General features: G+C 74.0%; 53 protein-coding genes (1 of these 53 only partly in view). 26 read left to right on the top strand and 27 right to left on the bottom strand.

The genetic code is table 11. The annotated features are described in order from the left end of the window. Positions 1 to 394: the 5' portion of a ubiquinol-cytochrome c reductase iron-sulfur subunit gene (gene petA, locus ACLIBK_RS07010; RefSeq protein WP_415386521.1), read on the bottom strand. Its footprint begins 242 nt before the window's first position; only the first 394 of its 636 coding nucleotides appear in the window; its start codon is at positions 392 to 394; its stop codon lies beyond the left edge, outside the window. A 227-nt stretch (positions 395 to 621) separates the two neighbouring features. Here petA and hemF point away from each other — a divergent pair, with 227 nt between their 5' ends. Then, positions 622 to 1545: an oxygen-dependent coproporphyrinogen oxidase gene (hemF, locus tag ACLIBK_RS07005; protein ID WP_415386520.1), complete on the top strand. Its 924-nt coding sequence runs from the start codon at positions 622 to 624 to the stop codon at positions 1543 to 1545. Positions 1546 to 1713: 168 nt separating this feature from the next. On the opposite strand, the gene ACLIBK_RS07000 is transcribed toward hemF, so the two are convergent. Both ACLIBK_RS07000 and ACLIBK_RS06995 read right to left on the bottom strand, forming a co-directional pair. Continuing rightward, on the bottom strand, positions 1714 to 1938 hold the full coding sequence (locus tag ACLIBK_RS07000) for a hypothetical protein (RefSeq protein WP_415386519.1): 225 nt from the start codon (positions 1936 to 1938) through the stop codon (positions 1714 to 1716). A 2-nt stretch (positions 1939 to 1940) separates the two neighbouring features. Next, positions 1941 to 2141 (bottom strand): hypothetical protein, encoded by a 201-nt coding sequence (locus ACLIBK_RS06995; protein WP_415386518.1) that lies wholly within the window; start codon positions 2139 to 2141, stop codon positions 1941 to 1943. Between the two features lie 113 nt (positions 2142 to 2254). Between ACLIBK_RS06995 and ACLIBK_RS06990 the strand changes: the two genes are divergently transcribed. The 10 genes from ACLIBK_RS06990 to ACLIBK_RS06945 all read left to right on the top strand — a co-directional run bounded on the left by ACLIBK_RS06990 (position 2255) and on the right by ACLIBK_RS06945 (position 13606). After that, on the top strand, positions 2255 to 2950 hold the full coding sequence (locus ACLIBK_RS06990) for a tyrosine-protein phosphatase (protein WP_415386517.1): 696 nt from the start codon (positions 2255 to 2257) through the stop codon (positions 2948 to 2950). A gap of 92 nt (positions 2951 to 3042) precedes the next feature. Then, a complete protein-coding gene (gene hemA, locus ACLIBK_RS06985) occupies positions 3043 to 4260 on the top strand; it encodes a 5-aminolevulinate synthase (protein WP_415386516.1) in 1218 nt (405 codons plus the stop codon). Between the two features lie 171 nt (positions 4261 to 4431). Then, positions 4432 to 6063: an NAD(P)/FAD-dependent oxidoreductase gene (locus ACLIBK_RS06980; protein WP_415386515.1), complete on the top strand. Its 1632-nt coding sequence runs from the start codon at positions 4432 to 4434 to the stop codon at positions 6061 to 6063. A gap of 271 nt (positions 6064 to 6334) precedes the next feature. Beyond that, positions 6335 to 6910, top strand: coding sequence for a DUF2272 domain-containing protein (locus ACLIBK_RS06975; protein WP_415386514.1), 576 nt, complete (start codon positions 6335 to 6337; stop codon positions 6908 to 6910). Between the two features lie 10 nt (positions 6911 to 6920). Further along, positions 6921 to 7535 carry a hypothetical protein gene (locus ACLIBK_RS06970; protein WP_415386513.1) on the top strand — a complete coding sequence of 205 codons (615 nt, stop codon included), beginning with the start codon at positions 6921 to 6923 and terminating at the stop codon, positions 7533 to 7535. A gap of 240 nt (positions 7536 to 7775) precedes the next feature. After that, a complete protein-coding gene (locus ACLIBK_RS06965) occupies positions 7776 to 8144 on the top strand; it encodes a DUF6481 family protein (RefSeq protein WP_415386512.1) in 369 nt (122 codons plus the stop codon). 335 nt (positions 8145 to 8479) lie between these two features. Further along, on the top strand, positions 8480 to 9607 hold the full coding sequence (locus tag ACLIBK_RS06960; protein ID WP_415386511.1) for a trans-sulfuration enzyme family protein: 1128 nt from the start codon (positions 8480 to 8482) through the stop codon (positions 9605 to 9607). A gap of 133 nt (positions 9608 to 9740) precedes the next feature. Then, complete coding sequence (locus ACLIBK_RS06955; protein ID WP_415386510.1) at positions 9741 to 10598, top strand: endonuclease/exonuclease/phosphatase family protein; 858 nt, start codon at positions 9741 to 9743, stop codon at positions 10596 to 10598. A 7-nt stretch (positions 10599 to 10605) separates the two neighbouring features. Further along, complete coding sequence (locus ACLIBK_RS06950; RefSeq protein ID WP_415386509.1) at positions 10606 to 12093, top strand: phospholipase D family protein; 1488 nt, start codon at positions 10606 to 10608, stop codon at positions 12091 to 12093. Positions 12094 to 12247: 154 nt separating this feature from the next. Further along, positions 12248 to 13606, top strand: coding sequence for a hypothetical protein (locus tag ACLIBK_RS06945; RefSeq protein ID WP_415386508.1), 1359 nt, complete (start codon positions 12248 to 12250; stop codon positions 13604 to 13606). Positions 13607 to 13759: 153 nt separating this feature from the next. Here ACLIBK_RS06945 and ggt read toward each other — a convergent pair whose 3' ends face one another. The 3 genes from ggt to ACLIBK_RS06930 all read right to left on the bottom strand — a co-directional run bounded on the left by ggt (position 13760) and on the right by ACLIBK_RS06930 (position 17939). Beyond that, positions 13760 to 15487 (bottom strand): gamma-glutamyltransferase, encoded by a 1728-nt coding sequence (gene ggt / locus ACLIBK_RS06940; RefSeq protein ID WP_415386507.1) that lies wholly within the window; start codon positions 15485 to 15487, stop codon positions 13760 to 13762. 134 nt (positions 15488 to 15621) lie between these two features. Next, on the bottom strand, positions 15622 to 16116 hold the full coding sequence (locus ACLIBK_RS06935) for a hypothetical protein (protein ID WP_415386506.1): 495 nt from the start codon (positions 16114 to 16116) through the stop codon (positions 15622 to 15624). A gap of 77 nt (positions 16117 to 16193) precedes the next feature. Next, a complete protein-coding gene (locus ACLIBK_RS06930; protein ID WP_415386505.1) occupies positions 16194 to 17939 on the bottom strand; it encodes an ABC transporter ATP-binding protein in 1746 nt (581 codons plus the stop codon). A 366-nt stretch (positions 17940 to 18305) separates the two neighbouring features. On the opposite strand from ACLIBK_RS06930, the gene ACLIBK_RS06925 reads away from it, so the two are divergent. Continuing rightward, on the top strand, positions 18306 to 19430 hold the full coding sequence (locus tag ACLIBK_RS06925) for a ring-opening amidohydrolase (RefSeq protein WP_415386504.1): 1125 nt from the start codon (positions 18306 to 18308) through the stop codon (positions 19428 to 19430). 111 nt (positions 19431 to 19541) lie between these two features. Here ACLIBK_RS06925 and ACLIBK_RS06920 read toward each other — a convergent pair whose 3' ends face one another. The 5 genes from ACLIBK_RS06920 to ACLIBK_RS06900 all read right to left on the bottom strand — a co-directional run bounded on the left by ACLIBK_RS06920 (position 19542) and on the right by ACLIBK_RS06900 (position 22928). Continuing rightward, on the bottom strand, positions 19542 to 19955 hold the full coding sequence (locus ACLIBK_RS06920; RefSeq protein ID WP_415386503.1) for a DoxX family protein: 414 nt from the start codon (positions 19953 to 19955) through the stop codon (positions 19542 to 19544). A 33-nt stretch (positions 19956 to 19988) separates the two neighbouring features. Next, a complete protein-coding gene (locus tag ACLIBK_RS06915; protein WP_415386713.1) occupies positions 19989 to 21221 on the bottom strand; it encodes a CCA tRNA nucleotidyltransferase in 1233 nt (410 codons plus the stop codon). Between the two features lie 158 nt (positions 21222 to 21379). Next, the gene (locus ACLIBK_RS06910; RefSeq protein ID WP_415386502.1) at positions 21380 to 21634 is read right to left on the bottom strand and encodes a hypothetical protein; all 255 of its coding nucleotides are present in this window, start codon (positions 21632 to 21634) and stop codon (positions 21380 to 21382) included. Next, positions 21622 to 22302, bottom strand: a complete 681-nt coding sequence (locus ACLIBK_RS06905) for a CoA pyrophosphatase (RefSeq protein ID WP_415386501.1) — start codon at positions 22300 to 22302, stop codon at positions 21622 to 21624. The genes ACLIBK_RS06910 and ACLIBK_RS06905 overlap by 13 nt, the downstream gene beginning before the upstream one ends. Beyond that, on the bottom strand, positions 22299 to 22928 hold the full coding sequence (locus ACLIBK_RS06900; protein WP_415386712.1) for a DUF1285 domain-containing protein: 630 nt from the start codon (positions 22926 to 22928) through the stop codon (positions 22299 to 22301). Before ACLIBK_RS06900 ends, ACLIBK_RS06905 begins: the two co-directional genes overlap by 4 nt. Before the next feature lie 94 nt (positions 22929 to 23022). Here ACLIBK_RS06900 and ACLIBK_RS06895 point away from each other — a divergent pair, with 94 nt between their 5' ends. The 7 genes from ACLIBK_RS06895 (at position 23023) to ACLIBK_RS06865 (ending at position 31555) form a co-directional block, all read left to right on the top strand. Continuing rightward, positions 23023 to 24048 (top strand): AAA family ATPase, encoded by a 1026-nt coding sequence (locus tag ACLIBK_RS06895; RefSeq protein WP_415386500.1) that lies wholly within the window; start codon positions 23023 to 23025, stop codon positions 24046 to 24048. Continuing rightward, positions 24041 to 25009 (top strand): DUF58 domain-containing protein, encoded by a 969-nt coding sequence (locus tag ACLIBK_RS06890; protein ID WP_415386499.1) that lies wholly within the window; start codon positions 24041 to 24043, stop codon positions 25007 to 25009. Before ACLIBK_RS06895 ends, ACLIBK_RS06890 begins: the two co-directional genes overlap by 8 nt. Further along, entirely contained in the window at positions 25006 to 27768 is a 2763-nt protein-coding gene (locus ACLIBK_RS06885; RefSeq protein WP_415386498.1) for a DUF4159 domain-containing protein, read from the top strand. Before ACLIBK_RS06890 ends, ACLIBK_RS06885 begins: the two co-directional genes overlap by 4 nt. A gap of 22 nt (positions 27769 to 27790) precedes the next feature. Continuing rightward, a complete protein-coding gene (locus ACLIBK_RS06880) occupies positions 27791 to 29941 on the top strand; it encodes a hypothetical protein (protein WP_415386497.1) in 2151 nt (716 codons plus the stop codon). 133 nt (positions 29942 to 30074) lie between these two features. Beyond that, positions 30075 to 30464: a hypothetical protein gene (locus tag ACLIBK_RS06875; RefSeq protein WP_415386496.1), complete on the top strand. Its 390-nt coding sequence runs from the start codon at positions 30075 to 30077 to the stop codon at positions 30462 to 30464. A gap of 167 nt (positions 30465 to 30631) precedes the next feature. After that, positions 30632 to 31294: a hypothetical protein gene (locus tag ACLIBK_RS06870; protein ID WP_415386495.1), complete on the top strand. Its 663-nt coding sequence runs from the start codon at positions 30632 to 30634 to the stop codon at positions 31292 to 31294. Positions 31295 to 31390: 96 nt separating this feature from the next. After that, positions 31391 to 31555, top strand: a complete 165-nt coding sequence (locus ACLIBK_RS06865; protein ID WP_415386494.1) for a hypothetical protein — start codon at positions 31391 to 31393, stop codon at positions 31553 to 31555. Positions 31556 to 31593: 38 nt separating this feature from the next. On the opposite strand, the gene ACLIBK_RS06860 is transcribed toward ACLIBK_RS06865, so the two are convergent. From ACLIBK_RS06860 to ACLIBK_RS06830, 7 genes are all read right to left on the bottom strand, one after another. Beyond that, a complete protein-coding gene (locus ACLIBK_RS06860; RefSeq protein ID WP_415386493.1) occupies positions 31594 to 32208 on the bottom strand; it encodes a hypothetical protein in 615 nt (204 codons plus the stop codon). A 192-nt stretch (positions 32209 to 32400) separates the two neighbouring features. Beyond that, on the bottom strand, positions 32401 to 33054 hold the full coding sequence (locus ACLIBK_RS06855) for a hypothetical protein (RefSeq protein WP_415386492.1): 654 nt from the start codon (positions 33052 to 33054) through the stop codon (positions 32401 to 32403). Then, positions 33051 to 34097: an MlaD family protein gene (locus tag ACLIBK_RS06850; RefSeq protein WP_415386491.1), complete on the bottom strand. Its 1047-nt coding sequence runs from the start codon at positions 34095 to 34097 to the stop codon at positions 33051 to 33053. The genes ACLIBK_RS06855 and ACLIBK_RS06850 overlap by 4 nt, the downstream gene beginning before the upstream one ends. Beyond that, positions 34097 to 34810 carry an ABC transporter ATP-binding protein gene (locus ACLIBK_RS06845; protein ID WP_415386711.1) on the bottom strand — a complete coding sequence of 238 codons (714 nt, stop codon included), beginning with the start codon at positions 34808 to 34810 and terminating at the stop codon, positions 34097 to 34099. Before ACLIBK_RS06845 ends, ACLIBK_RS06850 begins: the two co-directional genes overlap by 1 nt. 149 nt (positions 34811 to 34959) lie before the next feature. Further along, positions 34960 to 36102, bottom strand: a complete 1143-nt coding sequence (locus ACLIBK_RS06840) for an ABC transporter permease (protein ID WP_415386490.1) — start codon at positions 36100 to 36102, stop codon at positions 34960 to 34962. Beyond that, on the bottom strand, positions 36099 to 37415 hold the full coding sequence (locus ACLIBK_RS06835; RefSeq protein ID WP_415386489.1) for a flavin monoamine oxidase family protein: 1317 nt from the start codon (positions 37413 to 37415) through the stop codon (positions 36099 to 36101). Before ACLIBK_RS06835 ends, ACLIBK_RS06840 begins: the two co-directional genes overlap by 4 nt. A gap of 171 nt (positions 37416 to 37586) precedes the next feature. After that, positions 37587 to 37964 (bottom strand): nuclear transport factor 2 family protein, encoded by a 378-nt coding sequence (locus tag ACLIBK_RS06830; RefSeq protein WP_415386488.1) that lies wholly within the window; start codon positions 37962 to 37964, stop codon positions 37587 to 37589. Positions 37965 to 38332: 368 nt separating this feature from the next. Between ACLIBK_RS06830 and ACLIBK_RS06825 the strand changes: the two genes are divergently transcribed. Next, the gene (locus ACLIBK_RS06825) at positions 38333 to 39919 is read left to right on the top strand and encodes an ABC transporter substrate-binding protein (RefSeq protein WP_415386487.1); all 1587 of its coding nucleotides are present in this window, start codon (positions 38333 to 38335) and stop codon (positions 39917 to 39919) included. A gap of 239 nt (positions 39920 to 40158) precedes the next feature. Here ACLIBK_RS06825 and ACLIBK_RS06820 read toward each other — a convergent pair whose 3' ends face one another. Next, the gene (locus ACLIBK_RS06820; protein WP_415386486.1) at positions 40159 to 40872 is read right to left on the bottom strand and encodes a hypothetical protein; all 714 of its coding nucleotides are present in this window, start codon (positions 40870 to 40872) and stop codon (positions 40159 to 40161) included. A gap of 127 nt (positions 40873 to 40999) precedes the next feature. On the opposite strand from ACLIBK_RS06820, the gene ACLIBK_RS06815 reads away from it, so the two are divergent. After that, positions 41000 to 42076, top strand: coding sequence for a hypothetical protein (locus ACLIBK_RS06815; RefSeq protein ID WP_415386485.1), 1077 nt, complete (start codon positions 41000 to 41002; stop codon positions 42074 to 42076). A gap of 101 nt (positions 42077 to 42177) precedes the next feature. Here ACLIBK_RS06815 and ACLIBK_RS06810 read toward each other — a convergent pair whose 3' ends face one another. Continuing rightward, positions 42178 to 42726 carry a hypothetical protein gene (locus ACLIBK_RS06810; protein ID WP_415386484.1) on the bottom strand — a complete coding sequence of 183 codons (549 nt, stop codon included), beginning with the start codon at positions 42724 to 42726 and terminating at the stop codon, positions 42178 to 42180. A 191-nt stretch (positions 42727 to 42917) separates the two neighbouring features. Here ACLIBK_RS06810 and ACLIBK_RS06805 point away from each other — a divergent pair, with 191 nt between their 5' ends. From ACLIBK_RS06805 to ACLIBK_RS06795, 3 genes are all read left to right on the top strand, one after another. Then, positions 42918 to 43967: an amino acid ABC transporter substrate-binding protein gene (locus ACLIBK_RS06805; RefSeq protein WP_415386483.1), complete on the top strand. Its 1050-nt coding sequence runs from the start codon at positions 42918 to 42920 to the stop codon at positions 43965 to 43967. A 277-nt stretch (positions 43968 to 44244) separates the two neighbouring features. Beyond that, entirely contained in the window at positions 44245 to 44616 is a 372-nt protein-coding gene (locus tag ACLIBK_RS06800) for a hypothetical protein (protein ID WP_415386482.1), read from the top strand. A 198-nt stretch (positions 44617 to 44814) separates the two neighbouring features. Beyond that, positions 44815 to 46575 carry a histidine kinase famiy protein gene (locus ACLIBK_RS06795; RefSeq protein WP_415386481.1) on the top strand — a complete coding sequence of 587 codons (1761 nt, stop codon included), beginning with the start codon at positions 44815 to 44817 and terminating at the stop codon, positions 46573 to 46575. Positions 46576 to 46691: 116 nt separating this feature from the next. Here ACLIBK_RS06795 and ACLIBK_RS06790 read toward each other — a convergent pair whose 3' ends face one another. The 4 genes from ACLIBK_RS06790 to ACLIBK_RS06775 form a co-directional block, all read right to left on the bottom strand. After that, on the bottom strand, positions 46692 to 47693 hold the full coding sequence (locus tag ACLIBK_RS06790) for a Bug family tripartite tricarboxylate transporter substrate binding protein (protein ID WP_415386480.1): 1002 nt from the start codon (positions 47691 to 47693) through the stop codon (positions 46692 to 46694). Positions 47694 to 47887: 194 nt separating this feature from the next. After that, positions 47888 to 48598: a TrmH family RNA methyltransferase gene (locus ACLIBK_RS06785; protein ID WP_415386710.1), complete on the bottom strand. Its 711-nt coding sequence runs from the start codon at positions 48596 to 48598 to the stop codon at positions 47888 to 47890. A gap of 10 nt (positions 48599 to 48608) precedes the next feature. Beyond that, entirely contained in the window at positions 48609 to 49760 is a 1152-nt protein-coding gene (locus tag ACLIBK_RS06780) for a 2OG-Fe(II) oxygenase family protein (RefSeq protein ID WP_415386479.1), read from the bottom strand. Between the two features lie 128 nt (positions 49761 to 49888). After that, the gene (locus tag ACLIBK_RS06775; RefSeq protein ID WP_415386478.1) at positions 49889 to 50917 is read right to left on the bottom strand and encodes an Ldh family oxidoreductase; all 1029 of its coding nucleotides are present in this window, start codon (positions 50915 to 50917) and stop codon (positions 49889 to 49891) included. Between the two features lie 166 nt (positions 50918 to 51083). On the opposite strand from ACLIBK_RS06775, the gene ACLIBK_RS06770 reads away from it, so the two are divergent. Both ACLIBK_RS06770 and ACLIBK_RS06765 read left to right on the top strand, forming a co-directional pair. Beyond that, entirely contained in the window at positions 51084 to 51947 is an 864-nt protein-coding gene (locus ACLIBK_RS06770; RefSeq protein ID WP_415386477.1) for a branched-chain amino acid aminotransferase, read from the top strand. A 197-nt stretch (positions 51948 to 52144) separates the two neighbouring features. After that, a complete protein-coding gene (locus ACLIBK_RS06765; RefSeq protein ID WP_415386476.1) occupies positions 52145 to 53137 on the top strand; it encodes a Bug family tripartite tricarboxylate transporter substrate binding protein in 993 nt (330 codons plus the stop codon). A 73-nt stretch (positions 53138 to 53210) separates the two neighbouring features. On the opposite strand, the gene ACLIBK_RS06760 is transcribed toward ACLIBK_RS06765, so the two are convergent. From ACLIBK_RS06760 to ACLIBK_RS06750, 3 genes are all read right to left on the bottom strand, one after another. Continuing rightward, positions 53211 to 53525 (bottom strand): hypothetical protein, encoded by a 315-nt coding sequence (locus tag ACLIBK_RS06760; RefSeq protein WP_415386475.1) that lies wholly within the window; start codon positions 53523 to 53525, stop codon positions 53211 to 53213. Between the two features lie 98 nt (positions 53526 to 53623). Next, entirely contained in the window at positions 53624 to 54859 is a 1236-nt protein-coding gene (locus ACLIBK_RS06755) for an MFS transporter (protein WP_415386474.1), read from the bottom strand. Between the two features lie 184 nt (positions 54860 to 55043). After that, on the bottom strand, positions 55044 to 55236 hold a 193-nt coding region (locus tag ACLIBK_RS06750), incomplete at its 5' end, for a transposase (protein WP_415386473.1).

Genomic DNA, 55236 nt, shown 5'->3' with positions numbered 1-55236 from the left:
GGTCGGTGGCGGGGTCCTTCAGCTCGCTCATTGGGGCGTCTTCCGCCGCCTTGATCTCTTCCGGCGTGCGGTGGCGCACGAAGACCGGCTTGCCGCGCCACACCACCGTGATCGCCTGGCCCACGGCCACCGGCGTCAGGTCCACATCCGTGGTGGACAGCGCCAGCACGTCGCGCGACGGGTTCATGGAGTTGATGAAGGGCCAGACCACCGCGCCCACGCCCACGGCGGCGGTGGCCGCCGTCACCAGCTTCAGGAAGTCGCGCCGGCCGTGCTCATGATCGGGCGCGGGCGGCAGCCCGGGGCGCTCGCTCTGGGTGGTCGGGGAACCCTGCAGCCCGGGGATCGACCCGCCGCCGGCCGTTGCCCCTGCGGTCGCCATCTGATCGGCCATGCGTCCTGTTGTCCTAACGTCGCAACATCCAATGGGCCGCCGCTGCGCCCCTCCCGCGGGGAACACCGTGACGGCCGCCATCCCCGCCGCGAACCCTGCGGCGGCACCGGAAGCGGCACCCCGGGCATATACCCCGGCTACCGCCCCCGCGCGGGGGCCATATAAAGGTCCGTCGCGACAGGTGGCAACGGCATCCCCGGCACGCCGGGAACACGGATCGGTTTGGAATGACACAGTGTAGCCCGCAGGCACCATCCCTCGGCCCCGACGGGGGCGATCCGGCCGCCCATCCCCTGGCCGGCCCCGCCCGCCAGTGGTTCGAAGGACTGCGCGACCGGCTCTGCGCCAGCTTCGAGGCGATCGAGGATTCGCTCGCCTCCGGCCCCCACCTCGCCCTGCCCCCCGGCCGCTTCGCCCGCACCTCCTGGCAGCGCACCGAGGGCGGCGGCGGGGTGATTTCGGTGATGCGCGGCCGGGTGTTCGAGAAGGTGGGCGTCAACGTGTCCACCGTGGCCGGCACCTTTTCCCCCGAGTTCCGCCGCCAGATCCCCGGCGCGGAGGAGGACCCGCGCTTCCTGGCCACCGGCGTGTCGCTGGTGGCGCATATGCGCTCCCCCCGGGTGCCGGCGGCGCACATGAACACCCGCTTCATCGTGACCCGCCGCGCCTGGTTCGGGGGCGGCGGCGACCTCACCCCCATGACCCCCGAGGCGCCCGAGGCGCAGGAGGACGCGGCCGGCTTCCACGCCGCCTTCCAGGCCGCCTGCGACCGGCACGACCCCAGCTACTACCCGCGCTTCAAGCAATGGTGCGACGAATACTTCTTTCTGCCCCACCGCAACGAACCCCGCGGCCTCGGCGGCATCTTCTACGACTGGCTCGGCCGCGACGAGAACCCGGCCCGCCTGCCGGAACACTTCGGCTTCACCCGCGACGTCGGCGAAGCCTTCCTCGGGAGCTACCCCGCCATCGTCCGCCGCCGCATGCACGAACCCTGGACGGAGGCGGAGCGCGAGCACCAGCTGGTCCGCCGCGGCCGCTACGTGGAGTTCAACCTGATCCACGACCGCGGCACGCTGTTCGGCCTCAAGACGGGCGGCAACACGGAGGCCATCCTGATGTCCCTCCCCCCGGAGGTCCGCTGGCCCTGACGCAGAGCCGGGGCGCATGAACCGTCCGGATCGGCTGGTGCGGGGATCGGCCGGCCGCACGTCATCATGGCCGGGCGCGCCATTCCCGACGCCGGCAAGCGGCCAATACGAAAAACCCGGGGCCGCTGCCGCGAACCCCGGGCCTTCCGTCACAACGGGCGCCGCCCCTCAGTAGCCGGTGCGGTCGCCCTTGCTCTTCGGGTCGTGCGTGTGATGGCTGTCCCGCTCGCCGCCACCCGTGCCGACCTGGCTCTGCGGCCGGTTGGTGGGGGCGCCGGGCTCCACGTGCTCTTCCTTGCGGCTGGCATGGCCGTGGCTGCCGCCCTGGTGGCTGCTGCCCGGGCCGCTGCCGGAACGGTCCGCTTCTTCGGTCTTCGGTGCGCCGTGTCCCATGCTCAACGGTCCTGCTGGTAGCCCTGGTGGGTGGTGTTCTGCTTGATGTTGCCCTGGCGGCCCTGCTCGCCGAGGTGACGGCGCGTGGGCTCGCTCTGGGCCTTCTGTTCCTGGGTCAGCTCGCCGGTGCCGGGATTGGCGCTGCCGCCGATCGGCGACTGGTTGTCGGGCGGCACGGGCGGCAGATGGGCCTTGGAGGACATGGGTTCTCCCTTCTTGTTCGGGTGCGGAGGTTCCAACGCCCCACCGCTGCGCAGGGTTCCCCCGCGGCCGCCATCGGTTGCGCAGCCGTGATGCCGTCGCCATAGGAAGCGCCGTGTCGTCCAACCCCTCCCCCGCCTCGCCCGCCGCGGCCGCCACGCCCCCCGCCGGCCGCCGCCCCGGCGGCTTCGCCACCTGGGCCGACAGCCTGCTGCACGACCACGCCATCCTGCGCACCGGCTGGCGCAACTGGGCCGCCGTGGCGCCCGGCCGCCTGTACCGTTCCAACCATCCGCAGCCCTGGCAGCTCCGGCAGGCGGCGCGCCGCGTCGGGCTGCGCACGGTGATCAACCTGCGCGGCCACCGCGCCAGCTGCGGCTCCGACGCCCTGTCCCGCGCCGCCGCGGCCGAGCTCGGCCTGGCCCATCACGACGCCCCCTTCGAGAGCCGCGGCGCCCCGTATCGCGACCGCATCCTGCGCCTGGCGGAGCTTTTCGCCCGCGTGGAGGAGCCGGTGCTGCTGCACTGCAAATCCGGCGCCGACCGCACCGGCCTCGCCGCCGGCCTGTGGCTGCTGCTGCAAGGCCAGCCGGTGGCGGCCGCCCTGGACCAGCTGTCCTGGCGTTTCGGCCACGTGTCCGCCAGCCGCACCGGCATCCTGGACGCCTTCTTCCGCGCCTATGCCGCCGCCGGCTCGCCACCTTTCCTGGACTGGGTCCGCCACGGCTACGACGAGGACGCCCTGCGCCGCGACTTCTCCTCCGCCCCCTGGGCGAACCGACTGGTGGACGGGCTGCTGCGCCGGGAGTAAGCGCCGGCTTCCACATCTGGCGGCCGGTCGCCCCCGTTCCGGCCGCAGCGCAGTTCCGCCCTTCCCGGCCCACCCTTCCCGCGTGAGGCGCCATGCACGCTTTCCAGGCCCATTGCCGCGACCAGCTGGCCCGCATGAGGACGGAAGGCCGCTACCGCACCTTCGCGGAACTCTCAAAATCCCGCCGCGACTTCCCCCGCTACCGCGGCCCGGACGGGCGGGAAATCCTGGTCTGGAGCTCCAACGACTATCTCGGCCTCGGCGGCTCCGACCTGCTGGCGAACGCCGCGATCGCCGCGATCGAGGCGCACGGCGTCGGCTCCGGCGGCACGCGCAACATTTCCGGCAATACCCCCATCCATGCCGAGTTGGAGCGCGAGCTGGCCACCCTGCACGGCAAGGACGCGGCGCTGGTCTTCACCTCCGGCTACGTCGCCAACCAGGCCGCGCTGGGCACCATCCTGGCCAGCCTGGACGGCGACTGGCACGTCTTCTCCGACGCGATGAACCACGCCTCCATGATCGCGGGCATGAAGAACGCCCGGCGCAAGTCGATCTTCCGCCACAACGACCCCGACCACCTCGACTCCCTGCTGGCCGCCGCCGAGCCCGGCACGCACAAGCTGGTGGCCTTCGAATCCGTCTATTCCATGGACGGCGACATCGGCCCCCTCGCCGCCCTGGCCGCGGTGGCCCGCAAGCACGGCGCCCTGACCTATCTCGATGAGGTCCACGCGGTGGGCATGTACGGCGACACCGGCGCCGGCGTGGCCGAGCGCGACGGCGTCATGGCCGAGATCGACATCATCCAGGGCACCCTGGCCAAGGCCTTCGGCTGCCACGGCGGCTACGTCGCCGCGGCCGCCGAGATCGTGGACTTTCTGCGCTCCGCCGCCTCGGGCTTCATCTTCACCACCTCCCTGCCGCCCTGCCTGGCTGCGGCAGCCCTGGCCTCCGTGCGCCATGTCCGCACCGCCCGCGAGCTGCGCGCCCGCCACGCCGAACGCGCCGCGCGGCTGAAATCCGCCTTCCGTGCCGCAGGCGTCGCGCCGATGGCCTCCTCCGTGTCGCACATCGTCCCCGTGCGCATCGGCGACGCCGCCCTGTGCCAGGAGGTCAGCCGCCGGCTGCTGGACGAGCACGGGCTCTACGTCACGCCCATCAACTACCCCACCGTGCCGCGCGGCACGGAACGGCTGCGCTTCACCCCCACGCCCCTGCACGGCGACGCGGAGATCGCCACCGCCGCCGCCGCCCTGGCGGAGGTGCTGGGGCAACTCGCCCCCCGCCGCGACGCGGACGCCGCCTAGCGGAAGCGGCCCGGCGGCCCCCTGCCGCCACCCCCGCTCGGACGGCCCCGCCGCACCCCCGCGACCGAAGCCACCCCACCACCGCGCCCCTGCCGGGCGCCGCGCGACGCTTGGCCGCCCTCCCGGCCCTGCCTATCTACCCGTCACACCTCGGATTTTCGTCCCGCCTTCATGCTGCGTCTCACCGAACTCAAGCTCCCCCTCCGCGACGGCGAGCCCGACCGCCAGGACGCCGCCCTGCGCGCCGCCGTGACCCGCCGCCTGCGCCTGGAGGAGGGCGAGTTGCTGGACCTCCAGGTTGCCCGGCGCGGCTACGACGCACGCAAGCGCTCCGACATCCAGCTGATCTACTCCCTCGACCTCGAACTGCGCGACGAGGCGCGCGTGCTGCGGCGCCACGCCGAGGACCGCAACCTCGGCCCCACGCCCGACACCGGCTACCGCTTCGTCGCGCGCGCGCCGGAAAACCTCCGGCGCCGCCCGGTGGTGATCGGCACCGGCCCCTGCGGCATCATGGCCGGGCTGGTGCTGGCGCAGATGGGCTTCCGGCCGATCATCCTCGACCGCGGCAAGGTGGTGCGGGAGCGGACCAAGGATACCTGGGGCCTGTGGCGCCGGAGCGAGCTGCAGCCGGAATCCAACGTGCAGTTCGGCGAGGGCGGCGCCGGCACCTTTTCCGACGGCAAGCTGTGGAGCGGGATCAAGGACCCCCAGCACCTCGGCCGCAAGGTGCTGGAGGAGTTTGTGCGCGCCGGCGCGCCGCCGGAAATCCTCACTGTTTCCAAGCCCCATATCGGCACCTTCCGGCTGGTGACCATGGTGGAGAGCATCCGCGCCACGGTGGAGTCCCTGGGCGGCGAGTACCGCTTCGGCTGCCGCGTCGACGACCTGGACATCGAGGTTTCGCCCGACGGCACCCGCCGGATGCGCGGCGTGGTGCTGCACACCGGCGAGCGCATCGCCGCCGACCAGGTGATCCTCGCCGTCGGGCACAGCGCCCGCGACACCTTCGCCATGCTGGCCGACCGCGGCGTCTACTTGGAACCCAAGCCCTTCTCGATCGGATTCCGCATCGAGCACCCGCAATCACTGATCGACCGCTGCCGCTTCGGCGACGCCGCCGGCAACCGCATCCTGGGCGCGGCCGACTACAAGCTGGTGCACCACGGCTCCAACGGCCGCTCGGTCTATTCCTTCTGCATGTGCCCGGGCGGCACGGTGGTGGCCGCGACCTCCGAACCCGGGCGCGTCGTCACCAACGGCATGAGCCAGTATTCGCGCAACGAGCGCAACGCCAATGCCGGCATCGTCGTCGCCATCGAGCCCAAGGACTATCCCGGCGGCCCGCTGGCCGGCATCGCCTTCCAGCGCCACTGGGAGGAACAGGCTTTCCGGGCCGGCGGTGGCACCTACGCCGCCCCCGCCCAACGCGTGGGCGACTTCCTGGCCGGGCGGCCCTCCACCGCGCTGGGCTCGGTGATCCCGTCCTACCGCCCTGGGGTGACGCCCACCGACCTGTCCACCTGCCTGCCGGACTACGCCATCGCCGCGATCCGCGAGGCCATCCCCGTCTTCGACCGCCAGATCCGCGGCTTCGCCATGGAGGACGCGGTGCTGACGGGGGTGGAAACGCGCACCTCCTCGCCGTTGCGAATCCGGCGGGACGCAGGGTGCGAGAGTTTGAACACGCGCGGGCTGTTTCCGGCGGGCGAAGGTGCCGGGTACGCGGGGGGGATTTTGAGTGCGGGGGTGGATGGGATCAGGGTGGCGGAGGCGGTGGCACGAAACGCCATCGTAAACTGAGCCTCCTCGTGCCGACGGCCCTGTGAGAGGGTTACGTACCCCGGCGAACCACCCCGGGAGAGTTCCTTTCGCCGTCTGAGCCGGGGTGAACGAGTGTTCCACACCCTTCCCGTCCGAGGGCATTCCGGATCGGCCGCATCCGACTTCGATACCGGACCAAATCTCGTCCGCTCTTCCCCGGCAGTTCCCGGGCGCACCCCACAGATCGTTTTGATGTTGACACATACCGGGGCCCGATGCGAGCCTGCCGTATCGTTTCGATACGAGATCGATGATGCTGTCGGATTTTGAAGCGAAGCTCGTCGGTGTCGCTGAAGGCGAATTCCGGTCCTTCAACGGCATTCACGAAGCCGACGAACCGCTGGCATCACGCATCCCGCTTTACTGGGAAGCGGTCGGTCAGCCCTTTCCCGGCGTGGACACGCCTTGGTCGGCGGTGTTCGTCAGCTGGTGCCTGAAGCAGGCCGGGGCAAAAACGTCGGAATTTCTGTTCGCGGCCGCTCATTCGCGCTTCGTCCATTGGGCTATCAACAACGCCGAAACCAACCGTGGCCTGTTCCGGGCCTTTCCGTTTCGCGAAGTCTCTCCCGCCGTGGGTGATCTGGTTCAATGGAACCAACCGGGAAATACCTTCGACTTCGCTCACGCAGAAGCCCATGCCCAGTATCCCTCCCATTCGGCCATTGTTGTGGCAACCGGACAGGACGCATCCGGCCGCTTCGTGCAGACCATCGGCGGCAACGAGGGAGATTCGGTGCGGCGGACCCGGATACAGCTCGACCACACGGGCCTGATCGCGGAACGGAAAAGACAATCTTTCATCTCCGTCGTGCAAACGCTGAAGTGAGGATTGTGCCGTGACCCTTTCCCTTCGCCGCGACCAGGTCCTGAAGGGCGCCGCCTGGCTCACCAGCAACTTCGCCTCCCCGATCGCGGAAGCGATCCGCGGGACGCCGGTCAGCATCGCCCTCGTGCAGGCTATTGCGTGCAAGGAAACGCATAATCTCTGGTTGTCGCGGACCGCGACGCACAGACCGGAGGAGCTCCTCGCGAATTGCATCGGGGATGCGTGCGGCGATGTGCCGGAATGCAGCCGCACGGCCTTTCCGCGAAACGGCGGAGTATTCCGCGCGGAGTATGGCGACGCTTTCGCCGACGCGCTGATCGCTGAAGCAAACAAGATGCGCGCGATGCGGGGAATGCCGCCGTCGAAACTTCTCTACAAGGGCTACGGCATCTTCCAATACGACCTGCAACACGTCAAAGCGGATGAAGATTTCTTTCGCAAGTTCCAGTGGCACGACATGAACCATTGTCTCCATCGGCTCATGCGCGAGTTGAAAAAGAAGTTCGCCTCCGCGGGCGGCAACACGCGCGAGGCGGTGCGCCGGTACAATGGTTCCGGGGCGCGAGCGGAAGCCTATGCGGATGAGGTGATGCAGTTCTGCTCCTGGTGTGAGGGAACCACCTGAAACACCCTCCGGCCGGACAAAGGTGCCGAGAGCGACCTGAACCGTCCAGGGATTCAGGAAGCGGCTTTCTGAGCCGGACCGGGACCTCCGCTGAGAGCCTGCCGGAATGAACCGAGGTTTCGCAGCCGTGGGCGCACGGCGGCCGCTGGCGGGCTTTCGGCCCTTGCACCCCACCCCCCTTGCCCCAACCTCCCACCAAGTCCACACACCCTACCCCCACCTCCAGGAGCCCCGCCCTCAGTGCCAGCCTTCAAGTTCAACAACTTCAACGACCGCCAGAAGCACTCCGCCGAAGCCAAGAAGGCCCTGCTGGAGAAGTTCAAGGCCGCCCCCGGCCAGGACGACCCCGAGGTTGCCGCCCGCCGTGCCGAGCGCATGGCCATCGCCGAGGCCCGCGCGGTCCGCGAAGCCGAGCGCAAGCTCCTCAAGGAAGCCGAGGCCAAGCGCCGGGCCGAGGAAGAGGCCGCCCGCAAGGAGGAGGAAGCCCGTCTCGCCGCCGAGGCCGAGCGCGCCGCCGCCCTGGAAGCCCTGCGCCTCCGCGCGCTGGAAGCGGATGCCAAGGCGGCCCGCGACGCCCGCTACGCCGCCCGCAAGGCGCGTCGCCGCTGATCCCGGCGCGCCGGCCCGTCCCTTCCGATGGATGGGCCCGCGCCCTGACACTTCCGGCCGTATCTCTCACGTCGCCTTCCCACCGGGGCGCTGCGCGGGCGTCGTCGCGCCGGCCGGAAAACCTGGACAGCGCTGTTTTTCCTGATGACTTTCTGATCTCAACGGGATGATCGCGCTCGCCCGGCCTCCCATCCGGCCAATGCCCCGTGAAGTCGTAAGAAGGTAAGGCAGACACCCCGGCCCGATCACGCCCGGCGGAGCGGCCCGCTTCCCCCGCGCCCTCCCGCTCCTGGGCTGCTAGGCTCCGCGCGGCACCCTCGTCGCAGGAACCCCGGATGCCGGCACTGCCTCACCTGTCCCGCGACACGCTGCTGGCCCAGGGCGGCGGCCCCGACCCCGCCACGGGTGCCCTCGCCGTCCCGATCCACCCCGCTGTCACCTTTGCCCGCGACCCGGACGGGGCGCTGCGTTCCCCCATCGGCTACGGCCGCGAAGGGCAGGACAACCTGCGCCGCGTCGAAGCCCTGCTAGCCGCGCTGGAGGGCGGCGCGGACGCCCTGCTGTTTCCTTCCGGCTCGGCCGCCGCCACCAACCTGCTGCTCACCCTCCGGCCCGGCGACCACCTCCTGCTGCAGCGGGGGATGTACTACGAATTCCTGGACTGGATCGGCCGCTACGCCGCCGCCCACGGCATCGCCCTGGACCAGGTGGACCCCTCTGACCCCGCCGCTCTGGCCGCCGCGCTGCGCCCGGGCCGCACGCGGCTGGTCTGGATCGAGACCCCCTCCAACCCGCACTGGCGCAGCATCGACATCGCCGCCGTGGCCGCCCTGTCCCGCCCGGCCGGGGCGACGCTGCTGGTGGATTCCACCGCCGCCACCCCCGTGCTCACCCGCCCGATCGAGCACGGCGCCGACCTCGTGCTGCATTCCGCCACCAAGGCGCTGAACGGGCATGACGACGTGATGGCCGGCGCCCTGGTCTGCGCCCGCGCCGACCCCGCCTGGGATGCCCTGCGTGCCCTGCGCTACGCATCCGGCGCCGTGCCGGCCGCGGCGGAAGCCTGGCTGCTGCTGCGCGGGATGCGCACCCTGGCGCTGCGCGTCGGGCGCGCTTCGCACAGCGCCGCCCGCCTCGCCGCCGCGCTGGACGGGCATCCGGCGCTGGAGCGGGTGCTCTACCCCGGCCTCCCCGCCGATCCCGGCCATGCCGTGGCCGCGCGCCAGATGCGCGGCGGCTTCGGGGGCCTGTTGTCCCTGCAACTGCGCGGAGGCCCGCCGGCAGCCGGCCGCGCCGCCGCGGCGCTGACGCTGTTTCACCGCGCCACCTCCTTCGGCTCCTGCTCCAGCCTGGCGGAATGGCGCGCCAACGGCCCGGCGCCGGAGCTGCTGCGCCTGTCGGTCGGGCTGGAAGACCCGGCGGAGTTGCTGGCCGACCTGCAACAGGCGCTGGCGGCGGCGTAGCGAACTTTGTTCACGCGACGCGGTTAAGCCCACACCATATTGTTTCCGACGATGACACCGTGCCCGCCCCCCACCCCGCCTCGGGACCCTGCCGCGTGAGCCTGCCCGTTCCCCTGCGCCGGAACCCCGCCGCGTGAGCCTGCTCCGCACCTCGCTGCGCGACGGCTCGGCCCGCTTCGCGCTGCGCCGGCTGCGCGCCATCCGCCCGGCCGCCGAGCCCGCCTCCCCGGCCGAGGCGCGAGACGCCGCCGGGCTGGTGCGCGTCGCCTCCTACAACGTGCACAAATGCGTCGGCCGCGACGGCAAGTTCGACCCCGGCCGCGTCGCTGCCGTGATCAACGAGATCGGCGCCGACGTGGTGGCGGTGCAGGAAGCCGACCGCCGCTTCGGCCGCCGCACCGGCCTGCTGGACGCCCAGCTGCTGCGCGACGAGGGCGGGCTGTGCCTGGTGCCGGTGTCCGACCTGCATGACGGCCACGGCTGGCATGGCAATGCCCTTCTCCTGCGCCACGGCGAGGCCATCCGCATCCGCCGCCTCGCCCTGCCGGGCGCCGAGCCGCGCGGCGCGGTGATCGCGGAGCTCGCCCTGCCCGCGGGCAAGCTGCGGGTGGTGGCGGCGCATTTCGGCCTCCTGCGCCGTTGCCGCGCGCGCCAGGGCGCCGCCATCCTGCACGCCCTGCGCGACGGCGAGCCGATGCCCACCCTGATGATGGGCGACCTCAACGAGTGGCGCCCCGGCCGCCGCTCCGCGCTGCGGGTGATGGAGCCCTTCTTCGGCCCGCTGCCGGACGGCCCCCCTTCCTTCCCGACGCGGCGGCCGGTGCTGGCGCTGGACCGCATCCTGGGCTGGCCGCAGGGGCTGGTGGCCTCGGTGGAGGTGCATGACAGCCCGCTGGCTCGCGTGGCCTCCGACCACCTGCCGCTCACCGCGCGGGTGGACCTCAGCCCGAACGGGGCGGTGCAGCTGTGCCGCCCCGCCGACGCGGCCTGACCCGCCCGTGAGCAGCACCGCCCTCCGCCGCGCCCCGGACTCCGTCGGCCCCGGCGGTGCCGTGCCGCTGGACGACACGCTGGACCGGCTGCTGGGCGAGATCCGCGCCCGCACCGGCGCGGCGCTGGTGGTGGACGGGCTGGAAGCTTTCGCCCTGCGCGCCGTCTCGGCCCGCTCCGCCACCCGCACGCTGGACCTGCAATACTACGCCTGGCACGACGGCGTGACCGGCCGCCTCCTGGCGCGGGAGGTGCTCTGCGCCGCCGACCGCGGCGTAAAGGTGCGCCTGCTGCTGGACGACACCGCCGTGCTGGGCGACGACGCTGCCTTCGAGGCGCTGGTGACGCTCTGCGTCCACCCCAGCATCGAGACGCGGCTGTTCAACGCCCATCGCTGGCGCTTCCTGGGGCGCTTCGGCTTCGCGCTGGAGATGCTGCTGTCGCGCGGGCAGCTGAACCACCGCATGCACAACAAGTCCTGGATCGCCGACGGCCGGCTGGCGATCCTGGGCGGGCGCAACATCGGCAACGAGTATTTCGATGCCGCCGGCGACTTCAACTTCCGCGACCTCGACATCGTGGTGGCCGGCGAGGCTGCCTCCCAGGCGGTGACGCAGTTCGAGCGCTACTGGAACCACCGCCTGTCCCGCCGCGTCTCGGCCTATGCCGGCACGGTGCCTTCCGCCGCGGCGCTGGAACACCTGCGCCACTCGCTCGCGGCCTCGGTGGAGGACCCCGACGCGGCACCCTACCTGGAATGCCTCCAGGCCGCGCGCGACGCGGGGGACATCCTGCACGGCGACCGCGCCCTGCTGCCGGCCGACCGCGTGCGCGTGGCCGCCGACCCGCCGGACAAGGCCACCGGCGCGGAGGTGGAGGGCAAGCTGGTGCGCGCGGTGGACGCCGCGCTCAGCGAAACCCGCTACGAGGCGCTGCTGATCTCGCCCTATTTCGTGCCGGGCGAGGCCGGGGCGCAGGTGCTGATCGACCTGGTGAAGCGCGGCGTGAAGGTGTCGGTGGTCACCAACTCCCTGGCCGCCACGGACGTGGTGGCGGTGCATGGCGGCTACAGCCGCTACCGCCGCCGGCTGCTCAAGGCGGGGGTGGAGATCTTCGAGCTGAAGCGCTCCGGCCAGGAGGAGAGCGGCGTGCTGGGCTCCCGGGGTGCGAGCCTGCACACCAAGGCCTTCGCCCTGGACGGCACGCAGATCTTCGTGGGCTCCTTCAACCTCGACCCGCGCTCGGCCGACCTGAACACGGAGATGGGAGCCTTTCTGCGCCACCCCGGCCTGACCCGCGCCCTGCGCGAGGAATTCGCCCGCCTCGCTTCGCCCGAGCGTTCCTACCGCGTCGCCCTGAAGCACGGGCTGATGACCTGGACCGACCGCGGCGCGAAGGGCCGCCGCCGCGTGCAGCGCAAGGAACCCGACGCCGACTGGCGGCGCCGGCTGATCACCCAGCTCGTGCGCTGGCTGCCGATCGAATCGCAGCTGTAGCGCCGCTCCGGGACGCCGCGGGAGGACCTCCCGGCAGCGATCTTGATTTCATCTCCGGAACGGACTTCGATACTCGCGCTCGACCCGGACAAAGAGCGCGAACATGCCGGACTCCCAGCCTTTCGGGCCTCCCCTCTCGGATGAGGACGGGGAGGTGCTGAAATTCGTCCGGAGCCTGCAACGGGACGGCCGGCTGCTCCTTCGCCACATCGCCCGGCGCTCGGACACCTCGCTTCCCTGGAGCGCGCAGGCCAGCGGCGGCCAGCTCGAGCACGCGCCTGCCATCCTGCTCGCGGACGCGCAGCAGCTGGCGGAAAGCCCCGACCACCTCGCGGCGCTGGCGAGCCAGGTGGACAACCTCAGCCGCCACGCCGCCCCCGCCAATGTGCGGAGCATCCGCCTGACCTGCGCCTATCTGCGCATGTCGCCCGAAGGGGGCGAGCCGTCCGAGGATGTGCGGCGTGAGGCCAAGCGCCTGAAGCTCACCATGAACGGGGTTGCCGCCTTCTCGATCACCGTGTTCCTGGTGGCCGTGGCCCTCCTGGCGCATGTGGAGGACGGCAGGCGGGCCGTGCAGCGGCTGGAAGCCATGCGTGTCGAGCAGCTGGCCATCCAGCGCGACATGGCCGCGCTGACCCTGGCGGATACCCGCCCGCTGGCCGTGCCGGAAACGGCGGGACCGGCTGCGGGCGCGCCGGCGCCGGCCGGCAGCCCCGCGCCCGCGACGCTGCCGCAGCCCGGCGAGGGTTTCCTGCTGTCCTGCACGCCGCCGGCCTCCGCGGCCGGGGCCGCCAACGCCGTCCACCGGCGGGTTCCCGCCAATGAGCGCGCGGCGGCGGTGTGCGGCCGGTTCCAGGATCTCGGGCGCCGCTTCGACCTCACCTATGTGCGGCTGGGCACCTGGAACTGCCGGACCCATGCCGTGCTGACCTTCGGCCTCGGCGGCTGCGGCAGCCCGTCGGTTCCCCTGCCCGCCGGCATCGACCTGGAAGCCTGGCAGAACACGGAGCTCCGCGTCGCCGGCACCATGGCGGTGCTGACCGGCTTCGCCTTGCCGATGCTGCTGGGCTGCCTGGGCGGCTGCGCCTACGCGCTGCGGCGGCTGGACGAAAAGCTGCTGAACTGGACCCTGGAGCCGCGCGACGGCAAGCACTCCGTGCTGCGGGTCGCGCTGGCCGCCATCCTGGGCGGGCTGGTGGGGGTGGTCTGGACGGCGGACGAGCCCGTGCATCTCGGCGGCTTCGCGCTCTCGCTCTCGGCGACGGCCTTCTTCGTGGGCTTCTCGGTGGAGGTGGTGTTCAAGGTCATCGAGACGGTGGTCAGCGGCGTTGCCGCCACGCTGCGCTCCTCGACGGCGCCCCAGCCGCTCCCGACGCCCGTTCTCCCGGCGCAGCCGCAGGCCCGGAGCCTGGGCCTGCCGCCGCGAACGGGCAGCGGCACGGCACCGGCCGGCACGAGGAACGCCCCCATCACCGCCGCAGAGCCGGCCGGCGCCGTGCAGCCTGCCCAGTAAGCCGCGACGCGACCTCGGACCCTGTCGCGGCCAGGGTGGCAGCCGGCACCCTCCGGAGCCACGGCCCATCACCGCGAGCCGGGGCGGCGACACCGCCCGGCCGCCCCGGTGAAAGCCGCCGGCGCTGCACAGCCGCGAGGTCGGCCGGCCGCCTCAGTTCCCCACCGCCGCCCCGGCCGGACGGCGGTTGTCGTTGGCGCCGTAGAACAGCCCCGGCCGCATCCCGCCGGTCAGCGAGGCATCGTTGCCGGACGACGACGCCCCGGCCGCGGCCGGCGCCGCGGCACCCAGCGCCACCACCTCCGCCGCGCCCCAGGGCGTCTGCTCGGTGATGCGGTAGCCCATCTCGCGCAGCAGCTTCTGCGTGTCCGCCGACAGGGCGAAAGGCTCAGCATAGACCTCGTCCGGCAGCCACTGGTGGTGGACGCGCGGCGCGTCCACCGCCGCCTGCGGCTCCATGCCGTGATCCACCACGTTGACCAGGGTTTGCAGCGTGATGGTGATGATGCGCGACCCGCCGGGCGAGCCCAGCACCAAGAAGGGCCGCCCATTCCGCAGCACGACCGTCGGCGCCATGGACGACAGCGGCCGCTTGCCGGGGGCGATGCTGTTGCGCTCGCCCTGCACCAGCCCGAACAGGTTGGGCACGCCGGGCTTCACGGTGAAGTCGTCCATCTCGTTGTTCAGCAGGAAGCCAGTGTCGCCCGCGATCACCCCGGCCCCGAACGATCCGTTGATGGTGTAGGTCACCGACACCGCGTTGCCCGCCGCATCCACCACCGAGTAATGCGTGGTTTCCGGCCGCTCATGCGGCTCGCCGCCCGGCACCACCTCGCGGGATGGGGTGGCGCGGTCGGGCAGGATGCGGGCGCGGGTGGCGGCGGCGTATTCGGCCGAAAGCAGCCGCTCCACCGGGTTGCGCACGAATTCCGGGTCGCCCAGCAGGGTGTTGCGGTCGAGATAGGCGTGCCGCATCGCCTCCACCATCACGTGCACGGTGTTGGCGGAGTTGAAGCCAGAGGCGCGCAGGTCGTAGCCCTCCAGCACTTGCAGGATCTGGCACATCGTCACCCCGCCCGAGGAGGGCGGCGGGGCCGAGAGCACGGTGGTGTCGCGGTAGCGGCACGTCAGCGGCTCGGACTGCGTGACGCGGTAATTCGCGAAATCCGCCGCGGTCAGGATGCCGCCCCCGGCGCGCGAGGCCGCCTCCACCTGCTGCGGGATGCGCCCGGCATAGAAGGCGCTCGTGCCGTCGCGCGCGATGGCCTCCAGCGTGTTCGCCAGATCGGCCTGCACCAGCCGGTCGCCCGGCCGCCAGCGCGAGCCGTCGGGCCGCAGGAAGATGCGCGCCACGTTCGGTTGCGCGCGGAACATCTCCGTCCTGCTGTCCAGGATGTCGGTGTCGCCGCGCACCAACACGAAGCCCTCGCGCGCCAAGCGGATCGCCGGCGCCATCACCTGCGCCCGCGGCAGCGTGCCGTAGTCGCGCAGCGCCGTGTCCAGCCCCATCACCGTGCCGGGCACGCCCGCCGCCTTGAAGCCGTTCAGGCTGGCGCCGCGGATCACCTCGCCCGCCGCGTCGAGATACATGGCGGCGGTGGCCGCGGCCGGCGCCATCTCGCGGAAGTTGATGAAGCGGGCGCGGCCATCGGCCAGCCGCAGCACCAGGAAGCCGCCGCCGCCGATGTTGCCGCAGCAGGGATTCACCACCGCCTGGGCGTAGCCCACGGCCACCGCGGCATCCACGGCATTGCCGCCGGCGCGCAGCATCTCCGCCCCCGCCTCGGAGGCGAGCCGCTGCGACGATACCACCATGCCGCGCTCGGCCTCCGCCGCCGGCGCCGAGGCCGCCCGTGCCGCGCCCGCCGCGGCCAGCAGCAACAGCCCGGCTCCGCACGCTGCCCATCCCCGCATGAACGCGCCTCCCCCATCCCGGCCCCGCCGCCACGTTGCGAGGGCGACGGCCACAGGGACGCATGCGGGCACGGCGGCGACAAGGCTGTCCCGCGGCGGCGTCACGCCGCGGGCCGGCGCCGCGCTTCCAGCAGCAGATGCGCCGCCGGCAGCAGCAGCGGCACCCCGCTATACACCAGCCCGGCCAGCACCCGGTCGGCGTCCAGCGGCGCGGCAAGGAGGTCCTGGGCCACGCGCGGCAGGGTCCATAACAGCAGCGGCGGCAGCGCCGAGAACACCCCGATGCGCACCAGCCTCGCCCGCCGCCGCAGCCCCGCCCGGCCATCCGCCAGAAAGGTGACCGCCAGCGCGAGCAGGCAGCACACCGCCACCACGGTGCAGGCCGCGAGCAGTGCCATCAGCAGGACGCCGCCCCCGGTCCACAGATCCTGGAACAGCTTCGGCCTGCCCTGCACCAGCATCGCACCGAGGCTGAACAGCGCGATGGGGGTGAGCATCACCGCGGCCGGCACGGTCATGGTCAGCATCAGCACCGCGCAGGGCAGCGCCGGCAGCATCTCGGCCGCCAGGAGCAGCCGGCTATGGGTTTCGCGCATGCGCGGCAACCTGTTGCAGGACGGCAACATCCTGCCCGAACCGGGCGGGTCGGCGCCATCCCCGCCCCGCCCGCGCCTTAGCCCGGCACGAAGGCCTGGGTCCGCACCAGCCGGGCATAGAGCCCGTCGCGCCCCATCAGCTCGGCATGGCTGCCAGCTTCCGCGACGCGCCCCTCCTCCATCGCCACGATCAGGTCGGCATCGCGCACCGTGCTCAGCCGGTGCGCCACCACCAGCGTGGTGCGCCCCTGCCGCAGCCGGGCCAGCGCCGCCTGCACTGCCGCCTCGTTCTCGGCGTCCAGGGCGGAGGTCGCCTCGTCCAGCAGCAGCACGCGGGGGTCGCGCAGCAGCGCCCGGGCGAGCGCCACGCGCTGCCGCTGCCCGCCCGACAGGCGCGAGCCGCCGGTGCCCAGCACGGTGTCGTAGCCCTGCGGCAGCGCCTGGAGGAAGCCATGCGCGGCGGCGGCGCGGGCGGCTTCCTCCACCGCGGCACGGCTGGCGCCGTGGCGGCCGCAGGCGATGTTGTTGAAGGCGCTGTCGTCGAAGATCACCGCCTCCTGCCCGACATAAGCGATGGCGTCCCGCAGCGAAGCCAGCGACACCGCGCGCACATCCGCCCCGTCCAGGCAGACCCGCCCGCCGGACACGTCGTGCAGCCGCGGCAGCAGCGCCAGGGCGGTGGACTTGCCCGCGCCGGAGGGTCCCACCAGCGCCACCGTGCGCCCCGGCTCCGCAGTGAAGGAGACGCCGCGCAGCGCTGCCTCGGCCACGCCCTCGTAATGGAAGGACACGCTCTCGAACTGCACGCGCCCCTGCCCGGCCGGCAGGGAAGGCGCGCCGGGGGCCTCGGTGACGCGGCGCGGCGCGTCGGTCACGCCGAAGACGCGCGACAGCCCGGCCAGCCCTTCCTGCAGCGCGGCGTTCAGGCTGCCCAGCGCCCGCACCGGGCGGGAGGCGATCAGCAGCGCCGCCACGAAGCCGGTGAACTCGCCCACCGTGCCGACGCCGGCCGACACCCGCCACCCCACGAAGCCCAGCACCGCGGCCACGGCCACGCCGCCGAGCGCTTCCAGCATCGGGTCCAGGCTGGCGCGGGTGCGGGCGATGCGCAGCAGGCTGTCGCGCAGATGGGCAAAGGCACCGGCAGCGCGCCGTTCCTCCGCCTCCTCCAACCGGTAGGCGCGCACGACGCGGGCGGCGGCGAAGGATTCCGTCAGCGTCGCCGCCAGTTCCCCCACCCGGTCCTGCATCCCACCCGAAGCGCGGCGGATGCGCTTGCCCAGCCGCAGCACCGGCACGATGGCGAGGGGATACAGGATCGCCGCCACCAGGCTCATCTGCCAGTCCAGCCACACCATCGAGGCCACCAGCCCCACCACCGTCAGCACGTCGGCCACGCCGTTGATCGCCTTGGTCAGCGCTTCGCGGATGGCCTGGGCATCGGCGGTGAAGCGGGCGGCGTGGCGGGCCGGCGCGTCGCGCGCCAGGGCGGCCAGGTCGGCGCGGGTCAGCGCGCGGAACAGGTCGTTCTGCAACGCCTCGATGACCCGCAGCACCACGGACTGCACCGACACCGCCTGCCCGTATTGCGCCAGCGCCTTGAACAGCGTCAGCACGATGATGGCGGGCGGCGCCAGCCAGACGATGCGCGGGTCGCCGGTCGTGAACAGGTCGAAGGCCTGCTGGATCACCACCGGATACAGCGCCGTCAGCCCCGCCACCGCGCCGGTGCACAGCAGCGCCACCAGGATGCCGCGCGGGTGCTGCCGGACATAGTGTTTCCACAACCGCGCCAGCAGCACGCGCGAGGTGTCGTCCGTCACGGCCGGCTTCGCACGGCCCGGCGCAGCAGCGGGAACCACCCCGGCACCGCGGCTGGCGGCGGTGTCCTCCGGGGCCGAACCGGCCAGGGCCGCGCCGGGACTGGCCTCGGCCCCGGGCATCGCGCCGGGGACGGGCAGAACACGGGACGCGCTCGCGGGGGGAGCGGAAGAAGCGGGAAGCGCCATGGCGCGCCGGGGTTAGCACGCGCCCGCCCGCCGCGCGCCCCTCCTCCCCGGAGGCGCCGGGCCAAACCCGCCGCACGCGGTCCCGGGCAGCCCCGGCACACCCGTGGCACGCGGCTGGCTACGGCGCGCAGCCGAAGGGCGCCCCGGATCGCCGCCCCGTTTGCCCAGGAGTATCATGCCTTGCCCGACACCCGCCGCCGCGCCGCCCTGCACCGCGTGCCCATGCGCCACCCCGGCGACACCGCGGCCATCGAAGCGCTGTTCGACGCCGGCACGCTGGACCCCGCCGCGGTGGTGGCCATCCTCGGCAAGACGGAGGGCAATGGCTGCGTCAACGACTTCACCCGCGCCTATGCCGTGGCCGAGCTGGGCACCATGCTGGCGGCCCGCCTGGGCACCACGCGCGAGGCGGTGCTGAACCGCGTCGCCATGGTGATGTCCGGCGGCACGGAAGGCGGGCTGTCGCCGCACTTCCTGCTGCTCTCCGTCACGCGGACCGCCGATCCCGCCACCCCCGAAGGCGCCCTGGCGATCGGCACCGCCTTCACCACCCCCTTCCGCCCCGAGGAACTCGGCCGCATGCCGCAGGTGGAGCGCACCGCCGCCGCCGTGCGCGAGGCCATGCGTGACGCCTCCCTTTCCGACCCCGCCCAGGTGCATTTCGTGCAGGTGAAGTGCCCCCTGCTGACCACCGAGCGCATGGCGGATGCCGCCAGCCGCGGTCAAACCGTGGCCACGGCCGACACCTACGAATCCATGGCCCTGTCGCGCGGCGCCTCCGCCCTGGGCGTCGCCCTGGCCCTGGGCGAGGTTTCGCCCGAAGCCCTGTCCGACGCCGCGGTCAATGCCGACCTGTCGCTCTGGTCCGGCCGCGCCAGCGCTTCCGCCGGGGTGGAGCTGGAGCGTAACGAGGTGATCGTGTTCGGCAACAGCCCCGGCTGGGCCGGCGACCTGGTGATCGCGCACGACGTGATGCGCGACGGCATCGACCTGCCCGCGGTGCAGGCGGCGCTGCGCGGCGCCGGGCTGGACACCGCCGGCGGCCAGCTCGCACCCGCGGAAGCGGAACGGCTGCTGGCCCTGCTGGTGAAGGCGGAACCCGCCGCCTCCGGCAACATCCGGGGGCGGCGGCACATCATGGCGGATGACAGCGACATCAACGCCACCCGCCACGCCCGCGCCCTGGTGGGCGGCGTGGCCGCGGCCGCCGTGGGCCGCACCGACCTCTTCGTATCCGGCGGCGCGGAGCACCAGGGGCCCGATGGCGGCGGCCCGGTGGCGGCCATCGCCCGGCGCGCCCGCTGAGTGGCAGGCCGGGTCGTTGCGGCTGAGGCCAGGGGGGCGCTGCCCCCTCGGCCAGGGTCCGTTCAGCCCGGAAAGAACCGTTCCGTCCGAACGAACCCGGCGACGCTCAGCTCAGGCCGCGACGCTGCGGCTGCGGCGGGCGTTGTCCAGCGCCCAGGCACCGGGCCCGGCCACGGACAAGTACAGGAAGATGAAGCAGAACAGGATCGCCGCGTCGCCGCCATTCAGCACCGGGAAGAAGTTCCGCGGTGCGTGCCCCATGAAATAGGCGAAGGCCATCTCACCCGCGAGGATAAAGGCCACCGGCCGGGTGAACAGGCCGAGCAGCACCAGGATGCCGCCCACCAGTTCCAGCACGCCCGCGAACCAGGACAGCGTCATCGCTTCCGGCAAAGGCCGGCCCAGCGGGGGGAAGTCGAGCAGCTTCTGCGAGCCGTGCGCGATGAACAGCAGGGCCGTCATGATGCGCAGCACGGCCAGCATCCGTGGCGCCCAAACCGTGAGCAGGGTGTCGTTCGGCAACATGGGGGGCGATTCTCCGGCAATTTTCCGGAAGGGTTAGCCTGTTCCGCGCCCGCCGGCTCCATTCGCCGCGCCGATAACCGCGATCACCTCGGCCAATCGGGCGCGGCAGGCCTCGGCCCCGGCCACGCAGCCGCCGGCCAGCCACCACTCCTCCACCGCGCGCAGCACCGCGCCCACCCGCGGGCCCGGCCGCACGCCCAGGGCCAAGGCGTCGCGCCCGGCCAGGGGAAAGCGGGGCGGCGGTTGCGCCGCCACCTCCGCCCGCAGCGCCGCACGGTCGGCGCCGTCCCGCGCCTCGGCCAGCCACAGCGCCAGCGCGGCATCCGTGCCCGGCGCGGCGAAGCCCGCCCGGTGCCGCCAGGCCGCCACATCCCCGGCCGAGGCACCCGGGCGCGGCACCGCCTCGCCGGCCACCAGGGTCGCCAGCCGCCCGGCTTCCTCGTTGGACAGGCGCAGGCGATGCGCCAGCGCCGCACTCTCGGCGCCCAGGGGCAGCAGCGCGGCCAGCCGCAGCAGCGATTCCGCCGGGGCGCCCAGGCGCACCAGCGCCCGCAGCCCATCCAGTTCCGTCGCTTCCGGCAGCACGGCGCCCAGCACGCCGCTTTCCGCCATCAGCGCCACCGCCGCGACCGGGTCCGGTGCGGCCAGCAAACGCTTGATCTCGCTCCAGACCCGTTCGACCGAAAGCCGCCCGAGATCGGGCACCGCGCCGCGGATGGCGGCCACCGCCGCCGGGTCCGCCGCCCCGGTGCCGTAGCGGGCGTGGAAGCGGAAGAAGCGCAACGCCCGCAGCGCGTCCTCGCGCAGCCGGGTGGCGGGGTCGCCCACGAAGCGCACGATCCCGGCGCGCAGGTCGTCGCGCCCGCCGAACCAGTCCCACAGGTTGCCGGCGGCATCCACGGACATGGCGTTCACCGTGAAGTCGCGCCGGGCGGCGTCCTCGCGCCAGTCAGTGGTCCATTCCACCACGGCGTGCCGTCCATCCGTGGCCACGTCGCGGCGCAGGCTGGTGACCTCCACCGGATCGTGGTCCAGCACCGCCGTCACGGTGCCGTGCGACAGGCCGGTGTCGAAGACCCGCAGCCCCGCGCGCCGCAACCGCGCCGAGCTCTCCTCCGGCGGCAGCGGCACGCCCACATCCACGTCGGCGATGGGCCGCCCGGCCAGGGCATCGCGCACGCAGCCGCCCACGGCGCGGGCGCCGGGCAGCGCGGCCAGCACCGCGGCCGCGGCGCCCTCGCGCAAACGGTCCGGCAAGGGCCGCAGCCAGCCATGCGGGGCCTCGTCGCCCGGGGTAGGCAGGGTCGGGGCAGGCAGGGCCAGGGCAGCCGTGCCCGGGGGCGGCGGGTGCGGGTGCGGGGCCGTGCCATCCGGCGCTGCCGCACCCGGCACAGCATCGCCGGCCCGATCTGGGCTAGGCCCGGTCACGTTTTCGGCACCGCCCGCGCCGGGGCCACGCTGCCATCCGGTTGCAGCTCGCCGGGGACGTAGACGACGTCGCGCCCCAGCCGGTGCCACAGCCCGTAGCCCGCCGTGGCCGCGGCGGCGAGCACCACGCCGGCCAGGCACAGCCAGATCACCGGCAGGGGCGGCGGCCGCGCCCCCGGCAGCAGCCAGCGCCACAGGAAGAACAGCACGAAGGGCGTGGCAAACAGCGCCACGTCGATCAGCGCGGGCACGGCGCCCGCAGCACCAGGGCGAGATTGCGCAGGATTGCGGCCGTGGCGCCCCAGATCAGCTGCGTTTCGTGCGGCCAGACCCAGTAATGCCGTTCCCGCCCGCTCCATACCCCGCTGCGGCGCTCCGGAAAGGTCGGGTCCAGCAGGCGGTCGATCGGGTACTCGAAGATTTCCGCCACCTCGGACGGGTCGGGCGTCACCGAGAAGGGCGGGGTCAGCAGCGCCACCACGGGGGTGATGTGGAAGCCCGTGCCGGTGCGGTGTTCCGGCAGGCGGCCGACGATTTCCGGCAGGCGCGGGTCCAGCCCCACCTCCTCCGCCGCCTCGCGCACCGCTGCGGCCTCGGGGGTTTCCCCCGCCTCGATGCGGCCGCCCGGCAGCGCCACCTGCCCGGCATGGGCGGACAGGGCCGCCGAGCGCAGGGTCAGCAGGATGCTCGGCGCCTCGCCCAGCAGCACCGGCACCAGCACGGCGGCGCGCCGGCGGGGCGGCACGTCCTCCATCCCTTCGGCATCGTCGCTCTCGCTGGCCGGCAGGAAGCCGGTGCCGCCCGGCCGGCCCAGCGCCGCCAGCAGCCGGCGGGACACCTCGGCCGCCGTCAGCCCCTCGGCCGCGCCTGCATCGGTGTCGAGGGGCGCCTCGGGAGCCGCGACCTCGGGCGCGCTCACGCGCCCGGGTTGTCCAGGGCGTCCTCGTCCTCGTCGTCCCAGTCCTCGGCCTCGTCCGAACCGGGCTCGCCGATGGGAAAGAACACGCCCTCGCTCCAAACGCCCAGCACCTGCCGGCCGTCCAGCGTTTCAGGCTCGGCCAGGGCCACCAGCTCGTAGAACACGGCGCGGCAGATCCGGGCTTCCAGGCCCGGCCGCACCAGGATGTAAGGGCTCGGCTCGCCGGTGACGGGGTCGATCTCGACCCGGATCGGGTGCTCGCTGTTGGCCGTCACCACCTCGTCCAGGTTGGTGCGAAAGGTCAGGCATTGCTGCTTGCCGCCGTCATGGGCGCAGTTGCAGTGCCGCCAGCACAGCTCCACCGCTACGAAGGGCACGTCGTCCACGACGATCCGCCCCCGCTCCACCGGCGTTTCCAGCACGTAGCCGCCATCCGGCTCGCGCTTCAGGACGCTGGCGAAGAGGCAGACCAGTTCCTTCCGCCCGATCGGGGAGCCCTGGTAGTGCCAGGTGCCATCGCGGGCGATCCGCATGGCGAAGTCGCCGCAGTCGGGTCTTCGCGTCCCCCCCGCCGCTGTTACCAGCGGTAGCGGTTTCGTTGTTTCCTCGCGCGCCGCTAGGGTCATAGGCTGATCCATGCCGTGACGACTGTGTTCCACCGGGTCCCGATCTCGAGCCACCGGACCTGGCGGCAGGCTGCATATAGGTAGGGGGTAAGGTATGGTTGAAGTGGCAGCCGACACGCATCGCTCTCCGGCCGGTGAGGAAGCCACGGTTCTGGCCGCCCAGGCCGAGGCGCTGGGCGAGCGGCTGTCCCTGGCCCGCGACGCGGTGGGCCGGGTGATCCTGGGCCAGGCGGAGGTGGTGGAGCAGACGCTGGTCTCCCTCCTTTCGGGCGGCCACGTGCTGCTGGTGGGTGTTCCCGGCCTGGGCAAGACCAAGCTGGTGGAAACCCTGGGCACGGTGCTGGGGCTGGACAGCCGCCGGGTGCAGTTCACCCCCGACCTGATGCCGGCCGACATCCTGGGCTCCGAGGTGCTGGAAGAGGGCGAGGGCGGCAAGCGCGCCTTCCGCTTCATCCGCGGCCCGATCTTCTGCCAGCTGCTGATGGCCGACGAGATCAACCGCGCCTCCCCGCGTACCCAGTCCGCCCTGCTGCAGGCCATGCAGGAGCGCAAGGTGGCCGTTGCCGGCGAGGTGATCGACCTGCCCGCCCCCTTCCACGTCCTGGCCACCCAGAATCCGATCGAGCAGGAAGGCACCTACCCCCTGCCCGAGGCCCAGCTCGACCGCTTCCTGCTGGAGGTCGAGGTCGGCTACCCCGATGCCGCCGCCGAGCGCGCCATGCTGCTGGCCACCACCGGTGCCGCCGAGGCCCGCGCCCAGCGCGTCCTGTCCCCCGGCGAGCTGGTGGCCGCCCAGGCCCTGGTGCGCCGCCTGCCGGTCGGCGAGGCGGTGCTGGACAGCATCCTGCGCCTGGTGCGCGGCGCCCGTCCGGACGACGCGGCGGCCAGCGAGGTCAGCCGCCACCTCGCCTACGGCCCCGGCCCCCGCGCCGCCCAGGCGCTGATGCTGGCCACCCGCGCCCGCGCCCTGCTGGACGGGCGCCTGTCGCCCTCGCTGGACGACGTGGCCGCCCTGGCGGAGCCGGTGCTGCGGCACCGCATGTCCCTGAGCTTCGCCGCCCGCGCCGACGGCGTCCGCCTGCCCGAGGTCATCGCCGCCCTGAAGAACAGCATTGGCTGAGCGCCCCCTGCCCGACCCCGCCGCCCCCCGCCCCGCCCCCAACGCCACCCCCGCCGGCGCGGCGGGAACGCGGCCGCCGCGCGGCACCCCGGCGCCGGTGTCCCCACGCGATGCCGCCGCGCGGGCCGAGGCCGCCGCCAGCGCCCTGCCGCCCCTGGCCGTGGCCGCCGAGCGCGTGGCCGCCACGGTGATGCAGGGCGTGCACGGCCGCCGCCGCTCCGGCCAGGGCGACGCCTTCTGGCAGTTCCGCCCCCACCTGCCCGGCGACGGCGCCGGCCGCATCGACTGGCGCCAGAGCGCCAAGACCGACCGCCTCTTTGTCCGCGAAACCGAATGGGAAGCGGCGCAGACCGTGGGCCTGTGGCGCGATGCCGGCCCCGGCATGGATTGGTCCGGTGCCCCCTCGCGCGGCACCAAGCGGGCCCGCGCCGACCTCCTCCTGCTGGCGCTCGCCGCCCTGCTGCTGCGCGGCGGCGAGCGGGTGCGGCTGTTCGGCCACGGCCGCGCCCATGCCGGCCGTGGCGCCCTGGCCCCCCTGGCCGACGCGCTGAACCGCGCCGCCGGCCCACCGGCCGAGCCGCGCCTGCCCCGCCACGCCCGCGCCGTGCTGTTCGGCGACTTCCTCGCCCCGCTGGAGGAAATCCGGCGCGAGGTGGCGACCCTGGCCGCCCAGGGGGTGCGCGGCCATCTGGTGCAGGTGCTCGATCCCGCCGAGGAAACCCTGCCCTTCAACGGCCGCGTGCGCTTCGAGCCCCTGGCGGGCGGCGAGGCGGCGCTGGTGCCGCGGGTGGAAGGCGTCCGCGCCCTCTACGCCGAACGCCTCGCCGCGCATCGCGACGGTTTGGCCGCCGTGGCCTCCGCCGCCGGCTGGCGCCTGCTGTGTCACCGCACCGACCACCCGCCGCAATCGGCGCTGCTGGCGCTGTGGCAGGGCCTCGCCCCGGCGCGGGGTGCCGCGTGACCCTGGGCCCGCTGCTCTTCGCCGCGCCCTGGCTGCTGCTGGCGCTGCCCGCCCTGCCCGCCCTGTGGTGGCTGCTGCGGGTCACCCCGCCCTCGCCCAAGCGGCAGTCCTTTCCGCCCGCCCGGCTGCTGCGCGACCTGCCGGCAGTGGAGGAAACCCCGGCCCGCACTCCCCTGTGGCTGCTGCTGCTGCGCCTCCTCGCCGCGGCGCTGATCGTGCTCGGCCTGGCGCGGCCGGTCTGGGATGCCGCGGCCGGGGCCGGCGGCGCCGGGCCGCTGCTGCTCGCGCTCGATGACGGCTGGGCCTCGGCGCCGGATTGGCCCGCCCGCCTCGCTGCCGCCCGCGCCGCGCTGGACGCCGCCGGGCGCGAGGGCCGCCCCGTGGCCCTCCTCGGCACCGCCGCGGACGAGCGCGGCGACCCGCCCCGCCCCACCCCGCCCCTGCCGGCGGAAGAAGCGCGCGCCCGCCTCGCCGCGATGCGCCCGAAGCCCTGGTCGCCCGACCGCGCCGCCGCCGCCGCCGCCCTGCCGGACTGGCAGCGGGCGCACGGCAACCGCGCCGCCTCCCTGCTGGTCTCCGACGGTCTGACCCACGGTGCCGAGGCGGCCGACCCGCTGGCCACCGCCCTGGCCGCGATGGGCCCACTGACGGTGGCGCGACGCGATGCCGCCCATCCCCTGCGCGTGCTGCCGCCGCCGCGCGCGGAAGCGGACCGCCTCGTGCTGACGCTGCGGCAAACCCCGGCCCCCACGGCCACGCAGGCGGCCGTGCTGGCGCGCACCGCCGATGGCCGCACCCTCGCCCGCCTCGCCGTGCCGGTGCCGGCCGGGGCCGCGACGGCCGAAGCTTCCCTGGAACTGCCGCTGGAGATCCGCGAGCAACTGATCCGCCTGGACCTGGAGGACGCCCCCGGACTGTCCGCCGGCGCCGCCGGCACGGTGCTGCTGGACGAGCGCTTCCGCCGCCGCCCCGTCGGCCTGCTGGCCGGGCAGGAGGACGCGGCCGACATCCCGCTGACCGGCGCGCTCTACTACCTCGACCGCGCGCTTTCCCCCTTCGCGGAGGTGCGCCGCGGCGCGCTGGACACGCTGCTGTCGCGCAAGCTGGCCGTGCTGGTGCTGGCCGACCGCCCCCTGACCGACGCGCGCGAGGTCCAGGCCGTCACCCGCTTCGTGGAGGAAGGCGGCCTGCTGCTGCGCTTCGCCGGCCCCCGCACCGCCGAGCACCCCGACCCGCTGCTGCCCGTGACCCTGCGCGCCGGGGAACGGCAGCTCGGCGGTTCGCTGAGCTGGGAACAGCCGCAGCACCTCGCCCCCTTCGCCGACACCTCGCCCTTTGCCGGCCTGCCCGTGCCGCCGGAGGTCACCGTGAGCACCCAGGTCCTGGCCGAGCCCGCGCCGCGCCTGGCCGAGCGCACCTGGGCGACGCTGGCCGACGGCACGCCGCTGGTCACCGGCCTCGGCCGCGGCGCCGGGCGGATCGTGCTGATGCACGTCACCGCCAACGCCGACTGGTCCGACCTGCCGCTTTCCGGCCTGTTCGTGGACATGCTGCGCCGCCTCGTCTCACTTTCCGCCGGGGTGGCGGGGTCGGAGAACGGCGTCACCCTGGGCCCGATCGAGACGCTGGACGCCTTCGGCCGCCTCGGCGCCCCGTCGCCCGCCGCCACCGGCATTCCCGCCGACCGCTTCGCCGACACCGCCCCCGGCCCGCGCCACCCGCCCGGCTGGTACGGCGTCCCCGGCGAGGGCGGCGAGCGCCGCGCCCTGAACCTGTCCGCCTCCCTGCCGCCGCCCACCCTCCTCGGGGCGCCGCCGGCCGGGGCGCGGTTGGAAAGCCTCGGCGGCGTGCCGGCGGAGCGCGACCTCGGACCCTGGCTGCTGGCCGCGGCGCTGATCCTGCTGGCCGCCGACCTGATGGCCTCCCTGTGGCAGCGCGGCCTGCTGCGGCCGGCGCGCGCCGTGGCCGGCGCGGCGATCCTGGCCCTGCTGCTCGCCCCCGCCGCGGGCTGGGCGCAGGGCGGCCCCCGCGCCGGCAGCCGCGGCGCCCCGGCGGAGGACTCCCCCGCCCTGGCCACCCGCCTCGCCTACGTGGTTACCGGCGACGCCCAGGCGGACGACACCGCCCGCGCCGGGCTGGTGGGGCTGTCGGACTACGTCAACCGCCGCACTGCCACCGCCCTGGCCGATCCGCTGGCGGTGCAGCCCGGCACGGACGACCTGAGCTTCTTTCCCCTGCTCTACTGGGTGGTGCTGCCCGACGCCCCGGCGCTGAGCCCGCAGGCCTCGGAAGCCATGAACGCCTTCATGCGCAACGGCGGCATCATCCTGTTCGACACCCGCGACGAAGGCTCCGGCGAGGGCACCTCCCCCGGTGCCGCCGCCGCCCTGCGGCGGGTGACGCGCGACCTCGCCATTCCGCCCCTGGCCCCGATCCCCGAGGACCACGTCCTGAAGCGCTCCTTCTACCTCCTCCCCGACCTGCCCGGCCGCTGGGCCGGCGGCACGGTCTGGGCGGCGCGCGACGAGGACCGGGCCAATGACAGCGTCTCCCCCGTGATCATCGGCGGCCACGACTGGGCCTCGGCCTGGGCGGTGGACGCGCGCGGCAACAATCCCCACGCCGTGGTGCCGGGCGGGGCGCGGCAGCGGACGCTGGCCTACCGCTTCGGCGTCAACCTCGTGATCTACGCGCTGACCGGCAACTACAAGGGCGACCAGGTCCACGTGCCGGCCATCCTGGAACGGCTGGGCAATTGACCCCGGCGGGAGTTTTCGGCGCGTGACCCGCACCCTGTCCAGCATCGACTTCGCCCCGATCCTGCCCGTCTGGCTGCTGGCCATCCTGGCGGTGCTGGCCCTCCTTGCCCTCGGCCTCGCCCTGCTGCGCCGGGCGCGCGGCGCCTGGTGGCGCGCCCTGGCCTTCGCCCTGGTGCTCGGCGCCCTGGCCAACCCGCGGCTGGTGGAGGAAAGCCGGGAAACCCGCCCCGACATCGCCCTGCTGCTGGTGGACCGCTCCGACAGCGCCCGGCTCGGCCCCCGCGCCGCGCAGATCGAGGCCGCCCGCGTCGCCCTGGAAGCCCGCGCCGCCCGCCTGCCCGAGCTGGAGCTGCGCACCGCCACGGCCGAGGAAGGCGGCAACCGCGGCACCCGCCTCAACGCCGCGCTGGAACGCGCCCTGGCCGAGATCCCCCGCGCCCGGCTGGCCGGTGTGATCGCCCTGACCGACGGCCAGGCGCACGACATCCCCGCCGAGCCCGGCCTGGACGCGCCCTTCCACGTCCTGCTCCCCGGCCGCCCCGGCGAGGTGGACCGCCGCCTCCGGGTGATCGAGGCCCCCGGCTTCGGCATCGTCGGCCGTTCCGTGGAGCTGCGCGTGGCGGTGGAGGATCTCGGCGCCCCGTCGGGCAGCAACGGCGCCGTGCGCCTGAGCATCCGCCGCGACGGCGGCGCCCCGCGCGTGGAGAGCGTCCCCCTCGGCCGCGAGCACCGCATTAGCGTGCCCATCGAGCGCGGCGGCAACACGGTGGTGGAGGTCGCCGCCGAGGAACGCCCCGGCGAAGTCTCCACCCTGAACAACCGTGCCGTGGTCACCGTACACGCCGTGCGCGACCGGCTGCGCGTCCTGCTGGTGTCCGGCGAACCCCATGCCGGCGAGCGCACCTGGCGCCGGCTGCTCAAGGCCGACCCCAACGTCGACCTCGTGCACTTCACCATCCTGCGCCCGCCGGAGAAGGACGACCTGACGCCGCTGAACGAGCTGGCGCTGATCGCCTTTCCGGTGCGCGAACTGTTCCAGCAGAAGCTGCGCGACTTCGACCTGATCGTCTTCGACCGCTTCTCCAACCGCGGCATCCTGCCGCCGCAGTACCTGCGCAACATCGCCGAATACGTCCGCAACGGCGGCGCCCTGCTGATGTCGGCCGGGCCGGAGTTCAGCGGCCCCGCCAGCCTGGCCGCCACCGCCTTGGGCCAGGTGCTGCCCGCCCGCCCGCTGCCCGGCGCCGGCGCCGTGGCGGAAGGCCCCTTCCGCGCCCGGGTCAGCGAGGCCGGCCAGCGCCATCCCGTCACCGAAGGGCTGCCCGGCGCCAACCCCGCCCCGCCGGCCGGCGCGGTCGCCGCTCCGGACGCGCAACCCTCCTGGGGCCGCTGGTACCGCCACCTGCGCGCCGACCCGCGCGGCGGCACGGTGGCGATGGAAGCCGACGGCGCCCCGCTGCTGCTGCTGGACCGCGTCGGCGAAGGCCGCGTCGCCCTGCTGCTGAGCGACCACATCTGGCTCTGGGCCCGCGGCCACGACGGCGGCGGCCCGCAGGCCGAGCTGCTGCGCCGCATCGCCCACTGGTTGATGCGCGAGCCGGAGCTGGAGGAGGAGGACCTCACCGCCGCCGTGGCCGACGGCACGCTGACCGTCACCCGCCGCAGCGTGGACGCCGCCCCGGCGCCCGAGATCACCGTCACCGCCCCCGACGGCACCGTGTCCCGCCACGCCCCACGGGTCGCCGGCGGCGGCCGTTCCGTGGTGGAGCTGCCCGCCACCGCCGCGGGCGTTTGGCAGGCCAGCGACGGCCGCCGCACCGCCTTCGCCGCCGCCGCCGCGCCCAACCCCGCCGAGATCGCCGACCTGCGCGCCGATCCCGGCCCGGTGCAGCCGCTGCTGCGCGCCTCCGGCGGCGGGGTGCGCTGGATGGGCACGGGCGAGCAGCCGCTGCTGCCCGATCTGCGCCGCGTCGCCGCGGGCCGCGACGCCCAGGGCGGCGGCACCGGCGGCGGTGCCGGGCCCAGCGGTGCCGCGCCCGGCTGGATCGGCCTGCGCCGCAACGAGGACCACACCGTCACTGGCCTGTCCGCCCTGCCGCTGCTGCCGCCCTGGCTGGCGCTGGTGCTGGTGCTCGGCACCGCCGTGATCGCTTGGCGCCGCGAAGGCGCCTGAGGCGGGGCACCGCCGCCCGGAGGCGCCGGGGCAGCGCCCAAGGGGGCCCCCGGGGGTGCCAGGGGGCACCGGGCATCAACAGCCCGCGCGCGGCCTTCCCGGATGGCCGCGGCGCGACCACCTCGGGAGGGCCATGCGATATGCCCTGCTCGCCCTTCCCCTGCTCGCCGCCGCCTGCGCCGCCCCGGGGCCCACGCTGGACCAGCGGCTGGCCACCTTTGTTGGCCGCCCCGAGGCCGAACTCGTCGCCGAACTCGGCGTGCCCGTCCGCACCTACGAGACCGGCGGCCGCAAGTTCCTGGAATTCCAGAACCAGCGCACCGTGGCGGTGGCCGGCGACCCGCTGATCGGCGGCTTCTACGGCACCGGCTTCTATGGCGGCGGCTTCTACGGGCCGCGCGGCATCGGCCTGGGCTACGGCAGCTTTGGCACCTCCTACGTGGCCGTCGGCTGCAACGTCACCTTCGCGCTGCGCGACGCCCGGGTGGAAAGCTTCACCTTCCGCGGCCAGGGCTGCGCCTGATCCCGGCTCTGCGGGGCAGCGCGCGGCCGGCACCACGCCGCAGGTCCGGCCCGGACATGCGCCCGGGGTGCGGCCGCCTCCCCCGAGGCGGCGTGAGGCATCTCCGGCCCCCGCGAAGCACCTTCGGGGTGGCCGCGACACCGTTCCGCCGCTAGGATGGCGCGATCATGCGCCGCCTGACCCTTCTCGCCGTGCCGCTCCTCCTGCTGCCCGCCTTCGCGGCGCAGGCGCAGCTGGACAGCCGCCCGCGCGGGCCGATGACGCCGCAGCAGGGCCCCTCCACCGACCGGCCGCCGCCGGCCGCGCTGCCGGGCCTGGCCAACCGGCCTGCCTCCGAGCCCATCCCCTCCGACACGCCCAGCGCCAACATGCCGCCCAACGCGGCGTTGTTCGACGCCATCAACCGCGGCGACATGGCCGCGGCGCGCGAGGCCATGTCGCGCGGCGCCGACCTGGAAGCCCGCAACGCGCTGGGGCTGGCGCCGGTGGATGCGGCGGTGGACCAGGGCCGCAACGACATCGCCTTCTACCTGCTGTCCGCCCGCGCCGCGTCCCGCACCGTGGGCGAGCCGGAGGACGCATTCGCCCCGCCTCCGCCCGCCCCGCGCAACGCCCGTCAGGCCGGCGGCCGCCCATCGCGCGGCGCCGAGCGCCCGCAGCGCGAAGCGGCGGAGCGCCCGGTGCGCGAAGCCCCCGCCGCGCGCACCCGCGCCACGCGCGAAGCGGCCTCGGCCCCGAACCGCGGGCTGGAACGCGCCTCCTCCGCGGATGGCGGCACGCCGCGACCGGATGCGGGCTTCCTGGGCTTCAACGGCGGCCGCGGCGGCTGAGGCTTTCCGGCTTTTCACCTCGCCTCCCTGTGCCAAGGCGCCTTTCCGGACGTTGAATTCCCGGCCCGGCAGGACGGACTGCGGAAAGGGCCGGTGATGAAGGGCAGTCCCACGAGCCTGTGGATGAGTGCGGCGCATCGCGCCATGGGCTGGTGGCGCGGCCAGGTCATGGCCGAGGCGGGCCGGCAGAAAGGCCGCCTCCTGCGCGTCGCCCTGCCCAAGCTCCCGAAGCGCAAGCCGCGTCGGCCCCTCCAGGGCTGACGGCGCACCGCTCCAGGTGCGTCCCGCGCCGTGCGCCCCTAACGGTCGCCGAAGCGGACGCCGACCACCCGCACGTCGCCGCCGGACCAGCTCACCTCCAGCCCGACTCCGCCCTCGTAGTCCAGCCGAGCGGCGGTAATCCCGTTGCGCTGGGCGGCGCGCAACCGGCCCAGGCCGGGCACCGCCCCGTCGCGCGGGGCGATGTTGGGGCGGGCCCGCAGCCGCAGCCAAGCCGCCACCGCTTCCGGCTCACCCCAGGCCGCCGCCATCTCCGCGGCCATGCCGTTCAGCCAGGATTCCGTCCCGGGCGGGTTGTCGCGCGGGCCGGCCGGCCGCAACTCCGCCGCCGCACTGCGCCGCAACGCCGCCAAGTCGAGATAGGGCATCATCTCCCGGGGGTTGCCGCCGTCCACCACCGGGGCGATGCGGAACGCAATCAGCCAGGGCGACCCCAGCCAGACCGCGGCGCCCGACACCACCAGCAGGGCCAGCAGCACGGAAAACCGGTTCACCCGTGGCCGCGCCGTCCCACGGCCGACCGCATCCTGGCCGGGCAAGCGGATAACAACGGCAGCGGCCGGCACGACCCGCTGCCGCAGGTCGTACTCGTCCCAGACGCCGTCCCAATCATCCGCACCGGCAAACTGCGCCATGACCCTCGACCCCGACCCACCGAGGTTACGTGTAGCTCCCGTTCTGGTTGCGTAGCACGGCCGAAACTTCCCGTCATGAGGGTTAACAAATCCTGAAGCCCGGCCGGACCCGCATGGCCCTCGCCCGGTGCGCAGACCGTCACCCAGTTCCCTAAGGGGAGCTGCCCTCCCGACCCCTCAAGCCGCGCGGGATCAGAGCGCGTGGCGCGCCAGCACCAGTTCCAGCCCGCTCAGCGCATTCCCTAGGGCTTCCACCATGGCACGGGCCTGCACCTCCGGCGGCACGGGGCGCGCGGGCGGCACTGGGCTGGTGCCGACATGGACGGACTGCGCCAGCACCCGGGTGGCCAGCGTGGTTTCCCGCAGCAGCACCGCCGCCAGCGCCGCCCGCGCCTCGCTGCGGCCGAGATCGACGTGGAGCTCGGACAGTTCCACCTCCACGGTGAAGTCGGGGGTGGCGTGGGTGCCCGGCGCGACCACGCCGGCGTAGAGGCCCGAGGCCAGCAGCCAGCGACGCAGCGCGTCCTCCATTGCCTCGGCGGGGGGCGCGGTCCATTCGGCGTAGTATTCCACGCTCTCCGTGCCGTCCGGATTGCGCGAGCGCAGCAGCCGCCCTTCCTGCCCCGGCGCCGCGCGGGCCAGCCGCACCAGCAGCGTCCGCCGGCCGTAGCCCGCCAGCGGCGGCCCCTGCCGGACCGGCAGCAGCGGAAAGCGCTTGGGCTCCACGAAGGGCGTCTGGAAGGCCGAGCAGGCGGCCAGCACCGGCAACAGCAGCACCCCCAGGGCAGCCCGCCGGCCGGCGAGCACCCCCGCCACCCGGCCGGGCACCGGCACCGGCGCGCTCACCGCCGCCGCTCCGTGGCATAGGGCGGCGCCGGCGGCGGCGCGCCCAGGATGGCCTGGGACGGCGCGCGCCGGATCAGGTCGGTGGTGTCGCGCAGGTTGGCGGCGGTGGCACGCAGGTCGCGCAGGATCGGCGCCAGGTCGGCATTCACGTCGTTCACGGCTCCCCGGGTGGCACGGGCGGTCTGGTCGATGGCGCCCACGGTGTTGGGCAGGCGCTGCGCCGTCACCCGCAGCTGTTCCGCCGCGTCGCGCGCGGCGCGCAGCGTGGCGCGCAGCTCCGGCCCGCCGGCCACGCCGCGCAGCTCGGCCACCGCGCCGCGCAGGTCGCGCACCAGCCCCGGCAGGTCCGCCGCCTGGGCGCTGTCGCGCAGCGAGCGCACCAGCGCGGCGCTGTCGCCGATCGCCTGCCGGAGGTCGCCGTCATGGGTCTGCGCCCGCAGGTCGGACAGGATGGCGGCGAGGTCGGCCACGATGGCCTCCACGGGGATGTTCTGCACCCGCGCCAGCAGCGTTTCGGCCGCGTCCTGCACCTGCGCCACGGTGGAGGGGATGGAGGGGATCACCACGTGCTGCGGCTGCCAGGGCGGTGTCTCGGCGGGGAAGCGCTCGGTGTCCACGAAGTCCAGCTCGATATACACCACCCCCGTCAGCCCCTGGCTGGTCAGCCGGGCGCGCAAGCCGGCATCCACCGCGCGCTGCGGGTCGGGGGTGGCGGTGCCGAGACGGGCGGCATCGATGGCGAAGCGCACCACCACCAGCTGGAAGGCGCCCTCGAAGGGCGTGCCCTCCGGCCGGCGATAAGCGGAATTGGCCAGGGTAATCTCCGTGACCCGGCCCAGCGCCACGCCGCGATAGCGGACGGGGGCGCCGACCTCCAGCCCCTGCACGCTCTCGCGCGTGTAGGTTTCGAACACCACGGCGTCGTTGTTCAGCCGGTTGGCGGTGAAGAACAGCACGAAGCCCGCGGCCAGCGCGATCCCGGCCAGGATCAGCAGCCCGACCCGCAGGTAGAGCCTGCGCCCGGAACGCCCGCTGCCGGACATCAGGCGGCCTCCCGCCGGAAGAAGTGCCGCACCGTGTCATTGGGCGGGTGGTCGCGCAGCGCGCGGGGGTCGCCGGCGGCGATGATGCCCTTGGCCGCCTTGTCCAGCATGATGCAGCGGTCGCCGATCGCCAGGATGGATTGCAGCTCGTGCGTCACCACCACGAAGGTGGTGCCGAGGTCGCGGGCGAGGTCGGTGATGAGCTGGTCCAGTCCGGCCGAAGTGATGGGGTCGAGCCCGGCGGAGGGCTCGTCGAGAAACAGCACCGGCGGGTCCAGCGCCATGGCGCGGGCAATCCCCGCCCGCTTGGCCATGCCGCCCGAAATTTCCGCCGGCAGCCGGTCGGCCGCATCGGCCAGCCCCACCAGCCCGAGCTTGAGCCGCGCCACCGCGTCCCGCGCCTCCGGCGGCAGGCGGGTATGGGCTTCCAGCGGCAGCATCACGTTCTCCAGCAGGGTCATGGAGCCGAACAGCGCGCCGGACTGCCACATCACCCCCAGGCGCTGCAGCATGGCGCGCCGCGCGGCGCCCTCGGCCGAGCGCAGCTCCTGCCCGAGAATGGCGATGCGGCCTTCCGTGGGCTCGTGCAGGCCGATCATCAGCTTGAGCAGGGTGGACTTGCCGCAGCCGGAACCGCCCAGGATCACGAAGACCTCGCCCCGCCGCACGGCGAAGGACACATCTTGGAACAGCATGTTCAGGCCGAAGCGCATCGTCAGCCCTTCGACCTGGATCACCTCCGGCGCGTCCGGTCCGGGCTGCGCGACGGGCGCCGGACCCACCGGCGCGCTCGCGGCCCGCGCGCCGGGCGCATCCGCCGCCGCGCCATCCGGCGCCAGGGCATCCCGCGGGGCCACGGCGCTCAGATCCCCAGCCGGTAGAAGATCACGGCGAAGAGCCCGTCCAGCACCACGATGGCCACGATGCCCCCCACCACCGCCGAGGTCGCGGCATCCCCCACCGCGCGCGGGCCGCGCCCGGCGGCCAAGCCGGCGCGGCAGCCGATGCCGGCGATCACCAAACCGAACACCGCCGCCTTGACCAGCCCCTGCCAAAGGTCGCCCAGCCCGACGCCGGACAGCAGCTGCGTCCGCACCAGCACCGCGGGGTAGCCCAGGCTCATCATCACCCCCGTCATGCCCAGCAGCCCCGCCAGGTCCATCAGCAGCGCCATGACCGGCATCGCCAGGGTCGCCGCCAGCAGCCGCGGCAGCACCAGCAGCACCATCGGGTCGATGCCCATGATGCGCAGCGCGTCGATCTCCTCGTTCACCGTCATGGTGCCGAGCTCCGCGGCGAAGGCGGAGCCGGTGCGCCCGGCCAGGATCACCCCGGCCAGCAGCGGCCCCAGCTCCCGCAGCAGGGAAATCCCTACCAGCCGGGGGATGAAGATTTCCGCCCCGAACTGCCGCATCGGCACGGAAGACTGGAAGGCCAGGATCAGCCCGATCAGCACGCCCAGCAGCAGCACCAGCGGAAAGGACCGGGTGCCGACCTCGTCCAGGTGGCGCAGCAGCTCCCCGAAGCGCAGGTCGCGCGGGCGGCGGACGGCGTTGACCAGCGTGGCCGCGGCCTCCCCCAGGAAGCCGATCGCCACCAGCAGCGCCTTCCAGCGCCCCACCCCCCAGGCCCCCAGTGAGGTCACGAAGGGCAGCGGCGGCATGGTCCGCCGCGGCGCCGGCTGGTTCAGCGCCGTGCGGGCACGCTCCAGCACCGCGGCCACCGCCTCGCTGGCACCCTCGATGCGCGGCGGCGCCTCGCCCGCGGCATCGCCACCCGCCCGGCGGTCGCCCCCCTGGGCGGCGCGCAGCAGCAGGGCGGCGCCGGTGGTGTCCAGCGCCGTCAGCCCCGACACGTCCAGCACCCGCGCGCCCTCGGCCTCCCGCAGCGCGTCGCGCCACAGGGGCGCGGCGGTGGCGGTCACCAGGGCGCCGGAAAAGCGCAGCGTGTCCCCGGATTTCTCCAGGGCCGGGGCTTCGGGCGACTCCGTTGTGCGCGCGCTCATCGGGCGGCGGTGTAGCAGCTTCCCCCGGCACTGCCGCCGTCCCCCTCCCCGGGGCGCAGCGCCGCCGCGACATGGCGGGCCGCGGCCAACCCGGTTTCCCAGGCCCCGCCCAGCGTGCCGGCCAAGCTGGGATGGCAGTGCTCGCCGGCGAAGACCAGCCGGCCGCCGAACAGCGGCTCGGCCAGCACCCGGCGCGCCGCGGCCGCACCCGGCCGGGCGTAGCTGTAGGCGCCGCGCGCGAAGGGGTCGCTGCCCCAGCGGCTCACGGCCGCCCCCGTTGCCGACACCGCGCGGCGCGCCCGGCTGCCGAACAGCCCGGTCAGCTCGTCCAGGGCATGCGCCACGGCCGCGCCCTCCCCGGCCCGCTCCAGCTCCCAGGCCAGCTCGCCGCCCGCGAAGCCTTCCAGGTGGTCGCGGCCGAAGGGCCAGGCGATGAACGCCATGCGCCGCTCGCCTTCTTCTACCCGGCGGTCCAGGCCGCAGAAGGGCGGCAGGTCCAGCCGGTCCTCGCCCGCCGCGCGCAGCCCGAGCTTGAGCAGCAACCCCATCGGCAGGCCGCCGATCGCCTCCTGAACGGGGACGGGCAGCGGCGGGTCGAAGCGCAGCCCGCCCGCCGCCAGTACCCCCACGGGCAGGGTGACCACCGCCGCCCGCGCCGACACGCTGCCCCAGGCGCCGCTGGCGCGCACGCCGCCGGCGGCACCCCATTCCAGCTTCTCCACCGGGCAGCCCAGCCGGATCGGCAGCGGCGCCGCCAGGGCCGCCAGCAGCGTGCCGCAGCCGGCCTCGGGCAGCAGGTTGGGCGGGTCGAGCTGGTTGCTCAGGAAATCCGCCACCCCGATCCGGTGCAGCTCCGTCGCCGCGATGGTGGGGCCTTCCCAGGCGGCGATGCTGGCGTCCCAGTACCCGCCGCGCGGCGCCACCGCCGCCACCGGCCGGTCGGGCTCGGCCGGCGCATCCCGCACCGCCGCCAGCCAGCGGTCATAGGCGGCGTCGAACGCCGCTTCTTCCGCCGGGCCGGCCCAGCGATCCCCGACCCGTAGCCGGTGGGCGCGGTGCTCATCGTGGTTCAGCAGCCGGAAGCCCGCTTCCCGTGCCAGCGGCACCAGCGGGTTGCTGTTCGCCTGATGCAGCCAGGTGGCGCCGAGGTCGAAGGGCGCGCCCAGGGTGGCGTTGTCCGTGGCCGCCCGGCCGCCGGCGCGACCGCGTGCTTCCAGCACGAGGCAGGACAGGCCGCGCGCCGCGGCCTCGCGCGCCGCGGCGATGCCGGCGGCACCGGCACCGAGGATCAGGAGGTCGGGTGGGGAAGACATGCGCCCCTTCAGGTGGCGTCGCGTCGCGCCGGTGTCAGCACCCCGCTCGCCGCGGGTCCCGGGACCCGGCACGGCCCGCCCCAGGGACCGGGCACCGCAGGGCTCTGCACCAGGCCGCGGCGCCGATCGCCTCCACCGCCGGTCCGGTCCGCCGCATCACCGCCCGCCCCGTTACGCCGTCGCGTCGTGCAGCCGCGGCGGCCCCATGCGGAACCAGGCACGCGCGATCCGGCCATCCTCCACCTCGTAGATGGCCACCACATCCACCTCCCCCGGCCCTTCCGGGAAGTTCCGCGTCACGGTTTCCTCGTCCACCACGAGGTTGCCCAGCGTGATGCGGTTGCGCAGGCGGCCGAACAGGTCCGGCTCGCGGAAGCGTTCCTCGTGGCGCGCACGCACCGCCGCCGCGCCCTCGGCCAGCAGGCGCGAGGGGAACTCGTAGTACCGGCAATCCTCAGCCCACCACCGCATGAAGCCATCGATGTCGCGGGCGTTGTAGGCGTCGAGCTGCCCTTGCACGGCAAGGGCGGCCCCGGTGATGGCGTTCATGGCTGTTCCGTTTCTCCGAATAAAAAACCCCCGCGACGGGTGTCGCGGGGGCTGGAAACCGTACCTGTTGGGGGCTGGGCTCAGGCGGCGGGAAAACCCGCCGCCCCCTGGCGTCGCGACCCGACGAGCACGGCGCAGCCGCCGCGGTTCTCGCGGCGTCGGCGTCGTTCGGCGGGGTTGCGGGCGGGGCGCATGCGGCGTCGAGCTTCGCGGGCCGCCGCCCCGCCCGTCAAGCGCCGCTTTCCGCTTCCCTCGGCACCGCGAAGCGCGACACCATCCCGCCGCTCCCGTGAGCGGAACCGGCCGGCGCGCAGGCCCCGGTTCCGCGCCCGGGTGCGCCGCGCCACCGCCCAGGACCCCCGGAGCCCATGCAGCGACGCCCCTTTCTCGCCGGCACCGCCGGCCTCGCCCTTGCCGGGCTGGCCCGCCCGGCCCTGTCCCAGACCAACGCCCGCGTGCTGCGCTTCGTGCCGCAGGCCGACCTGTCGATCCTGGACCCGCTGAACACCACCGCCTACCCGACGCGCAACCACGGCCACCTGTGCTGGGACACGCTGTACGGCGTGGATACCGAGTTCCGTCCGCAGCCGCAGCTCGCCGAAGGCCACACGGTGGAGGATGACGGCCGGCGCTGGACCTTCACCCTGCGCGACGGCCCCACCTTCCACGATGGCGAGAAGATCCGCGCCGCCGACGCCGTGGCCTCGGTCAAGCGCTGGATGCTGCGCGACACGCACGGGCAAACCCTGGCGGCGCGGCTGGCCGAGATCCGCGCGGTCGACGACCGCCGCTTCGAGCTGCGCCTCAACCGCCCTTTCGGCCCGATGCTGGACGCGCTGGGCAAGGCCTCCTCCTACCCGTGCTTCATCATGCCGGAGCGCTTCGCCAGCACCGATCCCGCCCGCGCCTTCACCGAGGTCGTGGGCTCCGGCCCTTATCGCTTCGTCGCCGACGAGCGCGTGTCCGGCAGCCTGGCGGTGTATCGCCGCTTCGAGAACTACCGGCCGACGCCGGTGGGCACGCCCTCCCTGACCGCCGGCCCCAAGCTGGCGCATTTCGAGCGCATGGAATGGCGCACCATCCCCGACCCCGGCACCGCCGCGGCCGCGCTGCAGAACGGCGAGGTCGACTGGTACGAGAACGTCGCCCCCGACCTGTCCCCGCTGCTGCGCCGGGCGCGCGACGTGGTGATGGACCGCCCCGACCTCGGCGGCACGGTGGCGATGCTGCGGCCCAACCACCTGCAGCCGCCCTTCGACGACCCCGCCGTGCGCCGCGCCGTGCTGCCCGCCCTGTCGCAGGCGGATTTCATGGCCTCGATCATGGGCGACGACCGCTCGCTCTGGCAGGACGGCATCGGCTGCTTCACCCCGGGCAGCCCGATGGCCAGCGATGCCGGCATGGCGGCGCTGACCGGGCCGCGCTCGCTCGACGCCGCCCGGCGGGCGCTGGCCGCCACCGGCAAGGCGGGCGCCAAGGTGTCCGTGCTGCACCCGCTGGACGTGCCCAACAACAACAACCTCACCGCCGTGGCCACCGACCTGCTGCGCAAGGTCGGCTTTGCCGCGGAAAGCGCCACCTCCGACTGGGCGACGCTGTTGCAGCGCCGCGCCAACAAGGGGCCGCTGGACCAGGGCGGCTGGAGCGCGGTGGTGGTGCTGTTCGGCGGCATGGACCTCGGCAATCCCGCCGGGCACCCGCTGCTGCGCGCCAATGGCGACGCCGCCTGGTTCGGCTGGCCCAGCTCGCCCCGTCTCGAATCCCTGCGCGAGGAATGGTTCGAAGCGCCCGATCTGGATGCCCAGAAGCGCCTGGGGCGCGAGATCCAGGAACAGTTCTTCCAGGACCTGCCCTTCTGGCCGCTGGGCCAGTACCTGGTGGACACGGCCTATCGCCGCGGACTGACCGGGGTGCGGCGCGGCATGACCCTGCCGCTCAACGTCCGGCGGGAGTGAAGCGGCGCACCCGGCCGCCGGCTCGCTGCAAGGTTCCGGCGGGCCGACACCCGGGCCCGCGTCGCGGACGATCGACAACCGGCCGGCCCGCGCGGGCGCTCCTCGTTGGCCCTCCCCGGAGCGAGCGCAGCCGGCCGAGGTTTATCCCCGATGCTGCCGCTACGCCTCGCCGAGCCCAGCTCCGGCCCGCCCCATCCGCCCATCCGGCATCGGGCAGCAGGGCCGTCCCGGGTCGAACCTCACCGAAATCTTTGTCCGGCCGGAGTGTTGTAGGAGGCGAAGACCTTCGGATTGACGGGGTTCTCGGGGGTGGAAGCCGCATCCGTCACGAAGCGCCACTTATCGCCCTCGGCGTGATGTCGTCCGCCAACGTGGCGGGATGCGCTGACGAGAACGTTGCCCGAGCTGTTGGACACCGTGTTGGTTTCATCGGCTCGCGCGGTCACGTCCACCGTGAGGTCGCCGCAGATGCGGGCGAGCTTGTATGCGAAGGACGTGCGGGGATCGACCGTGAAGTCGCCGGGCCTGTTCGATGATCCCGCGATGGGAAGCGCTCCGCGGTTGCCGCCGCCGTAGCACATGTGGAGGCTGACGCGCTGCACGCGCGTCGTCTTGTATCCCGAAGCCGTCAGCCATTTCTTCACCTCGGCATACAGCTGCTCGGGCGTGAAGCTTCGTCCACCCTGCGTCGCCGTGGCGATGAAGGTGGAAGCCTCATTGCCGTGGCCGAGTATGATGAGGCGCGACGTCGCCTGCCGGTACTCGAGAGGCAGGGCGGTGATCTGCGTGTAGGCGAAGATCCGGCTCTTCGCCAGGTCGAAGTCGAAGGCGTTCTCCGTGTCCCCCGCCGCCACGCGCTTCCTTTGCAGCGTGTTCGCGGTTCCCCAAAGGTCATCCGCCAGATAGACGATTGCCTGGCTGTCGTACCTCATCTTCTTCGGCGGCTGGGTCATGGCCTCGCCCTCATCATCTCGGAGTGGAACCTGAATCGGGCCTGGATCGGCCAGGGAAGCTCCGCATCCCCGACGTATCCGGACGGGTGTGTGCCGGGTCATCCGGCGGCCTGCAGGGCGGGCCGGAATGCCGTCGGCCGAACAGCCGCTGCGCATTGCAGCAGAGCGGCAGGTCTTCTTCCACGCGGGCGTGTGGCTGTTTCTGGAAGTTCCTGGACAATCCACGCTTTTCCTGCGCTCCATCCTGCTCCGAAGCGGACAGGGCAAGAGGACCCGCGGCGTGGCCACGGATTTCGACCGGAAGCTGCGCATGGCCGCGGCAGCCCTCGGCTGCACCTCCCGCAAGGAGTTCTGCGCCCGCTTCCGGCAGGTGAACCGGAACACCGCCTGCGACGTCGATCGGCTCAACAAATGGGTGCAGGGCCGCTCGGTGCCGCGGGCCGCGTCGGTGTTCACGGATCTGGGCGCGGTGATCGGCACGGTGAGGCCCGGCGCCTGGATCGCCGATTGCAGCCTCGGCGACTTCGCTGCCGAACTCGCCGCCTGCACGGGGGTCGACGTGGCGCAACCTGCCCCGTCGGACGTCGCCCTGTCCCGCAACAACGCCCAGGCCGCCGGCCTGCTCGGCGGCGTCGCGACGCTGGCCGGCGCCTTCGCGGCCTATTCCCCGGCCTGGTCACCGCATTTCCGCGGCCGCCTGATCCGCGGTTCCCTCCACCTGGAAGCGCGCCGGAACCGCAGCCTCATCGCGACCTATGCCGAAACCCTGGTCGGCCGGACGTTGCGCCTGTCAGGCGAGGTGCAGTTCAACGGCCGCTCGGTGCACGTCACGGTGCGGGAACCCGGAGGCGACATGTCGCTGTTCTTCAGCCTGCAGCTGCCCGGCCCACCGGCGAGCATCATCAGCGGCATCATGTCGGGCGTCGCCTTCGTGGCGCATGAATCCCTGCCCTCCGCCTGCCGCATCGCCTTTGTTCGCGTGCCCGAAACCCCACGGCTCGACGGCAGCAACCGCTACCTGGAGCCGGTGCCCGGCGCGGTGGCGGCAGACCTGGCCGATCTCGGCGCGAGCCCCGTGGAAGCCGGCCGCTTCGATGCCCTGCTGCGCGACTTCCTCGGCGCCAGCCCGGTGCAGGTGACGACGCAGCACCAGGCCAGCTTCGCGGGCCTGCTGGACCGCCAGTACCTGGACGCGGCCAGCTAGGCCCCGCCAGCCAAGCCCGCCCTCGCCCGGGCCGGGACCGGCCGCCCCGAGCCCGCGCACGCTCCCCGGACCCGCCGCGGCGATCAGCCCGGCACCACCCGTCAGCCGCCCCGGGCCTGCCAGAAGAACATCTTGTCCGGATGCGCGGTGCCGCGCACCGGGTCCTCCTGCGCCACCATGATGGCGCCGTCGAACAGGTCCCAGTGGTCCCCGCTGGTGCGGGTCACCACGCCGAAGGTGCGCGCCTTGAGAATCTTGTCCCCGGCGGTCGGATAGCAGTTCTCGATGTAGAGCACGCCGCGGCGGCCATGCACCTGCGGCCAGATGTCGCGGCCCACGCCTTCCACGTCCGCCGGGCCGAAGGCGCGCTGCACGATCGGCAGCAGGTCGGAGGCGCGGGCAAAGAACAGGTCGGGGTAGTCGGTGCCGGACGGGCCGCCGGCGATGCGTGACGCCCGCTTCAGGTCCTCCTCCTTGCCGGGGATGTCCATCAGCGTCGCGTTACCCTCCGCCTTGGCGGGCGTCAGTTGCAGCGTGTAGCCCATGCAAACGGCGCAGCGGTTGGTTTCGGCCCCCAGGACCTGTTTCGCCCAGGGGCGCACCCGCGTGAAACGCTCCGCCATGCGGTCGTAGGTGAACGGAATGCTCATTCATACTCCTCGTGGTGCGTCCGGTTCGATGCCACCGCGAAAACTAGATTTGGTTTCGCAATAAATCCAGCGCCCGGCCCGCCCGCCACCGGGGCCGCGGAACAAGGGACGCCCCCCGTTCCGCCACCACGCAGCTTCGGCGCGGGGGCGGCGTTCGTTGCGCCAGTACGATCCCCGTTCCGGAGTTCCCCATGCCAGGCAGCCACCGTTCCCTGCTTTCCCAGGGGCTGCTCGCCCTGTCCCTGCTCGCCCCGGCGCTGCTGGCGCCGGTACCGCCGGCCGCTGCCCAGCCCGCCCCCGACACGCTGGCCGCCGTGCGCGCCCGCGGCACCCTGGCCTGCGGCGTCAGCACCGGTGCGGCGGGCCTGAGCGCGGCCGATAGCCAGGGCAACTGGCGCGGCATCGACACCGATTTCTGCCGGGCCGTGGCCGCGGCGGTGCTGGGCGACCCGAACAAGGTCCGCTTCGTGCCCACCACCACGCAGAACCGCTTCACCGCGCTGCAATCGGGCGAGGTCGACCTGCTCAGCCGCGGCACCACCTGGAGCCTGAGCCGCGACACCGGCATTGGCCTGGCCTTCACCGGCGTGACGCTGCAGGACGGCCAGGGCTTCATGGTCCGCCGCGACGCCAACCTGTCCTCCGCCAAGCAGATCGACGGCGCCACCGTGTGCCTGCAGCCCGGCTCCACCACCGAGCTGAACCTGAGCGACTGGGCCCGCGCCAACAACGTCCGCTTCACCCCCGTGGTGATCGAGAGCTTCGCCGAAGCCCAGGGGGCCTTCTTTGCCGGCCGCTGCGACGTCTACACCACCGACCTGTCCGGCCTGGCCGGCATCCGCGCCGGGCTGGGCGACCGCGCGAACGACTACGTGCTGCTGCCCGAGGTGATCTCGCGCGAGCCGCTGGGCCCCATCGTGCGCAAGGGCGACTGGCGCTGGTTCGACATCGTGCGCTGGACCGGCAACGCCCTGGTGGCCGCCGAGGAGCTGGGCGTCACCGCCGCCAATGCCGAGAGCCGCCGCGGGGACCCCAACCCCGAGGTGCAGCGCCTGCTCGGCACCTCCGGCGAGTTCGGCCGCGCGATGGAGCTGGACAATGCCTGGGCGCTGAACGCCGTCCGCGCGGTGGGCAACTACGGCGAGATGTGGGAACGCTCTCAGGCCCCCCTGGGCGTGCAGCGCGGCCCGAACCGGCTGGTGGCGCAGGGCGGGATGATGTGGTCGCCGCCCTTCCGCTGATCCCGGCTTGGCGGGGTTGGGAGCCCCCGCTCCGCCGGCAGCGGCCGGAAACTGAAGCGGGCAACTGAAGCGGGCAACTGAAGCCGGGAACTGCGGTCGGGAGCTGCGGCTCGCCTTTGCCTGGTGCCGCCCGACCGATGCCGCCGCGGCGGGCCTTCCCCCGCAGATCAATACGGCGGCGGCATTAGGCTTCCCGCAATCCCCGCCTGCGATGGTGGGGGCGGGCCGCGCCGCGGCTCCACCGTCCCCAGAGCCGAAGCACGGAACACCCCGACCCATGTCGCTGACCCGCCTCACGCGCCGCATCCTGCCCGCCGCGGCCGCGCTGCTGCTCTCCGCCACCGGCCTCGCCACCGCCGGGCAGCAGGATTTCGCCCTGAGCAACCGCTCCGGCTACCGTATCGCCACCGTGGAGGTGAGCCCCTCCTCCAGCCGCAACTGGGGCCCGGACATCCTCGGCCAGGACGTGCTGGACAACGGCCGGACGCTGAACGTCTCCTTTCCCAACAACACCAGCGCCTGCGCCTTCGACCTGCGCGTGACCTTCAGCGACGGCGATCAGGGCACGCTGAGCAACGTGGACCTGTGCAGCGTTTCGGCGATCAGCGTCGCCTGGCGCAACAACCGCGCCGAATTCACCACGCGCTGACGCCGCGGCAGTCCCCCGGCCCGTCCCAGCCCGACCGGGGCGGGCTGCCGGCCACGGCCGGCGCCCGCGGGCCCAGCCGCCGGGCCCGGGGGCGGGTGGCCCCTGGCGTTGCGGCGTGGTTCGGCCTACCCAACTGGCAACCTCGTGGGGGACACCCACCTAGGGGGACCACGACGGGTACGGGCTGCGGGATCGGGCATGGCGGGGCAAGGCGAGGCGGATCGACACAACCAATCCGGCCGGGACATCCAGGGTGGCGGGCAGAGCAGCGGCATCCCCGCCCGCGGCGAACATGACGGCGGCAGCTATTCGCCCCTCGGCGCGCCTGGGCTGCGGCACTGGCAGGAAGCCACCATCAGCCAACCGGGACTCGACGATCGCGGCGGCATCTTCTTCGCCGCGATCGAGATGACCCGCATGCCGATGATCCTCACCGACCCCAACCTGCCCGACAACCCGATCGTCTTCGCCAACCGCGCCTTCCAGGACCTCACCGGCTACGAGACGGAGGATCTGGCCGGCCGCAACTGCCGCTTCCTTCAGGGCAGCCAGACCGACCGCGCCAAGGTGGCCGAGCTGCGCGACGCCATCGCCGAACGCCGCGCCGTGTCGGTGGAGCTGCTGAACTACAAGCGCGACGGCACGCCCTTCTGGAACGGCGTCTACATCGCCCCCGTGCACGACCAGTCCGGCAAGCTGATCTACTTCTTCGCCTCGCAGCTCGACGTCACGCGCCGCCGCACCTCCGAACAGGCGTTCCGGCAGGCGCAGAAGATGGAATCCATCGGCCAGCTCACCGCCGGGCTGGCGCATGACTTCAACAACCTGCTGCAGGTGGTGTCCGGCAACCTGGAAGTGCTGCGGGGCAAGCTCGCGGATGACCGCCTGCTGCGCTATCTCGGCAATGCCGCGGCGGCGGCCGAGCGCGGCGCCAAGCTGACGCGCCAGCTACTGGCCTTCGCGCGCAAGACCCGGCTGGAACCCCGGGTCGTCGACCTGAACGCGCTGATCCACGAATTCGGCGAGATGCTGGAAAGCACCGCCGGCAGCCAGGTCGCGCTGCAGGTCAACCTGCGCCGCCGCCTGCCCGCCATCCAGGTCGACCCCGTGCACCTGGAAATGTCGCTGCTCAACGTGCTGATCAACGCGCGCGACGCCATGACCAGGGGCGGCAACATCACCGTGTCCACCGGCACGGCGGTGCTGGAACCCGGCCTGCTGCCCGGCGGCCGCTACGTTTCCCTGTCCGTGACCGACGACGGCGAGGGCATGCCGCCGCACGTGCTGGAACGCGCCACCGAGCCCTTCTTCACCACCAAGCCCACCGGCAAGGGCACCGGCCTCGGCCTCGCGATGGCGCAGGGCTTCGTGCAGCAGTCGCTCGGCCGGCTGGAGATCGAGAGCGAGCCCGGCCGCGGCACCACGGTGCGCATGCTGTTCCCGGCCGTGGACGGCGCCGAGGCGCCGAACCACGCCAGCGCCTCCCAGCCCGCCGAGGGCCGGGAGGGAGAGCCGCGCGGCAGGGCGGAAACCATCCTGGTGGTGGAAGACAATGACGACGTGCTGGCCATCACGCGCGAGCACCTGGAAACCCTGGGCTACCGCGTGCTCACCGCCACCGGCGGCAGCGAGGCGCTGGAGGTGCTGGAAAGCCGCGGCGAACAGGGCATCGACCTGCTCTTCACCGACCTGGTGATGCCCGGCGGCATGAACGGCCTGGTGCTGGCCGAGGCGGTGCGCCAGCGCCTGCCGGGCGTGCCGATCCTGCTCACCACCGGCTACAACGAGGAGCTGGTGGCCGAAGGGCCGCGCACCCCGGCCATGGACGTGCTGGGCAAGCCCTATCGCCGCGCCGAACTGGCCGACCGGGTGCGCGCCGCGCTGGACGGCAAGCCCGGCCGCACCCCGCCCGACCCGCGGGGCTTCCCGGCCGTGCAGGGGCCGCGGCACGAAGGCTGAACGCCGCCCACCGGCGCCGCCCGTCGCGAACAGGCCGCCGGCGCGGGAGGGCCAGCAGCCGTCCGGGAGCCACGGGCAGGCCGAGGGTGCAAGACGGCCCGCCGCCCCGTCCGGAATCAGTCCAGCGTGGCGCCGGAGGCTTCCACCAGCCCCTGCCAGACCCCTTCCTGCGCCCGCATGTAGTCGCCGAAGGCGGCCGGGGTCTCGTCCCAGACGGGGGCGAAGCCCAGCGGCTCCAGCCGGCCGCGGAATTCGGCCGACTGCGCCACGCCCAGCACGGCGCGGTGCAGGATGGCGACGCGGTCGGCCGGCGTGCCGGCGGGCACCGTGACCCCGTACCAGGACTGCGCGTCGATGCCGGATTGCGGCAGCAGCTCGCGCATCCCGGGCACCTCGCGCAGTTCCGGCACGAAGGACACGCGCTCGGCCGAGCCGACGGCCAGGGCGCGGAAGGTGCCTTCCCGCACCTGCGGCAGCAACGCCGGGATCACGTCGAACATCATGTCGATGTTGCCCGCCACCAGGTCCTGGATCGCCGGCCCGCCGCCGCGATAGGGCACGTGGGTGATGTCGATCCCGGCGGCGCGGTTCATCGCCGCGAGCGTCAGGTGGGACACCGTGCCGGTGCCGGAGGATCCCATGGTGATCTGCCCCGGGCCGCGCTTGGCCGCCGCCACCAGCTCGGCGAAGTTCTGCCAGGGCCGGCGGGCATTCACCACCAGCAGCACCGTGCCCGAGCACACCCGCGACACGGGCGCGAGGTCGCGGATCGGGTCGAAGGGCATGGAACGGCGGTACAGGAACTTGTTGGCCGCCAGGATGGTGGCGGCGCCCAGCAGCAGCGTGTGCCCGTCCTTCTCGGCCTTGGCGACGGCATCCGCGCCCAGGTTGCCGCCGGCGCCGCCGCGGTTCTCCACCACCACGGTCTGGTTCAGCGTGGCCCCCAGCTTCTCGGCCAGCAGCCGGCCGGTGATGTCCACCGCGCCGCCGGGGGCATAGGGCACCACCAGCCGCAGCGTGCGGGAGGGAAAGGCGTCCTGCGCGCGAACAGGCAGGGCGGCGGGCAGGCCCAGCGTGGCGATGGCGGCCCCGGCCAGGCTGCGGCGGCGGATCGGCATGGGTGTTGCGGTCCCGAACAGCGTGTGCGCGCCATGTTCGGCCTGCGGCGGCCGCCGGCAAGGCCCGGGGTGGGGCTGCGCCGGGCTTTTCGCCGCTGCTCGCGACATCGCGCACGGTGCGGTGCTGGCGCCCCTGCCCGTCCCCGGCGCCGGGCCCGCGCGGCGCCTCGACCGCTGGCCGACTTGCCGGCGCCTCAGCCCCGCCGGCCCAGCGCGTGGATCAGCACCGCCGCCGCCACGGACACGTTCAGGCTCTCCACCCGCCCCGATCCCGGCAGCGTCACCCGCGCGGCGCAGCTCCCGGCGGTGGCGGCGCCCAGCCCCTGCTCCTCGTTGCCCAGCACCAGCGCGATCGGGCGGTCGCGCGGCAGGGCTTCGGGCGCCACCCCGCCGGTGGCCACGGCGGCCACGGTCAGCACCGCATCCCCGATACCGCGCAGCGCCGCCGGCAGGTCGGCCGCGGTGTAGAGGCTCAGCGCTTCCAGCCCGCCCTCCGCGGTGCGGAAGGCGGCCTCGCCCAGTCCGGCCTGCCGCGGATCGCCCGACAGCACCATGCCGATGCAGCCGAAGAACGCCGCCGAGCGCGCGATGGCGCCGAGGTTGTGCGGGTTGCCCACCCCGTCCAGCACCGGCAGCACGGGGGCGGCGCGCAGGGCGGCCGGCAACGGCACCGGCAGCGGCGGCAGCCGGCGCTGCGCGGCGATCGCCACGATGCCGCCGTGGTGCGGCGTGCCCGCGATGCGCGCCAGCTCCGCCGTCTCGACCTCCCGGTAGGGGCGGCGCAGGCGGGCCAGGGTGGCGCAGATCGCCCCCGCCTCGGGGCGCAGGGCGGGGGTGTAGAACAGGCGCTGGATGTCGCCGGGGCGGCGGGCAAAGGCCGCCAGCACCGCGGCCCGGCCGCAGATGCGGTCGGGTTCAGGCGGGCGCGGCGGGAAGGGCCGCGGGCCCGGCGGGAAGCGGTTCGGGGGGCGCTGGCTGGGCGGTTGCAGGGGAAGCGGTCTCCGGCTCGGGTGCGCCGACGAAGCGCAGGTTCTGGTCCCGCAGCCGGGCGCCCGCCTCGTCGTAGAGGAAGGGCAGAAAGGCGTAGCGGCGGCCGCGGGTCACGGGCAGCGCCTCGTGCAGCAGCGAGCAGGAGAACACAACCGCCCCGCCGGTGGGCGCGCGATAGGTGCGCCGGCCGAACTCGGGGAAGCGCAGCTCGCCGCCCTCGAACTCCTCCGTGTTCAGGTTCACCGTCACTGCGAAGCGGCGATGCGCCGTGCCGCGCGTGGTGTTGTCGCGATGCGCCCGGAAGAAGCCGCCCGTGCCGCCATCGTAGCAGGCCACCAGGAAGCGCTCGATCCGCGTGGCCTGGAACTGGAAGGCCTGGTGGATGGCGGGCAGCAGCCGCCGCGCGATCCGCTCGCGCAGCATCTCCAGCACCGCCGGGTCGGAGACGAGGTGGTCGGAGCGCCGCTTGAAGCCGGGGTCGGAGGCCGCGACGGTGCGACCGTCCACCTCCCGCATGAAGCCCGAGGCTTCGCCGCCCGCGGCATCGTACAGGCCGATCAGTCGGCGGCAGAATTCCGGCTCCAGAACGCGCGGCAGCACCAGCACGGGGGCCGGCACCTCGTCGGGCCCGGCATGCTCGGGTGCCGGGGGCAGCGTGCCCAGCCGCGCCAGCAGCTGCGGCGCCGCCGCGAAGGGGCCGCTTTCCAGCACGCGATGGAAGGGGTCGAGCAGGATGGCCGCGCCCGCTTCCGGGTCGCCGCCGCAGGCGGCCAGCGCGGCGCCGTCGGGGTCGGCCAGCACGCGGATGCCGGGCAGGCTGTCGCGCCAGCGCGTGCCCAGCCCCTCGGCCCGCGGCACCACCAGGAAGAACAGCGCGTCCTCGTCGTCCAGCCGCCGGCGCACCGCGGCCAGGGCGGCCTCCGCGGCGGCGGTAGCCTCGCGCGGCAGCGCGTCCTGGCGCGGCAGGAACAGCAGCAGCGTCCAGCGCCCGGCGACGCTGGCCACCATGTAGCGCGGGTTCCGCGTCCCGGGCAGGGCGAGGTGGGGAAGCGGCTCCCCGAAACCGATCAGGGCCATGCGCGCAGGCTAGACCAGAACCGCCCCGCGCAAAATTCCTCCCGGCGCGCTCGCCGCCCGCTTGCAGCCCACGCCGGACGCGGCGCCGCGCGCCCCCCTCCGTGCCCCCTCGGCACGGCGCCTCCGCCTCAGCCGGCCGGGCCGCCCGCGGGCGGCGTCGCGGCCAGCCGGCGCAGCGCGTCCAGCGTGGCCTCCGGCACCTCCAGCCCCGCGGCGGCGGCCCGCTCCTCGGCCTCGCGGCGGCGGCTGCCGGGCAGGCGCACGCCCTCGTCGGCCAGCATCGCCGCCACCAGCGCCTCCACCCGGTCCAGGAACACCGCCTGCCCCGCCAGGGCGCCGGGATCCACCGCCAGGATCGCCTGGCCGAGCCGGGGCTGGTTGCCCTCCGCCACGAAGAAGCTTTCCGCCTCGAAGCCGAAGGCGGCGCCGGTCAGCGCGACGCAGAGCAGCTCCACCACCACCGCCAGCAGCGCGCCCTTGGTGCCGCCGGCCGCCAGCATCGCCCCCGTCAGCGCCGCCTTCGCATCCGTGGTGGGCCGCCCTTCCGCGTCCAGCGCCCAGCCTTCCGGGATGGGCGTGCCGGCCTGCGCCGCCTGCTGGATGCGGCCGCGCGCCACCTCGCTCAGCGCCAGGTCGATCACCAGCGGCGGCGCGTCCCGGCGGGGGAAAGCGGCGGCCACGGGGTTGGTGCCGAGCAGCGGCCGGCGCCCGCCCGGCACGGGCATGGCGGCGGGGGAATTGGTGAAGGCCAGCGCCACCAGCCCGGCCCCTGCCAGCCGCGCCACCGGCAGCCCCATCGCGCCGGCATGGTGGCTGTTGGTCACGCCCACGAAGGCCACGCCGTTGCCCCGGGCGCGGCGGGCCGCCTCCGCCTCGGCCAGTTCCAGCGCGGGATAGGCGAGGCCATTGCCGGCATCCACCAGCGCCGCGCCGCCGCGTTCCCGCACCACCGCCGGCACCGCGCTGCCCGCCGCCCGGCCGCCCCGCAGGAAGCCGCAATACATCGCCACCCGTGACAGGCCATGGCCGCCCTGCCCCGCGGCCTCGCCGGCCACCAGGGCGCGGGCGGTGGCCTCGGCCATGAAGGCTTGGGCACCGGCGTGGCGGAGCGCGGCGGCCGCGAGGTCGCGGGCCGCGTCGAGCGAAAGGGTCGGCATGACGCCCAGGGGGCGCCGCGGCGGCCGGGGCGTCAAGCCGCGGCGCCCCCGCGGCGACGGCCTGCCCGGCGGCACCGTTCCACCCCCGCGGCCCGCCGGCCCCGCCCCTTCAAGCCCGCCCTTCCGCGTGCCAGAAGCGACACCCTTTGCGCGCAGGAGTTCGTGGATGGCCGGCGTTTACTGGCACAACGGCGAATGGTTCTCCGAGGAACCCAAGGTGCTCGGCCCGATGGACCATGCCTTCTGGCTCGGCTCCATCGTGTTCGACGGCGCCCGCGGAATCCGCGGCACCGTGCCCGACCTGGACCTGCACTGCGCCCGCGTGGTGCAGAGCGCGCGCAACATGCTGATGCAGCCCACCCTGACCGCCGAGCGGATCGAGGAGCTCTGCCGCGAAGGCGTGCGCCGCATGGGTCCGGAGGCGGAGCTCTACATACGCCCGATGTTCTTCGTGCGCCGCGGCCTGGGCGCCGCGCAGCCCGAACCCGGCAGCACCGAGTTCATCCTGGCCGTCTACGACAGCCCGCTGCCGCCGCCGAACGGCTTTTCCGCCTGCCTCGTGCCCTTCCGCCGTCCGGCGCCCGACCAGGCGCCCACCGACGCCAAGGCCTCCGCCCTGTATCCCAACTCCGCCCGCGCCGCCGCCTGGGCCGGCCAGCACGGCTTCAACAACGCGGTGATCTGCGACCCCGACGGCAACGTGGCGGAATTCGCCACCGCCAACATGATGCTGGTCAAGGACGGGGTGGTGATGACGCCCGCCGCCAACGGCACCTTCCTGGCCGGCATCACCCGCACGCGCATCATCACCCTGCTGCGCGAGGCCGGGCGCGAGGTGCGCGAATGCACCGTGACCCCCGACATGCTGCGCAGCGCCGACGAGATCTTCGCCACCGGCAACTACGCCAAGGTGCAGCCCTGCACCCGCTTCGAGGAGCGCGACCTGCAGCCCGGCCCGGTGGCGGCGCAGGCACGCGAACTCTATTTCGCCTTTGCCGAGACCGCGCGCATCCTGCCCAAGGCCGGCTGAGGCCGCGGGCCCGGCCGCCATCCCGGCGCGCCGGCCGGGATAATGGCCGCCCCGGTGCCGCCCGGCCCGGCCGGCCATCGCCCCGGCGGAGCAGGACGCCGCCCCGCCCGGCACCCCGCCGGCGCCGCTTCGCCCGGAAGCGGCGAGAAACACCGCAGCAAGAGAACCGCAACGGTTCCCCACGGAGACTGTCCGACATGATCATCCCCTTCCGCCGCCGCGCCGTCCTGGCCGGCGCCCTCGCCCTTCCCGGCCTCGCCACCCCCGCCGTGCTGCGGGCGCAGGGCGCCGACACCTGGCCGCGCCGGCCGATCCGCATCGTGGTGCCCTACGCCCCCGGCGGCGCCACGGATTCCTCCGTGCGCGCCATCAGCGACAAGCTGGGCGCCGCGCTGGGCCAGAACCTGGTGATCGAGAACCGCTCCGGCGGCAGCGGCACGGTGGGCGGCAGCGCCGCGGCGCTCTCCGCGCCCGACGGCTACACCTTCCTGATGGAAGGCATCCCCGCCACGCTGAACCCCTTCATCCTGCGTAACACCGCCTTCGACTACCGCACCGCCTTCACCCCCGTGACCCAGGTGACGCGGCTGCCGCTGGTGCTGGCGGTGAAGAACGACCTGCCCGCGCGAAACGTCGCAGAATTCGTGGCGATGGCGAAAGAGAAGCCGGACACGCTGAGCTGCGGCCATGCCGGCAACGGCACCGGCGCGCATCTCGCGGGCGTGCTGCTGCAGGGCGGCGCCGGCATCAGCCTGGTGCCCGCCCCTTATCGCGGCGGCGCCGACGCGGCGCGCGACCTGGCCGCCGGCAGCCTGGACAGCGGCACCCTGTCGCTGCTCAACGTCGCCCCCCTGGCCGAGGGCGGGCGCGTGCGGCTGCTGGCGGTCTTCTCGCCGCAGCGCACGCCGCTGAAGCCCGACCTGCCCACGATCGGCGAGAGCGGCGTGCCCGGCGTGGTGCTGACGGACTGGATGGGCCTTTTCGCCGTGACCGGTACCCCGCCGGCGATCATCGACAAGCTGCAGAGCGCCGTGGCGGCCGTGCTGCGCGAACCGGATGTGCGGCAGCGCCTGGCCCAGCTCGGCGGCGAGGGCGTGGGCAGCACCCCGGCGGAATTTGCCGCCTTCGTGGCGCAGGGCCGCACCGAGGGCGAGCGCCTGGTGCGCGAGGGCAAGATCGAGATGATCTGAGGCCCGCCGCGGTGGCGTGCCGGCCTGCTGGCAGGCGCGCCGCCGCGGTGCTGCCGCTCCGCACGCGGCGCGGTCAGTCCGTCCCGTCCGGCAGCGCCGCGAACCATTCGGCATAGGGCGTGTTGCGCGCCATGTGCCGGTTGAAGTCGGGGGCGCCGTCCGTCCACCAGACCGGCCCGCGCTCGCCCAGCGCGTGCTTCGCCGCATCCACCCGCGCCCGCGCCGCTTCCCGCGCCGCCTCGTCGCCGCGCCGCATCGCCTCGCCCTTGCTGCGCCGTGCCGCCATCAGCTCGCGCGTCAGCGCGGCGCGCTCTCCCGGTTCCAGCGCGGGATCGGCGCAGCGCCACAGGCGGCCGCGCACGGCGAAGTACCGCCCGTCCGGCGTCACGGGGTAGGGCGGGGCCGCTGCGGCCGCGGTGGCCCGTGCCCCATCGGCCGATGCCGCCGGGCGGCCCGGCGCCGGAGGGCTGCGCCGCCGCGCCGCGCTCATTCCGCCGCGGCGGGATGGGCGGCGGGGGTGGCCCAGCGTTCCGGGTGCAGCTCCTCCTGCCGGTCGGGAAAGAACAGGGCGCAGAGCAGCGTCACCCCGCCCACCGCGGCCAGCACGATCATCGCCACGGCCTGGCTGCCCGTGGATTCGTGCAGGAAGCCCACCAGCGGCGAGGCCAGCGCCGCGCCCAGGAAGCCCACAAAGAAGCGCACGGAATACATCTTCGCCCGCAGCGCCGGGGCGATGTAGCGGGCGGTCATGGTCTCGTTCACCGTGACCTGGCCGAAGATGGCGGCGGCTGCCAGCCCGGCCACCGGCAGCACGATCCAGCCGTCCAGGAAGCTCAGCGCCACCAGCGCCGGCACCAGCGCCAGCGCCATCGGCAGGAAAGCGCGGCGCAGCGTGGTGCGGTCGATCAGCCGCCCCACCGAGAACTGCGTCAGCCCCCCGCACAGCGTCGCCGCGAAGGCCAGCACCCCCACCACCGGCAGCAGCCCCGGCGAGGCCGCGAGCCGTTCCTGCATCAGCTTGGGCAGCAGCAGCGTGAAGGCGTTGAACACCAGCCCCGAGGCCGCGGCCATCAGCAGCAGCGACACCACCGCGCGCCGCACCACCGGGGTGGGAATAACCGGAAACGGCTTGGCCCGGCGGGCCGCAGCGTGATGGTCGAACACCGGCTCGCGCAGGTACAGCGCGCCGATCGCCAGGACCAGCACGGCCGGCATCCAGAAGGCCCAGCGCCAGCCGGCCTGCGTCACCAGAAAGGCCGTCAGCACCGGCGCCAGCGCCACGCCCAGGTTGCCGAAGACGCCGTTGTTGCCCACCGCGCGGCCGACCCGCTCGCCCGCCGCTTCCACCAGCATGGCCGTGCCGACGGGGTGGTAGATGGCGTTGAAGGCCCCCACCACCGCCAGCGCCGCCGCCAGCGTCCAGGGCCCCGGCGCCGCGCCGGCCAGGACCAGGCCGCCACCGACGCCGACGAAAAAGGCGCCCATCAGCGCCCGCCGCCCGAAGCGCGCCTGCAACCAGCCCATCGGCAGGGAGCCCACGCCGTAGAGCACGAACATCGCCGTGCCCAGCGCCAGCACGGGGCCGTAGCCCTCGCCGAAGCGGCCCGGCTCCTGCGCCACCATGCCCAGCACGGCGGTGGCCAGGATCAGCAGCACGTAGTGGCAGCACAGGTGGGCGGCATTGACGAACCAGACCTGCCGGTCCGCGGCGTCGGTGGGCATTCGGCGTCTCCTCGGCCGCGAGCCTAGACGCTGCCGCGGATCCGCCAAAGGCGCTTGTTCCCCGGACACCGCGGGAAACGCGGCACCGGGCGGAAGCGGCACCCCGTACCGCCGCGTCGCGCGCCGCCACGCCCCGGCAGCATCGCGCAGGCCCGGCAGCCTTGTCCCCGCCGCCGCACACCGTCTAGAGGCTGTTGTGGACCTGCTCCAGGTTGAGGAGGTTCTTGAGCATGAGGCAGGCGAAGGCGACGAGGTGCAGGCCCGCGAGGGTTTCGGGGAGGCGCTCGTAGTCACGGACGAGGCGGCGAAAGCGGGTGGCCCAGGCGAAGGAACGCTCGACCACCCAGCGGCGGGGCAGGAGCACGAAGCCGCGCTTG

It is taken from the genome of Roseomonas sp. BN140053, from assembly GCF_047690175.1.
Taxonomy (GTDB): Bacteria; Pseudomonadota; Alphaproteobacteria; order Acetobacterales; family Acetobacteraceae; genus Roseomonas.
Note: the sequence above shows the minus strand (reverse complement) of the source record. Positions and strands in the feature narration are given on the sequence as shown.

Excerpts from the sequence above, each read along its gene's own strand:
- hemF (WP_415386520.1), top strand. The coding sequence starts at position 622 with ATGACACAGTGTAGCCCGCAGGCACCATCCCTCGGCCCCGACGGGGGC.
- ACLIBK_RS07000 (WP_415386519.1), bottom strand. The coding sequence starts at position 1,938 with ATGGGACACGGCGCACCGAAGACCGAAGAAGCGGACCGTTCCGGCAGC.
- ACLIBK_RS06995 (WP_415386518.1), bottom strand. The coding sequence starts at position 2,141 with ATGTCCTCCAAGGCCCATCTGCCGCCCGTGCCGCCCGACAACCAGTCG.
- hemA (WP_415386516.1), top strand. The coding sequence starts at position 3,043 with ATGCACGCTTTCCAGGCCCATTGCCGCGACCAGCTGGCCCGCATGAGG.
- ACLIBK_RS06980 (WP_415386515.1), top strand. The coding sequence starts at position 4,432 with ATGCTGCGTCTCACCGAACTCAAGCTCCCCCTCCGCGACGGCGAGCCC.
- ACLIBK_RS06975 (WP_415386514.1), top strand. The coding sequence starts at position 6,335 with ATGATGCTGTCGGATTTTGAAGCGAAGCTCGTCGGTGTCGCTGAAGGC.
- ACLIBK_RS06960 (WP_415386511.1), top strand. The coding sequence starts at position 8,480 with ATGCCGGCACTGCCTCACCTGTCCCGCGACACGCTGCTGGCCCAGGGC.
- ACLIBK_RS06935 (WP_415386506.1), bottom strand. The coding sequence starts at position 16,116 with ATGCGCGAAACCCATAGCCGGCTGCTCCTGGCGGCCGAGATGCTGCCG.
- ACLIBK_RS06920 (WP_415386503.1), bottom strand. The coding sequence starts at position 19,955 with ATGTTGCCGAACGACACCCTGCTCACGGTTTGGGCGCCACGGATGCTG.
- ACLIBK_RS06900 (WP_415386712.1), bottom strand. The coding sequence starts at position 22,928 with ATGACCCTAGCGGCGCGCGAGGAAACAACGAAACCGCTACCGCTGGTA.
- ACLIBK_RS06895 (WP_415386500.1), top strand. The coding sequence starts at position 23,023 with ATGGTTGAAGTGGCAGCCGACACGCATCGCTCTCCGGCCGGTGAGGAA.
- ACLIBK_RS06875 (WP_415386496.1), top strand. The coding sequence starts at position 30,075 with ATGCGATATGCCCTGCTCGCCCTTCCCCTGCTCGCCGCCGCCTGCGCC.
- ACLIBK_RS06870 (WP_415386495.1), top strand. The coding sequence starts at position 30,632 with ATGCGCCGCCTGACCCTTCTCGCCGTGCCGCTCCTCCTGCTGCCCGCC.
- ACLIBK_RS06865 (WP_415386494.1), top strand. The coding sequence starts at position 31,391 with ATGAAGGGCAGTCCCACGAGCCTGTGGATGAGTGCGGCGCATCGCGCC.
- ACLIBK_RS06860 (WP_415386493.1), bottom strand. The coding sequence starts at position 32,208 with ATGGCGCAGTTTGCCGGTGCGGATGATTGGGACGGCGTCTGGGACGAG.
- ACLIBK_RS06850 (WP_415386491.1), bottom strand. The coding sequence starts at position 34,097 with ATGTCCGGCAGCGGGCGTTCCGGGCGCAGGCTCTACCTGCGGGTCGGG.
- ACLIBK_RS06845 (WP_415386711.1), bottom strand. The coding sequence starts at position 34,810 with ATGCGCTTCGGCCTGAACATGCTGTTCCAAGATGTGTCCTTCGCCGTG.
- ACLIBK_RS06840 (WP_415386490.1), bottom strand. The coding sequence starts at position 36,102 with ATGAGCGCGCGCACAACGGAGTCGCCCGAAGCCCCGGCCCTGGAGAAA.
- ACLIBK_RS06835 (WP_415386489.1), bottom strand. The coding sequence starts at position 37,415 with ATGTCTTCCCCACCCGACCTCCTGATCCTCGGTGCCGGTGCCGCCGGC.
- ACLIBK_RS06830 (WP_415386488.1), bottom strand. The coding sequence starts at position 37,964 with ATGAACGCCATCACCGGGGCCGCCCTTGCCGTGCAAGGGCAGCTCGAC.
- ACLIBK_RS06825 (WP_415386487.1), top strand. The coding sequence starts at position 38,333 with ATGCAGCGACGCCCCTTTCTCGCCGGCACCGCCGGCCTCGCCCTTGCC.
- ACLIBK_RS06820 (WP_415386486.1), bottom strand. The coding sequence starts at position 40,872 with ATGACCCAGCCGCCGAAGAAGATGAGGTACGACAGCCAGGCAATCGTC.
- ACLIBK_RS06815 (WP_415386485.1), top strand. The coding sequence starts at position 41,000 with ATGCCGTCGGCCGAACAGCCGCTGCGCATTGCAGCAGAGCGGCAGGTC.
- ACLIBK_RS06810 (WP_415386484.1), bottom strand. The coding sequence starts at position 42,726 with ATGAGCATTCCGTTCACCTACGACCGCATGGCGGAGCGTTTCACGCGG.
- ACLIBK_RS06805 (WP_415386483.1), top strand. The coding sequence starts at position 42,918 with ATGCCAGGCAGCCACCGTTCCCTGCTTTCCCAGGGGCTGCTCGCCCTG.
- ACLIBK_RS06800 (WP_415386482.1), top strand. The coding sequence starts at position 44,245 with ATGTCGCTGACCCGCCTCACGCGCCGCATCCTGCCCGCCGCGGCCGCG.
- ACLIBK_RS06795 (WP_415386481.1), top strand. The coding sequence starts at position 44,815 with ATGGCGGGGCAAGGCGAGGCGGATCGACACAACCAATCCGGCCGGGAC.
- ACLIBK_RS06790 (WP_415386480.1), bottom strand. The coding sequence starts at position 47,693 with ATGCCGATCCGCCGCCGCAGCCTGGCCGGGGCCGCCATCGCCACGCTG.
- ACLIBK_RS06780 (WP_415386479.1), bottom strand. The coding sequence starts at position 49,760 with ATGGCCCTGATCGGTTTCGGGGAGCCGCTTCCCCACCTCGCCCTGCCC.
- ACLIBK_RS06775 (WP_415386478.1), bottom strand. The coding sequence starts at position 50,917 with ATGCCGACCCTTTCGCTCGACGCGGCCCGCGACCTCGCGGCCGCCGCG.
- ACLIBK_RS06770 (WP_415386477.1), top strand. The coding sequence starts at position 51,084 with ATGGCCGGCGTTTACTGGCACAACGGCGAATGGTTCTCCGAGGAACCC.
- ACLIBK_RS06765 (WP_415386476.1), top strand. The coding sequence starts at position 52,145 with ATGATCATCCCCTTCCGCCGCCGCGCCGTCCTGGCCGGCGCCCTCGCC.
- ACLIBK_RS06755 (WP_415386474.1), bottom strand. The coding sequence starts at position 54,859 with ATGCCCACCGACGCCGCGGACCGGCAGGTCTGGTTCGTCAATGCCGCC.